The 57,671-nt window shown below is 34.9% G+C and carries 58 protein-coding genes and 1 tRNA gene (1 of these 59 only partly in view); 38 read left to right on the top strand and 21 right to left on the bottom strand.

Annotation, left to right across the window (positions count from 1 at the left end; genetic code table 11):
• Positions 1–1,969 carry the 3' portion of a hypothetical protein gene (locus tag AACL18_RS07910; RefSeq protein WP_339050449.1) on the top strand. It extends 149 nt beyond the left edge of the window, so 1,969 of the gene's 2,118 nt are visible here — the last part of the coding sequence; its start codon lies beyond the left edge, outside the window; it ends in the stop codon at positions 1,967–1,969.
• A 78-nt stretch (positions 1,970–2,047) separates the two neighbouring features.
• Positions 2,048–3,991, top strand: a complete 1,944-nt coding sequence (locus tag AACL18_RS07905; protein WP_339050448.1) for a hypothetical protein — start codon at positions 2,048–2,050, stop codon at positions 3,989–3,991.
• Between the two features lie 15 nt (positions 3,992–4,006).
• On the opposite strand, the gene AACL18_RS07900 is transcribed toward AACL18_RS07905, so the two are convergent.
• Positions 4,007–4,561, bottom strand: a complete 555-nt coding sequence (locus tag AACL18_RS07900; RefSeq protein WP_339050447.1) for a thioredoxin family protein — start codon at positions 4,559–4,561, stop codon at positions 4,007–4,009.
• Positions 4,562–4,627: 66 nt separating this feature from the next.
• On the opposite strand from AACL18_RS07900, the gene AACL18_RS07895 reads away from it, so the two are divergent.
• The 6 genes from AACL18_RS07895 to ahcY all read left to right on the top strand — a co-directional run bounded on the left by AACL18_RS07895 (position 4,628) and on the right by ahcY (position 12,575).
• Complete coding sequence (locus AACL18_RS07895) at positions 4,628–5,206, top strand: thymidine kinase (RefSeq protein ID WP_339050445.1); 579 nt, start codon at positions 4,628–4,630, stop codon at positions 5,204–5,206.
• Between the two features lie 153 nt (positions 5,207–5,359).
• Positions 5,360–7,057 carry a hypothetical protein gene (locus AACL18_RS07890; protein ID WP_339050444.1) on the top strand — a complete coding sequence of 566 codons (1,698 nt, stop codon included), beginning with the start codon at positions 5,360–5,362 and terminating at the stop codon, positions 7,055–7,057.
• A 114-nt stretch (positions 7,058–7,171) separates the two neighbouring features.
• Positions 7,172–8,491 carry an MFS transporter gene (locus AACL18_RS07885; protein ID WP_339050442.1) on the top strand — a complete coding sequence of 440 codons (1,320 nt, stop codon included), beginning with the start codon at positions 7,172–7,174 and terminating at the stop codon, positions 8,489–8,491.
• A complete protein-coding gene (locus AACL18_RS07880; RefSeq protein ID WP_339050441.1) occupies positions 8,485–9,768 on the top strand; it encodes an MFS transporter in 1,284 nt (427 codons plus the stop codon). The genes AACL18_RS07885 and AACL18_RS07880 overlap by 7 nt, the downstream gene beginning before the upstream one ends.
• A 138-nt stretch (positions 9,769–9,906) precedes the next feature.
• Positions 9,907–11,094: a methionine adenosyltransferase gene (gene metK / locus AACL18_RS07875; RefSeq protein WP_339050440.1), complete on the top strand. Its 1,188-nt coding sequence runs from the start codon at positions 9,907–9,909 to the stop codon at positions 11,092–11,094.
• 164 nt (positions 11,095–11,258) lie between these two features.
• Entirely contained in the window at positions 11,259–12,575 is a 1,317-nt protein-coding gene (ahcY, locus tag AACL18_RS07870) for an adenosylhomocysteinase (protein WP_339050438.1), read from the top strand.
• A gap of 4 nt (positions 12,576–12,579) precedes the next feature.
• On the opposite strand, the gene rpiA is transcribed toward ahcY, so the two are convergent.
• Positions 12,580–13,263 carry a ribose-5-phosphate isomerase RpiA gene (gene rpiA / locus AACL18_RS07865; RefSeq protein WP_339050437.1) on the bottom strand — a complete coding sequence of 228 codons (684 nt, stop codon included), beginning with the start codon at positions 13,261–13,263 and terminating at the stop codon, positions 12,580–12,582.
• A gap of 91 nt (positions 13,264–13,354) precedes the next feature.
• Positions 13,355–13,576, bottom strand: a complete 222-nt coding sequence (locus tag AACL18_RS07860) for a hypothetical protein (protein ID WP_339050436.1) — start codon at positions 13,574–13,576, stop codon at positions 13,355–13,357.
• 580 nt (positions 13,577–14,156) lie between these two features.
• Between AACL18_RS07860 and AACL18_RS07855 the strand changes: the two genes are divergently transcribed.
• From AACL18_RS07855 to murA, 7 genes are all read left to right on the top strand, one after another.
• Entirely contained in the window at positions 14,157–14,834 is a 678-nt protein-coding gene (locus tag AACL18_RS07855; RefSeq protein WP_339050434.1) for a thiol:disulfide interchange protein DsbA/DsbL, read from the top strand.
• 1 nt (position 14,835) lies between these two features.
• Positions 14,836–15,627 carry an ATP-binding cassette domain-containing protein gene (locus AACL18_RS07850; RefSeq protein WP_339050432.1) on the top strand — a complete coding sequence of 264 codons (792 nt, stop codon included), beginning with the start codon at positions 14,836–14,838 and terminating at the stop codon, positions 15,625–15,627.
• Positions 15,628–15,630: 3 nt separating this feature from the next.
• Positions 15,631–16,419, top strand: a complete 789-nt coding sequence (gene mlaE / locus AACL18_RS07845; protein ID WP_339050430.1) for a lipid asymmetry maintenance ABC transporter permease subunit MlaE — start codon at positions 15,631–15,633, stop codon at positions 16,417–16,419.
• A complete protein-coding gene (mlaD, locus tag AACL18_RS07840) occupies positions 16,420–16,890 on the top strand; it encodes an outer membrane lipid asymmetry maintenance protein MlaD (RefSeq protein ID WP_339050429.1) in 471 nt (156 codons plus the stop codon).
• Positions 16,887–17,486, top strand: coding sequence for an ABC transporter substrate-binding protein (locus AACL18_RS07835; RefSeq protein WP_339050428.1), 600 nt, complete (start codon positions 16,887–16,889; stop codon positions 17,484–17,486). The genes mlaD and AACL18_RS07835 overlap by 4 nt, the downstream gene beginning before the upstream one ends.
• 5 nt (positions 17,487–17,491) lie before the next feature.
• Complete coding sequence (locus tag AACL18_RS07830; protein ID WP_339050427.1) at positions 17,492–17,803, top strand: STAS domain-containing protein; 312 nt, start codon at positions 17,492–17,494, stop codon at positions 17,801–17,803.
• 152 nt (positions 17,804–17,955) lie between these two features.
• Positions 17,956–19,230 (top strand): UDP-N-acetylglucosamine 1-carboxyvinyltransferase, encoded by a 1,275-nt coding sequence (gene murA / locus AACL18_RS07825; protein WP_339051649.1) that lies wholly within the window; start codon positions 17,956–17,958, stop codon positions 19,228–19,230.
• A gap of 66 nt (positions 19,231–19,296) precedes the next feature.
• Here murA and AACL18_RS07820 read toward each other — a convergent pair whose 3' ends face one another.
• Positions 19,297–20,028: a CADD family putative folate metabolism protein gene (locus tag AACL18_RS07820; RefSeq protein WP_339050425.1), complete on the bottom strand. Its 732-nt coding sequence runs from the start codon at positions 20,026–20,028 to the stop codon at positions 19,297–19,299.
• A 290-nt stretch (positions 20,029–20,318) separates the two neighbouring features.
• Here AACL18_RS07820 and AACL18_RS07815 point away from each other — a divergent pair, with 290 nt between their 5' ends.
• Positions 20,319–20,783: a hypothetical protein gene (locus tag AACL18_RS07815; protein WP_339050424.1), complete on the top strand. Its 465-nt coding sequence runs from the start codon at positions 20,319–20,321 to the stop codon at positions 20,781–20,783.
• A gap of 62 nt (positions 20,784–20,845) precedes the next feature.
• Here the strand turns inward: AACL18_RS07815 and AACL18_RS07810 are convergent, their stop codons facing one another.
• Together AACL18_RS07810 and eda are read right to left on the bottom strand one after the other, a co-directional pair.
• The gene (locus tag AACL18_RS07810) at positions 20,846–21,028 is read right to left on the bottom strand and encodes a hypothetical protein (protein ID WP_339050423.1); all 183 of its coding nucleotides are present in this window, start codon (positions 21,026–21,028) and stop codon (positions 20,846–20,848) included.
• A gap of 85 nt (positions 21,029–21,113) precedes the next feature.
• Entirely contained in the window at positions 21,114–21,749 is a 636-nt protein-coding gene (gene eda, locus AACL18_RS07805; protein WP_339050422.1) for a bifunctional 4-hydroxy-2-oxoglutarate aldolase/2-dehydro-3-deoxy-phosphogluconate aldolase, read from the bottom strand.
• Positions 21,750–21,851: 102 nt separating this feature from the next.
• Here eda and AACL18_RS07800 point away from each other — a divergent pair, with 102 nt between their 5' ends.
• The 6 genes from AACL18_RS07800 to manD all read left to right on the top strand — a co-directional run bounded on the left by AACL18_RS07800 (position 21,852) and on the right by manD (position 28,384).
• Positions 21,852–22,787: a sugar kinase gene (locus AACL18_RS07800; RefSeq protein ID WP_339050421.1), complete on the top strand. Its 936-nt coding sequence runs from the start codon at positions 21,852–21,854 to the stop codon at positions 22,785–22,787.
• A gap of 15 nt (positions 22,788–22,802) precedes the next feature.
• The gene (locus AACL18_RS07795; RefSeq protein WP_339050420.1) at positions 22,803–23,855 is read left to right on the top strand and encodes an aldose epimerase family protein; all 1,053 of its coding nucleotides are present in this window, start codon (positions 22,803–22,805) and stop codon (positions 23,853–23,855) included.
• 6 nt (positions 23,856–23,861) lie between these two features.
• Positions 23,862–24,725, top strand: a complete 864-nt coding sequence (locus AACL18_RS07790; RefSeq protein WP_339050419.1) for an SMP-30/gluconolactonase/LRE family protein — start codon at positions 23,862–23,864, stop codon at positions 24,723–24,725.
• Between the two features lie 145 nt (positions 24,726–24,870).
• Positions 24,871–26,301, top strand: coding sequence for a sugar porter family MFS transporter (locus AACL18_RS07785; protein ID WP_339050418.1), 1,431 nt, complete (start codon positions 24,871–24,873; stop codon positions 26,299–26,301).
• A gap of 22 nt (positions 26,302–26,323) precedes the next feature.
• On the top strand, positions 26,324–27,109 hold the full coding sequence (locus AACL18_RS07780; RefSeq protein WP_339050416.1) for an SDR family NAD(P)-dependent oxidoreductase: 786 nt from the start codon (positions 26,324–26,326) through the stop codon (positions 27,107–27,109).
• A gap of 69 nt (positions 27,110–27,178) precedes the next feature.
• The gene (manD, locus tag AACL18_RS07775) at positions 27,179–28,384 is read left to right on the top strand and encodes a D-mannonate dehydratase ManD (RefSeq protein WP_339050414.1); all 1,206 of its coding nucleotides are present in this window, start codon (positions 27,179–27,181) and stop codon (positions 28,382–28,384) included.
• Positions 28,385–28,390: 6 nt separating this feature from the next.
• Here the strand turns inward: manD and AACL18_RS08135 are convergent, their stop codons facing one another.
• The 6 genes from AACL18_RS08135 to AACL18_RS07750 form a co-directional block, all read right to left on the bottom strand.
• Positions 28,391–28,636, bottom strand: a complete 246-nt coding sequence (locus AACL18_RS08135; RefSeq protein ID WP_422395886.1) for a CBU_0592 family membrane protein — start codon at positions 28,634–28,636, stop codon at positions 28,391–28,393.
• A gap of 145 nt (positions 28,637–28,781) precedes the next feature.
• Positions 28,782–30,728: a molecular chaperone HtpG gene (gene htpG, locus AACL18_RS07770; RefSeq protein ID WP_339050413.1), complete on the bottom strand. Its 1,947-nt coding sequence runs from the start codon at positions 30,726–30,728 to the stop codon at positions 28,782–28,784.
• A gap of 146 nt (positions 30,729–30,874) precedes the next feature.
• Entirely contained in the window at positions 30,875–31,411 is a 537-nt protein-coding gene (locus tag AACL18_RS07765; RefSeq protein WP_339050412.1) for a hypothetical protein, read from the bottom strand.
• A gap of 15 nt (positions 31,412–31,426) precedes the next feature.
• Positions 31,427–32,158: a cupin domain-containing protein gene (locus tag AACL18_RS07760; protein WP_339050411.1), complete on the bottom strand. Its 732-nt coding sequence runs from the start codon at positions 32,156–32,158 to the stop codon at positions 31,427–31,429.
• A 27-nt stretch (positions 32,159–32,185) separates the two neighbouring features.
• Positions 32,186–32,815, bottom strand: a complete 630-nt coding sequence (locus AACL18_RS07755; protein ID WP_339050410.1) for a queuosine precursor transporter — start codon at positions 32,813–32,815, stop codon at positions 32,186–32,188.
• A 22-nt stretch (positions 32,816–32,837) separates the two neighbouring features.
• Positions 32,838–33,515 (bottom strand): helix-turn-helix transcriptional regulator, encoded by a 678-nt coding sequence (locus AACL18_RS07750; RefSeq protein ID WP_339050409.1) that lies wholly within the window; start codon positions 33,513–33,515, stop codon positions 32,838–32,840.
• Positions 33,516–33,779: 264 nt separating this feature from the next.
• On the opposite strand from AACL18_RS07750, the gene AACL18_RS07745 reads away from it, so the two are divergent.
• On the top strand, positions 33,780–34,187 hold the full coding sequence (locus AACL18_RS07745; RefSeq protein WP_339050408.1) for a response regulator: 408 nt from the start codon (positions 33,780–33,782) through the stop codon (positions 34,185–34,187).
• 114 nt (positions 34,188–34,301) lie between these two features.
• Here the strand turns inward: AACL18_RS07745 and AACL18_RS07740 are convergent, their stop codons facing one another.
• Positions 34,302–34,472, bottom strand: coding sequence for a hypothetical protein (locus AACL18_RS07740; protein WP_339050407.1), 171 nt, complete (start codon positions 34,470–34,472; stop codon positions 34,302–34,304).
• 278 nt (positions 34,473–34,750) lie between these two features.
• Positions 34,751–35,962 carry an amino acid permease gene (locus AACL18_RS07735; RefSeq protein WP_339050405.1) on the bottom strand — a complete coding sequence of 404 codons (1,212 nt, stop codon included), beginning with the start codon at positions 35,960–35,962 and terminating at the stop codon, positions 34,751–34,753.
• Positions 35,963–36,331: 369 nt separating this feature from the next.
• On the opposite strand from AACL18_RS07735, the gene AACL18_RS07730 reads away from it, so the two are divergent.
• The 3 genes from AACL18_RS07730 (at position 36,332) to AACL18_RS07720 (ending at position 37,964) form a co-directional block, all read left to right on the top strand.
• On the top strand, positions 36,332–36,757 hold the full coding sequence (locus AACL18_RS07730) for an iron-sulfur cluster assembly accessory protein (protein ID WP_339050403.1): 426 nt from the start codon (positions 36,332–36,334) through the stop codon (positions 36,755–36,757).
• Positions 36,758–36,834: 77 nt separating this feature from the next.
• Entirely contained in the window at positions 36,835–37,047 is a 213-nt protein-coding gene (locus AACL18_RS07725) for an HPr family phosphocarrier protein (RefSeq protein WP_245756787.1), read from the top strand.
• Positions 37,044–37,964, top strand: a complete 921-nt coding sequence (locus AACL18_RS07720; protein ID WP_339050398.1) for an N-acetylmuramoyl-L-alanine amidase-like domain-containing protein — start codon at positions 37,044–37,046, stop codon at positions 37,962–37,964. Before AACL18_RS07725 ends, AACL18_RS07720 begins: the two co-directional genes overlap by 4 nt.
• A 131-nt stretch (positions 37,965–38,095) precedes the next feature.
• Here the strand turns inward: AACL18_RS07720 and pmbA are convergent, their stop codons facing one another.
• Positions 38,096–39,478, bottom strand: a complete 1,383-nt coding sequence (pmbA, locus tag AACL18_RS07715) for a metalloprotease PmbA (protein WP_339050396.1) — start codon at positions 39,476–39,478, stop codon at positions 38,096–38,098.
• A 107-nt stretch (positions 39,479–39,585) separates the two neighbouring features.
• On the opposite strand from pmbA, the gene AACL18_RS07710 reads away from it, so the two are divergent.
• The 5 genes from AACL18_RS07710 (at position 39,586) to AACL18_RS07690 (ending at position 43,759) form a co-directional block, all read left to right on the top strand.
• Positions 39,586–40,011 (top strand): rhodanese-like domain-containing protein, encoded by a 426-nt coding sequence (locus tag AACL18_RS07710; RefSeq protein WP_339050395.1) that lies wholly within the window; start codon positions 39,586–39,588, stop codon positions 40,009–40,011.
• A 28-nt stretch (positions 40,012–40,039) separates the two neighbouring features.
• Positions 40,040–40,297 (top strand): glutaredoxin 3, encoded by a 258-nt coding sequence (gene grxC / locus AACL18_RS07705; RefSeq protein WP_339050394.1) that lies wholly within the window; start codon positions 40,040–40,042, stop codon positions 40,295–40,297.
• Between the two features lie 3 nt (positions 40,298–40,300).
• Positions 40,301–40,798: a protein-export chaperone SecB gene (gene secB, locus AACL18_RS07700; RefSeq protein ID WP_339050393.1), complete on the top strand. Its 498-nt coding sequence runs from the start codon at positions 40,301–40,303 to the stop codon at positions 40,796–40,798.
• A gap of 9 nt (positions 40,799–40,807) precedes the next feature.
• On the top strand, positions 40,808–41,494 hold the full coding sequence (gene coaE / locus AACL18_RS07695; RefSeq protein ID WP_339050391.1) for a dephospho-CoA kinase: 687 nt from the start codon (positions 40,808–40,810) through the stop codon (positions 41,492–41,494).
• A gap of 144 nt (positions 41,495–41,638) precedes the next feature.
• Positions 41,639–43,759 (top strand): hypothetical protein, encoded by a 2,121-nt coding sequence (locus AACL18_RS07690; protein ID WP_339050389.1) that lies wholly within the window; start codon positions 41,639–41,641, stop codon positions 43,757–43,759.
• Here AACL18_RS07690 and AACL18_RS07685 read toward each other — a convergent pair.
• On the bottom strand, positions 43,756–45,045 hold the full coding sequence (locus AACL18_RS07685) for a TolC family outer membrane protein (protein ID WP_339050387.1): 1,290 nt from the start codon (positions 45,043–45,045) through the stop codon (positions 43,756–43,758). The genes AACL18_RS07690 and AACL18_RS07685 overlap by 4 nt on opposite strands.
• 168 nt (positions 45,046–45,213) lie before the next feature.
• Here AACL18_RS07685 and AACL18_RS07680 point away from each other — a divergent pair, with 168 nt between their 5' ends.
• Positions 45,214–45,837, top strand: coding sequence for an NUDIX domain-containing protein (locus AACL18_RS07680; protein ID WP_339050385.1), 624 nt, complete (start codon positions 45,214–45,216; stop codon positions 45,835–45,837).
• 10 nt (positions 45,838–45,847) lie between these two features.
• Positions 45,848–47,752: a DNA topoisomerase IV subunit B gene (parE, locus tag AACL18_RS07675; protein WP_339050383.1), complete on the top strand. Its 1,905-nt coding sequence runs from the start codon at positions 45,848–45,850 to the stop codon at positions 47,750–47,752.
• Positions 47,753–47,772: 20 nt separating this feature from the next.
• Here parE and AACL18_RS07670 read toward each other — a convergent pair whose 3' ends face one another.
• Positions 47,773–48,435 carry a class I SAM-dependent methyltransferase gene (locus tag AACL18_RS07670; protein WP_339050381.1) on the bottom strand — a complete coding sequence of 221 codons (663 nt, stop codon included), beginning with the start codon at positions 48,433–48,435 and terminating at the stop codon, positions 47,773–47,775.
• A gap of 136 nt (positions 48,436–48,571) precedes the next feature.
• On the opposite strand from AACL18_RS07670, the gene AACL18_RS07665 reads away from it, so the two are divergent.
• Both AACL18_RS07665 and AACL18_RS07660 read left to right on the top strand, forming a co-directional pair.
• Positions 48,572–48,647 (top strand) — tRNA-Glu (locus AACL18_RS07665).
• A 364-nt stretch (positions 48,648–49,011) separates the two neighbouring features.
• Positions 49,012–49,620: a carbonic anhydrase gene (locus AACL18_RS07660; RefSeq protein ID WP_422395885.1), complete on the top strand. Its 609-nt coding sequence runs from the start codon at positions 49,012–49,014 to the stop codon at positions 49,618–49,620.
• 7 nt (positions 49,621–49,627) lie between these two features.
• Here AACL18_RS07660 and AACL18_RS07655 read toward each other — a convergent pair whose 3' ends face one another.
• Both AACL18_RS07655 and metG read right to left on the bottom strand, forming a co-directional pair.
• Complete coding sequence (locus AACL18_RS07655) at positions 49,628–50,272, bottom strand: RnfABCDGE type electron transport complex subunit B (protein ID WP_339050377.1); 645 nt, start codon at positions 50,270–50,272, stop codon at positions 49,628–49,630.
• A gap of 27 nt (positions 50,273–50,299) precedes the next feature.
• Positions 50,300–51,961 (bottom strand): methionine--tRNA ligase, encoded by a 1,662-nt coding sequence (gene metG, locus AACL18_RS07650; RefSeq protein WP_339050375.1) that lies wholly within the window; start codon positions 51,959–51,961, stop codon positions 50,300–50,302.
• 81 nt (positions 51,962–52,042) lie between these two features.
• Between metG and apbC the strand changes: the two genes are divergently transcribed.
• Positions 52,043–52,861 carry an iron-sulfur cluster carrier protein ApbC gene (gene apbC, locus AACL18_RS07645; RefSeq protein ID WP_339050373.1) on the top strand — a complete coding sequence of 273 codons (819 nt, stop codon included), beginning with the start codon at positions 52,043–52,045 and terminating at the stop codon, positions 52,859–52,861.
• A 130-nt stretch (positions 52,862–52,991) separates the two neighbouring features.
• Positions 52,992–53,558, top strand: a complete 567-nt coding sequence (gene dcd, locus AACL18_RS07640) for a dCTP deaminase (RefSeq protein ID WP_339050372.1) — start codon at positions 52,992–52,994, stop codon at positions 53,556–53,558.
• 9 nt (positions 53,559–53,567) lie between these two features.
• On the opposite strand, the gene trpS is transcribed toward dcd, so the two are convergent.
• The gene (trpS, locus tag AACL18_RS07635) at positions 53,568–54,662 is read right to left on the bottom strand and encodes a tryptophan--tRNA ligase (RefSeq protein ID WP_339050371.1); all 1,095 of its coding nucleotides are present in this window, start codon (positions 54,660–54,662) and stop codon (positions 53,568–53,570) included.
• 416 nt (positions 54,663–55,078) lie between these two features.
• On the opposite strand from trpS, the gene AACL18_RS07630 reads away from it, so the two are divergent.
• Positions 55,079–56,653 carry a phosphoenolpyruvate carboxykinase gene (locus tag AACL18_RS07630; protein ID WP_339050369.1) on the top strand — a complete coding sequence of 525 codons (1,575 nt, stop codon included), beginning with the start codon at positions 55,079–55,081 and terminating at the stop codon, positions 56,651–56,653.
• Between the two features lie 51 nt (positions 56,654–56,704).
• Here the strand turns inward: AACL18_RS07630 and AACL18_RS07625 are convergent, their stop codons facing one another.
• Positions 56,705–57,481, bottom strand: a complete 777-nt coding sequence (locus AACL18_RS07625) for a protein kinase domain-containing protein (RefSeq protein WP_339051648.1) — start codon at positions 57,479–57,481, stop codon at positions 56,705–56,707.
• Between the last annotated feature and the right edge of the window lie 190 nt (positions 57,482–57,671).

Raw genomic sequence — 57,671 nt, 5'->3', positions numbered from 1 at the left:
AAATAAAATAAAAACCTGCGAGCAGATAGTAAATGATTTACCTGATTGGCTAATTCCAGGTAGTGGTCCTCTCCGGAAATATCTTGATACTCTAAGGCCTATGCTAGCTAGGGTATATATAAATACCTCAGGAAAAATAATAGAACATAACTATAAGGAAATGAAATTTTTTATTAGTAAGGTTTTAAATCTCAACAGCTACCAACTTAAATTGAATTATTTCTATTTATCCATAAAATTGTTAGAGAAGATTGAAACGGGCAAAGAAGAGTCACATTGTAATAAAGAATTTATTGGTGCCTTAGACTTGCTACAAAAGTTTGTAACTGAGGAGAACTATATCCCTAATGAAGCGAATTTAAACTATATAAACGATTTAGAGCATGGGAGTAATGAAAGTGATATCAGAAAAATTTTTTATGGAATTATTCATGAATTAGATAATAAGCTACTTTTTCAAGATCTGTTAAAACAACTTTTAGAAATTATAAAAAATAAAAACGATTCATCATTAATTCTGTTTAGCAGTATTTTTATTGAAATGTGTCTTGCGGATGCTCAAATGGAGGCTGAGGATTTGCATCAGGCCTTACACATAATGCATTCTGCTTTTAAAGATTACAATGAACAAGTAAAGAAAAAATCTAATAGTTTTAATTTAAACAGACTAATTAGGAACGACCTAATCGATTTAAACCAATTTGAAAAAGATATACAAGAAAAAATTTCACGCTCAATAACTGATAATTTAGCAAATAAAAGCTTACAACAGGAATCTGTTCAAGTTGCCCTTATTTTGAAAGAGTTTGATTTTGGCACTTTCTTCACTACCGATGTTAATAGTAAAAAATTAAAGCGTAAACTTGATGATGCTAAAGTTAATTATAATGATACATTTAAAAGAAAGGCTAGCGCTGATAATTTTTCGTCAAAATTCTTTAAAGAAGGTTGGAAAAAAATAAGTAGTACAGCAAACCAAATTATAGAAAAAGGAAAAGCCATAACAGCAGACACAGTAGAAAATTTAGAAGAATTTGCAGAAAATAACGCAAACCGAGTAACCACTTTAATCAAAAAAATTCCTGCACCTTCATTTTCTAAAAAGGACGAAGACACCTATCAAATAGATTTGAATAATTCATTAACAAAAGATAAAGAAAAACTATCGTCGATTGAAAAAAAATTAAATGATTGGAATTTAATACTTAACTGTGTTAAACCGCTTTTCAATCAACATAATCAAAATGATACGGGTCAAATTAAAATAACTGAAAATATAGCGGATTTTGAAGAATCTATTGATACGTTACTGAAATTGCAAATTTCAAAAATACTTGACGAGTTTAAAAGAATTAATAATGAAATAGAAAAAAAGGATTATTGGTTAGCAAAATCTGAGATTAATAAAATTAGTTTGTCTTACAAAATATTTCATCGAGGCTACTTCAATATTGATTTTTCCATAAAAAAATTAAAAGCCGATTTAGGTGATACTCCATCTTTCGACAATATTAATAATTTTATATCAAAACAAAGTTTTTGGCCCTTATTGTTTACTTACGGAATTGTACGTTGGCCATGGCTGAATAAAACAACTTTTGCTCATACCTGGGCGGAACAATTATGTTTACCTGGTGTTATTAGTCAAACAGAGGAATTGAAAACCAAGTTATTTAATAATAACAATGAAAATTTAGTTGAAAAAATAATTACATTATTAAAAGCTTTTTCACCTTATAAAAACGATGTTGTAGTTAATATTCTAAATGAATTTAATCAATATATAGTTGCTCAATTGAATCAATTAAAAAAGTTTAAATTGCATAATAGTAATCGCTCAAAAGAAAAAATAAACAAAACCATAGCATCTCATAACATTGGCCAAGTAAGTTTTTATCCTTCTGCTTCAACTTCCTCTGCAACTGATTCATCTCGTCACTCTTTTCCATTTCTAATACTAGTAAATTAATTTTTAATATTTATGGAGTAAATATAAGATAAAAATTCAGTTAATTAATTATAATAAAAAATAATATTGAGAAATCAAATGACAACTGAAACCGAAAGCTTAGCTCTTATTCAGAAAGCAGAAAAACAAAAGCACACAATCATTGATGAAATATCAAATAGACCTTCTGAAAACTTACTTGTAATACGGGATTGGATTAAGAAAATAGATCTCAAGTCACCCTCCATTAATATTTCTCTAATAACAACTTTCATAGACAGAACCTTTTTTTATATTACAAATAAATTTAATACGGAAAAGGCGGGTTTTATAGAGAAGGTTTTGCTTAATTTAATAAAAAATTGGCATAATTTACAGGAGCAAAAAATATTTGACAATCTTTCTTCTCTGAAAGCATATGCTAAAAATAACGATGCGAATTCCGATACGGAATTAAAGAAATCTCTTGCCCCTGTTTTTAAAGACATTTTTCCTAGACAGAAGAAAAAACTTAAACCGCGAATTATTGAGTTTGATGAAGAAGGGAAAGGTTATGAGTTTTTTAATTGGTACCGATGTTTTTTAGATAATATTAATTTAGAAATTGTATATCCCAAAAAAATTAAAAGAAAATTATTGCAGGAAAAATTGTTTAAACAAGAGTTAGAATGTTTAGGAAAAATAGAAATCGATGAAGAGTCTTATTTAAATAATTTAAAAAGAAAAATTAAAATATATGAATATGATCTTTTTGTTGATAAAGAAGATGAGGATGCTAGACAACGTAATATTGAACAAAAGATAGAAAATACTAAAAAGGATCGGAATCGTCAAAAAATAAGTAAGTTGTTTCTCCCCGATAAATTACGAATTCTAAAAACAATTGAAATTTATAAGAAAACATTTGTTTCTCAATCAGTAAATATAAAACTTCCTTTCTTTGAAGCGAGTAAAGATAGCCTTTTAACTGCATTTCTCAAAACAGTTGATTATGAAAAGTTTCAACAATTAATTAGATTTTCTAAACATATTCTAATTTCTATCAATAAAATAAGAGAGACATTAGAAAAAATAGATAAATTTTCTGAAGATTTAGGTGTCTTTTCAGATTACGTAAGATTTTTAGATGATTGTTACAGAAAGATTAAGGAAAATTTTAGCAGGGAAAATATTGGCAAATTTTTAGAAAGTGCATTAATTCTGTTTGAGCAAAAAACTTTAGCTTTTGATAATAAATATTGTTTACTAAACATACAAGCTAAAAAGCAAAAAGAAATTGTATTTTCAAAACTTGTTTTTTTGGATGATTTTATTTCTAATAATAATGCTCAACAAGTTTTTAAATTACTTTCAGATGATATAAGTACATTTTTCCAGGTCAATCTCGATTCTGCATTAATTAGAAATAGTTATTTGGAAAAAAATACTAATATGCTTAAAAAATTATTAAATTATTTCACAGGCAATTATTATTTTTGTAATCAAAGCCATAAAGATAAATTTGTTAAAATCTTTCTTTTAAATTTTCAAGAAGAATTTACCTTCGAGTTTATTAGGAATAAAATTACTAAATTAAAATGGTGGAATTTTATTTTTTCGGGTATAAGCCCAGCTCGTGTATTCGAGAAAGGATTCAATGAGCGTTTATCAGAAAAATTGTATTTAAAATTATTGGAAGAAAAATTTAAGAAAATTACTGAAAAGCCAGTGCCTAACGTAGAAAATATAGATAAGTTGTATGGTATTAAAAAAGATATTAATTTTTTTAAAAATAAAATACAAGATCATTCAATTAATTTGAATTCGTTAAACGTCCTCGATTCTCGCCAATCTATAGTCGATAGGTTAAAAAAACATGAGGAAATTAAAAAGTTATTAGATAATATTTTGATTCTATCTAATCAAGCTGAAAGTTGCATCAACGAATTTAATTATCTCAAAATTGCTTGTAGCACAGAGAGTGGAAAAGTTTCAGAAAATGGTGAAATAGTTGACTTAAATAATGTAAGTAAATTGCATTTTTCTCTGAAATGGTGGAGATAAATTAAAATTAAATTTCTATTTCCATTTTATATTACAACCCATACTCGGTTGTTGTTGTGGACTAACAGGTTTTCCTTGAAGAATATTATCTAAGGCTGAGCGAATATCCTTACCCGTTACTGGAATTTTATTTCCAGGTCGGGATCCATCTAACTGACCTCGATAGACACATAAGAGGTTTTTATTGAAAATAAAAAAATCAGGTGTGCAAGCTGCTTGATAGGCTTTAGCTATAGACTGCGTTTCATCATAGAGATAGGGGAAACTAAACCCTAATTGTTTAGCTAATTGAGTCATTTTTTTAGGAGCATCTTCTGGATAAGCTATGACATCATTAGCATTAATAGCTATAAAGGCTATACCTTTAGATTGGTAATCTTTTGCGAGTTTGACAAGCTCAAGTATGACGTGCTTTACATACGGACAGTGATTGCAAATAAACATAATGACCGTTGCTTTGGAATTTTTGGTTTCTTTTAAGTCGTAGGGTTTGCCAGTAACTGTATCCAACAATTTAAAATCTGGAGCCTTGGTCTCTAAATCAATCATGTTGGAGGGGGTTAGTGCCATAAAGATTCTCCCATTTTCAATATTAATGTATTATAACCTAAACTTTTATTCATTATATTTTCAATTATGGCTAAGCTCTATTTTTACTATTCTGCTATGAATGCTGGTAAAAGCACTGCTTTACTGCAAGCAAGCTATAATTATCAAGAACGTGGCATGCAAACTTTATTGTTTGCTCCAACTATCGATGATCGACATAAAGTGGGGTGCATAAGTTCAAGGATTGGTCTAAACGCAGAGGCGAATTTATTCACGTTAAAAGATGATTTACTTGAACATGTGCAGACTTATTTAAGGCAAAAACAAGAATTAAAATGTGTCTTAATTGATGAAGCGCAATTTTTGACGAAAAAACAAGTATTACAATTGACGATGGTGGTTGATCGGTTAAATATCCCAGTTTTATGTTATGGATTGCGGAGTGATTTTCAAGCTGAGCCTTTTGAAGGGAGTCTTTATTTATTGATATGGGCTGATGAGATCAACGAGATAAAAACTGTCTGTTATTGTGGCCGCAAAGCGATTATGAATATCAGATTTGATGCTGAGAACCATAAAGTAACCAAGGGAAAACAAATTGAAATTGGCGGGAATGAACGTTATATTGCAGTTTGCAGAAAACACTTTAAATTAGCAGCTATTTAGCTTTAGCTAATTTTTTAAGATCTACCCTTCGTGCACAGAACCTATAAACTAGAATATTTTTAGCCCTTTTAATATTTTCTTAATTTTATATGCTTAATATAAATCTATGATACAGGGTTTTTTAGTAACAGCTTTTGTTAGGAAGTGTATTTTATGCCAAATAAAGCTCCAGATACCTATTCTAATGGGTATGTTAAAAATTTTTATTCATCAGGATTAGCTGCCCAGTTAACTTTTGGCAAAAATATTCAAAGTGAAAGAACTAATAAGAAATTACAGCGTGTTAAAAATAATAATTCTGATGTAAACAAGTTTAACTCTGAAGTGGAGTTAAAAAATTTATTTGAATGTTTATGTTTTATTTTAGCCTGGTCTGATTTCGTAGAAAATTGGGATGAAATTGATGAGGTCGAAAGAAAAAAAATACGTCAATTAATGAAGTTTAAAAATAAGATATCTAAGCCTACTAGAAAGTATATACACCGTGGTTTATATACTATGGTTGTGCAAAACTTACAGAGATTTTGGCAGGTTGCTGAAGATAATAATGAAAAAAAATTGATCGAACATTCACTGAATTGCTTAGAAAAAATCTATCAGGATGATGATATTGATTCAGCTATTAAAAAGAAATCTTTAATAAAAGTTATTGATAAATTTTTAAAATATAAAAAATTTAACTACTCATCTAAAATTGACAATGTATTTTTAGAGGCCGTTAAATTAATTTCTACTTTTTCTTTCTGGTCTGACAAACTTCTTTATGGATGTGGTTTTAGTATCGGATTGATTGCATCATTAGCGTGTGGATTAAGTACAGGCGGAGCTATTTTCATCTTACTAGTAGGATTTAGTTTGCCTTTGGGATTTGTGATTCCTCTAAGCTTGCTAATTTTCCTAGCGGGAACCCGAGCCAATTTCCAGCTTTTCTCACAGCATATTCCACAATTTTTTCAAGATCTTTGCAAAAAAGATAATCATCTACAATTATCTAGAAGTAAGAAGTTTCTACTTTTACCTGCTGGGTTTCTTTCTTTATCCGTGGGAATTGCAGCAGCTGCAATTACCTACCTTGAAGGTACAAACATGATAGCGCTTATTTGTCCGGCATTGGCCGCAACATGTCCACATTTGACTGTCGCTCTCTTGGGGGTATTAGCCGCTGCGTTATTAATTGGCTTAACCATCGTTATGCTAAGGACCTTTTATGGCGTTTTAAAGTCGCAGTTTTCATGGGAAGATTTCAAAGGGAATATTCAAGAAAAATGGCAAAATATAACCGTTACTCAGTTTTTTGTTTATATTTTTAAGGTATTGGTTATGGCTGTTGCCTTTTTTGGTTTGATTTATCTTGATTTCACTGGGACAAAAACTTTGGCTGGGCTATTAGGTTGGGTTGCTGCGGATGCCATAACAATAGCCGCAATTTTAGGGGATTTACCCTTTACCTTGAAAACGGCACTTGCTTGGTGTAATAGTTTATTTAATGAAAGGAACTCTAATTCTAACTTAACAAAAGATACAAAATATTATTTAGGGCAGATAGTGGAATTTTTGGCACTAATTATCAATGCCTTGGGTAACGCGGCTTTGGTATTTACTGATTCATGTGTCTCTCGTATTGCTAGTATTGCTGCTTTCATGAATTCTTATGCCAGTAATCGTATCCAAGAGGATGATAGTCTATTAATGCAAGCAAGAGTTATGGCAACTGAGAAATCTTTATCTTCATTAAAAGCAACTTTTTTTGAACCTTCTTTTAAAGCTTCTCAAATACAAGTTGAAGTCCATAATGATGATGAGCTCTCAAATGATAGTTCAGGCAGTGCATTCGGCATTACAGCAGTATAGGAGGTTTGATTTAACTTGGACAAAACACTGACCTTGTTATACACTACGCTTCCCAAATAGTCCCTAAAAATAAAAGACAGAAGTTTATAAGTCTATTCTCTATTTGAGGCATTAATGGCCATAACTACCTTAAAGCGAATTTGTGACTATCTCAGTTTTTCTAAGATTCAACCCTGGCTGGTTTGTCTTTCGGCCGCACTCTTCTTCTTTTACGAATTTATCCAGATGGGTATGTTCAACTCCATTAGCCAAGAGTTAATGTATGATTTTTCAATAAATGCGAGTCAATTAGGTTTTTTATCTGCTACTTACTTTTATGCAGATGTTATTTTTTTATTATTTGCTGGAATCTTAGTCGATCGCTTTTCAATTCGTACTATTATACTCAGTGCGATGGTTATGGTTGTTCTTTCTACTATTTTGTTTTCTTTAAGCCGATCTTTTGAAATAGCGGCTTTTAGTCATTTTATAGCCGGGATAGGTAACGCCTTTTGCTTTTTAAGCTGTATTAAGTTAGCGACGCGATGGTTTTCTTCTCAGCGATTAGCGTTGGTGATTGGTATTATCATTACTATTGCCATGGCCGGTGGAATAGTGGCGCAAACCCCTTTCGCTCTGGTTGTACATGCATTAGGATGGCGCACTGCTGTAATGATGAATGCCGGACTAGGGATATTAATTACCCTATTGGTTTACTTCTTCGTTTATGACTATCCGAAGCATCAGCTATCACAGAAAATGGCGGAAAATAAAGCCACTAAGCCTATTTCTGTAATCAAAAGTATTAGTTTATCCTTACAGAATAAACAGAATACTTTAGCAGGAATTTATACTTGTCTTTTAAATTTACCAATTATTTTGTTGGGTGCATTATGGGGGACTTTGTATTTAACTCAAGTGCATCACCTTGAGAAAACCCGAGCTTCATTAGTTGCAACCATGATCTTTTTAGGGACTATCATTGGCTCACCTTTGGTAGGTTGGTTCTCTGACTTTATTGGTAGGCGAAGGTTGTTGATGATTATTGGTGCTATGTTTTCTTTACTGGTTTTGCTAATTATTATGTTTACACCCGTATTACATTATTATACCTTGCTTATTTTATTTTTATTATTAGGCTTTTTTACTAGTACACAAATTATTAGCTATCCGTTAATTGCAGAAAGCAATCCTAGACATTTGACAGGCACTTCTACGAGTTTAGCTTCAATTCTAATTATGGGTGGCGGTGCCGTATTCCAACCCTTATTTGGGTGGTTAATCGATCTACATTGGGATCAAACCTTCTTACAAGGCGCACCTTTCTATTCACCCAGTAATTATCGTTATGGTATGGCTATTATGCCGATAGCCTTTTTAGTGAGTTTACTTGCTGCGTGTTGCTTACGTGAGACCTTTTGCCAACCTTTTATTCGAGAGAATAATCTATGCTGACTTCAGCTGTTCATGAGAATGTTTCAATAATGGATAAAAAACTGCCATGGATAGTTTGTTTTTCAGCGGCACTGTTTTTTTTCTATGAATTTATTCAAATGAATATGTTCAATGCTATCAGTGCCGATTTGATGCATGCCTTTTCTCTTAATGCAACTGGACTGGGTAAGTTATCGGCTTATTACTTTTACGCCAATTTATTATTTTTACCGATTGCGGGGGCTTTGTTAGACCGATTTTCTACACATAAAATTATTCTTTCTTCTTTGTTTATTTGCATTATTGGTATTGTTGCTTTTGCAATGACAAGTTCATTTGTATGGGCATCTATATTTCGGTTCATGAGCGGTATCGGTAGCGCTTTTTGTTTTCTAAGCAGTATCCGACTCGCATCGCGTTGGTTTCCCGCAAAAAATATGGCTTTAGTTAGTGGCTTAATCGTTACGATGGCCATGATGGGGGGGATGGTAGCGCAAACGCCTTTGACTTTATTGGTGGAATTAGTAGGTTGGCGCCATGCTTTATTTTTTGATGCAAGTTTAGGCGTTATTATTTTCTTAGTAATTTTAAGTTTCGTTCAAGATTACCCAGCCAATTTACATCAAGAACAAAAAAATTCGCATCAAGAGCTTTCTAAATTGGGACTTTTTAAAAGTTGGCGACTCGCCTATTTAAATCCACAAAATAGTTTATGTGGGTTGTATGTTTCCTTGCTCAATTTACCCGTTGCGCTTTTAGGTGCTATTTGGGGGAGTTTATTTTTGCAGCAAGTGGATCATTTTTCTGCAACAGAAGCATCATTTGCACCAAGCTTGCTTTTTATAGGGACGATCATTGGTGGTCCTGTTGTAGGATGGGCATCTGATAAAATTCAAAAGCGTATACCCCTTATGATGTTAGGGGTCATAATTTCCCAGTTAATAGTTATTACAATTATCTGTGTACCAGGGTTTTCTATTTTAACTATCGCTTCGCTATTTTTTGCTTTAGGTTTTTTTACTAGTAGTCAGGTGTTGAGTTATCCTTTAGTTGCTGCCAGTAATCCGAAAAGTCTTACTGCCACCTCAGTTAGTGTCGTATCTTTTATGGCAATTGCAGGCTACGCGGTTTTTCAACCTTTATTTGGTTGGCTGATGGATGCAAATTTTCGAGGAACGGTATTAAATCAATTTAGAATCTATTCCTCCAGTGATTATCATCGCGCTTTACTCATTATACCCATCGGGTTTTGTATTGCTTTTATCACTACATTTTTAATGCGAGAACCACGTGCTTAATTAGAAGTTGTTCTAAATTGATTCAGTCAATATCTTAATTGGCTATTTTAAAAAAGATTCGCTAGTATATACTTCTTTTTTAGCTTTAAAGCTCGGTTTTAATCACACTTCTCTTTTTTATAAGTTTGAGAATAAAAAATGGATAGTTACACAACTTTTACTTCGGAATCAGTATCAGAAGGGCATCCGGATAAGATTGCCGATCAAATTTCTGACGCAGTTTTAGACGCAATTTTACTTCAAGATAAAAATGCACGAGTTGCCTGCGAAGCGCTAGTTAAGACGGGTATGGTGCTAGTAGCTGGCGAGGTAACAACAACAGCTTGGGTTGATGTGGAGCAAATTGTCAGAGAAACCGTAAAGGAGATTGGCTACAATAGCTCATCAATGGGATTCGACTGGGAATCCTGCGCTGTTATGACTGCTATTGGTAAACAATCGCCTGATATTGCTCAGGGAGTGGATAAGTTCAATAAATTGGAGCAAGGTGCAGGCGATCAGGGTTTAATGTTCGGTTATGCAAGTAATGAAACCGATGTACTTATGCCTGCGGCTATTACTTATGCGCATCGTTTGATGGAACGCCAGGCAAAGTTACGTAAAAATAACAGTCTGAATTGGTTGCGGCCTGATGCTAAAAGCCAGGTAAGTTTACGTTATCAAAAGGGTAAACCTATTGGCGTGGAAGCTATCGTGCTTTCTACTCAACATGCCCCCGATATTGCTTATGACGAGCTGAAAGAAGCCGTAATGGAAGAAATTATAAAACCTATTTTTCCAACAGCTTGGTTAACAAAAACCACAAAATATTATATAAATCCTACGGGCCGTTTTGTTATTGGCGGACCTTTGGGTGATACAGGATTGACAGGACGTAAAATAATCGTAGATACGTATGGTGGTATGGCTCGCCATGGTGGGGGTTGTTTTTCCGGTAAGGATCCGAGTAAAGTCGACCGTTCGGCAGCTTATGCGGCACGTTATGTTGCCAAAAATATTGTTGCTGCAGGGTTGGCTGATCGCTGTGAAATACAGGTTTCTTATGCTATCGGTATTGCGGAACCCACATCCATAAATATTAATACATTTGGTACGGCTAAATTACCGGATAAACGAATCGTTGAGTTAATTCAACAGCATTTTGATTTAAGACCAAGAGGTTTAATTAAAATGCTTAATTTATTAAGACCTATTTATAAGCCTACCGCGGCCTATGGTCATTTTGGCCGTGAAAACGAAGATTTTCCCTGGGAGAAAATTGATAAGAAGGAATTATTACGCGCAGACTTATTAACCCATGAAATCAAACAAGTAACAGAATTATAAATTATTCTTTGTAATTGGAATTTTTGTCTGCGTTGCTGCTTAATTTGCAATCCTCATGTATTTTATTACATCTAGTTTGCTTCACTATGCGGCTTTGCCAAAGTATCCACTCTGGAATATAAGAACGGTATTTAATATTTATTTAAGTTATTGAGAAAGTATTTATGATCGCCGAAAAATTAAAAGCTCGCATTACTGACTATAAAGTTGCTGATTTAAATTTAGCAGAATGGGGACGTCGAGAAATCACTATCGCTGAGACAGAAATGCCAGGTTTAATGGCTTTACGCAAAAAGTACGGGCACGAAAAACCTTTAAAAGGCGCTCGTATCGCGGGTTGTTTACACATGACCATACAAACAGCCGTTTTAATTGAAACACTGCTTGATTTGGGCGCAGAAGTGCGTTGGTCTTCTTGCAATATTTTTTCTACACAGGATCATGCCGCAGCAGCAATAGCTGCTCGAAATATTCCAGTTTTTGCTTGGAAAGGAGAAACTGAAGAAGAATTTTGGTGGTGTATTGAGCAAACTTTAATTGGACCCAATGCTTGGATGCCAAATTTATTATTGGATGATGGGGGCGATCTTACTTTATTACTCCACGAAAAACATCCTAAACTTTTACATGATATAAAAGGAGTATCCGAAGAAACTACAACAGGTGTACATAGACTTTACCAAATGCAAAAAGAAAAAACATTATTGGTTCCAGCGATAAATGTGAATGACTCTGTAACAAAATCTAAATTTGATAACCTCTATGGCTGTAGAGAGTCGTTAATCGACGCTTTAAAACGCGCGACTGACGTTATGATCGCCGGTAAAATTGCCGTAGTTTGTGGTTACGGTGATGTAGGAAAAGGATGTGCTCAGAGTTTGCGTTCCTTTGGCGCGACAGTATGGATCACGGAAATTGATCCTATTTGTGCATTACAAGCTGCCATGGAAGGTTATCGTGTCGTAACCATGGATGATGTAGCAGAACTGGGAGATATATTTGTAACGGCCACTGGAAATAAAGATGTTATTACTTTATCCCATATGCAGCAGATGAAAGATTTAGCCATCGTTTGTAATATAGGGCATTTTGATTCTGAAATAGATGTAGCCGGGTTACGTCAATTTAATTGGTTAAATATTAAGCCACAAGTTGATCAGATAAATTTTCCAAATAAAAAACGTTTATTACTATTAGCTGAAGGTCGTTTAGTTAATCTAGGCTGCGCTACAGGACATCCAAGTTTTGTTATGTCTAATTCATTTACCAATCAAGTTTTAGCGCAGATTGAATTATGGCAATATAATAATCGTTATGAAAAAGGCAAAGTTTATATGCTCCCTAAAGCGTTGGACGAACAAGTGGCTCGTTTACATTTAGAGAAAGTTGGAGCTAAATTAACAGAACTGACTTCTGAGCAAGCCCATTACATTGGCGTAAAACCTCAAGGACCCTATAAATCCGATTATTATCGTTATTAAAAATTTATTTTTCAAAAATTTTAATGCCCTCTTTGCTAGCCATAAGTAAAATATTTGCAGGACGCTGGGCGAATAAACCATTACTCACTACACCTGGAATATTATTTAATAAACGCTCAAGTTTAATGGGATCTGTAAAATCCCAATGTTGAGTATCTAATATTATGTTGCCATTGTCGGTAACAAACTTTTCTCTATAAATAGGAAAGCCTCCCAATTTTACTAATTCTCTCGCAACATAGCTGCGTGCCATAGGAATAACCTCTAGTGGCAGACTTTTTTGCCCTAGCATTCCGACATATTTACTTTCATCAATGATGCAAATAAAATTTCTGCTTGCAGCGGCGATAATTTTTTCACGTGTTAGTGCTCCACCACCCCCTTTTATAAGTTGCAGTTGCGGATTGACTTCATCAGCTCCGTCTATATAAAAGGCTAACTCACCGGTGCAATTTAGATCTAATATAGGGATATTAAATTGTTTTAAACGTTTTTCAGTTTCTACAGAAGCTGCGACTACTCCTTCAATTTTATGTTTAATATGGGCTAACGCCATAATAAGAAAATTGACAGTGCTACCACTTCCTATGCCTAGAATAGAGCCTGCTTTAATATATTCTAATGCAGTTTCGGCTACTTTGCTTTTTAAAAGTTCCTGATTTTCTGCTCCCACTAAAATCTCCCCCATTCAGATTTTCGTAAGTTACTTTGACATAAGCTTAAACAGCATGCAATTTCTATAGCTGATTTTTCTAAAAAGTTATCATTTTAGAAAAAAATCATATTTCATCCAAATTTAGATTTATGACACTCGAACCTACTATGTAACCTATTAACGCAGCGTCTTCTGATGAGAAGCCACTAATAAGAGTTGGTACAGTAAAAATTTGATGGGCTGTGCGCATAAAATATAGGCCCTGACCAAGAATATTGACCAAAATGGTATTATCTCGATATTGCGCAATTATTTGGTAGCGTATTTGTTCTGATATATTCCACATAGTGTATCTCCATAAAAAAATAGTTTAATAAGAACTATTCATGTTGTTTAAATCCTTATCGCATTCTATGAAGAAAATATTTGTCTTTGATTATTAGCGTTTTAGATTCAACTTTATTGGCCATTGCAGTGCAAGATGATCACGATTGCTCAGTATAAGTTTTATAGATGGGTATGCTTGTGCACACGGTATATCTAAAAAATGACAAAATACTATCTCTTTAAAACTATACTATGTGTCTAGCTGTCAATTCAATGTGCAAAAAAGTTTAAAACAGGCTAGAAAAATGGTTTTTTTACCTACTTGGTAAATTGATTTATATTTTAAACCTTAAAATGAGCTTTATTTCTAAGTATGCTTTTCCCCGCTTAACGTTTTTTGATAAGCTGTGTTATGCTTGGCCAATTTTATGAGGCCTGCTACAAAATCTATGGGGTTTGTTTAGTGACTGTCTCCAGTGATCCTTAAGAAAAAGGGATTTGCATGCTATACCTTAAGGAGCATTTAACTGGGGAAAAGACTCATGATAGTTTTGGAAGAAGTTTAGTGGCTTTTAGTTTTTTATTATTAAGAGGGCTGTATGCTTAGATTGGGATTACGTAGCCTATTGTTTTTAACATTATCTATTATTTTATCATCATGTGGGAAAATAGATAATAATTCTAAAGCTCATCCGACGAGCTTTAAAGCCGGAAAAGATTATGAAGTTATTTCTACGTCGGAAATTATTCCGAAATCGGCACCAAAAACCCAAGTACAAGTGATAGAGTTTTTTAGTTATGCTTGTCCTGCCTGCTATCATTTTGAGCCAACATTAGACAAATGGCTTGCAACCCAGCCAAATTATGTAAAATTTGAGCGCGTACCGATAGTATTTCAACCAAGTTGGCGCAGTTTAGCTAGAGCTTTTTATATTGCCAAAATGTTGGGAGTCGAAAAAGAATTGACGCCTGCTATATTTAAAGCTATCCATGTTGAAGGACAAGATTTATCAAATCCTAAGCTTCAAGAAGAATTTTTTATAAAGCATGGGGTTAAACAACATGAGTTTGAAAGTATAGCTAGTTTTTCCCCAGGTATTGATGCACAATTATTGAGAAGTGATACTTTAATGCAACAAGATAAAATTCTTGCTGCACCTACATTAGTTATTGATAATCGATATAAAGTTGATCCCAGCATGATAGGTGGAGATCCCGCACGCTTTTTGCAGGTAACTGATTATTTGATAGAAAAAGTGAGAAAAGGAGACGAATAACTTGAGTGATTTCGTCAACATCCGAGACTTATATTTTAGTCGTAACGGACGCACTATTTTTTCCGATATCGAATTAAATATTCCGCGGGGTAAAATAACGGCCATTATGGGTCCAAGTGGATGTGGTAAGACTACGTTACTGCGTTTAATAGGTGGCCAACTAAAACCCGAACACGGCAATATCCATGTCGATGGTAAGTTAATAAATAAACTGCCTCGAGCGCAACTTTATGAATTACGTCGTAAAATGGGTATCTTATTTCAAAGCGGAGCATTATTTACCAATCTAAATGTTTTTGAAAATGTTGCTTTTCCTTTAAGAGAACATACCGAACTACCCGATTTTATGATTCGTGATATTGTATTGATGAAATTACAATCTGTAGGCTTACGTGGTGCTAAAAATCTTATGCCTAATCAACTTTCAGGTGGTATGGCACGGCGTGTCGCTTTAGCGCGAGCGATTGTTCTAGATCCAGAGCTTATTATGTATGACGAACCTTTCACAGGTTTGGACCCCATTGCACTTGGCGTGATTGTAAAACTTATTTCAGATTTAAACAAAGCCTTGGGTATTACAACGATCTTAGTTTCTCATGATGTAAAAGAAGCGCTAAGTATAGCAGACTATATTTATGTGATTGCTAGCGGAAAAATTATTGGTCATGGTACGCCAGAGAAAGTACACATAGATAAGGATCCAGAGGTTCAACAATTTTTACAAGGGTTACCTGATGGCGTAGTCCCTTTTCATTATCCCGCTATTGAGTACAGCCAAGAGTTACTGCATTAATATATGTTGATATTAGAAAAATTTCGATTATTGGGTCAGTTTGGTCTACAGCTATTAATGAGCATTGGTCGTTCCGGGATTTTTTTAGCGCATTTATTAATACGTAAACCACGGTTTAAAAAAAGTTTTCCTTTGTTAATCGAACAACTATTTTTTATTGGAGTACTATCTTTAATCATTATTGTCTTATCAGGGTTATTTATTGGCATGGTAGTGGGATTGCAAGGCTATAATACTTTAAATAAATTTGGTGCAAGTCAACAATTAGGGCAATTGGTTGCTTTAAGCGTGGTAAGAGAATTAGGACCAGTGGTTACGGCATTATTGTTTGCAGGTCGTGCGGGTTCAGCATTGACAGCAGAAATTGGTTTGATGAAATCTACGGAACAACTTGCATGTATGGAAATGATGGGTGTGGATCCATTATGGCGTGTGATTTCACCGCGGTTTTGGGGTGGTTTTATCAGTATGCCCCTATTAATGATTATTTTTAGTGCAGTTGCAGTGTGGGGCGGATATTTAGTGGGTGTCGTTTGGTTGGGCGTGGATAGTGGAACATTTTGGAGTGCTATGCAATCTGCCGTTAATTTTCATGATGATATAGTGAATGGAATTATAAAAAGCATAGTATTTGGTGGTGTTGTTACATGGATAGCTGTGTTTCAAGGATATGATACAGTTCCAACTGCTCAAGGAATTGGTCGAGCAACAACGCGTACCGTTGTGTATTCTTCCCTGGCTGTATTAGGCTTGGATTTTGTATTAACCGCAGTGATGATGGGGGGTTGGTAAGTGCGCGAGAGAATAATAGAAATTTGGGTTGGTTTTTTTATGTTATTTGGGATACTTGCTTTATTAGTTTTGGCTTTTAAGGTAAGTGGATTAAGTAGCTCCATAGGTGAAAATGGATATAACATTACAGCTGCTTTTGATAATGTGGGTGGATTAAAAGTACGCTCGCCCGTGTCTCTAGCAGGGGTTCATATTGGGGAAGTAAGCGCAATAAAACTTGATAACGTTCAATTTAAAGCTATCGTGACGATGAAAATTGATTCAAAGTATAAACAATTGCCTGTAGATACTTCTGCAAGTATTTTAACTCAAGGCTTATTAGGAGCAAATTATATTAGCTTGACACCAGGATTTGCTCAAACTTTTTTAAATAATAATGCTATTGTACAAGATACGCATCCCGCATTAATTTTAGAAGATCTTATTGGCCAATTAATATTTAGCTTAAAGAATTCAGGGGGAAAAAAGTGAAAAAAGTTATAGTCGCATTGCTTGGGTTATTCATGTGTACAATGGCTTGGGCGATTTCATCGCCTATAGAAGTGCTACAAAATACTTCGAATCAGTTAATTTCAGAGCTGCAACGAAATCAAGCCACACTTAAAACAAAGCCACAGATTGTTTATGGTATCGTTGACCAAATTTTATTGCCGCATGTTGATGTAGAGAGTATGTCGAGTAAAGCCTTGGGTCGTGCTTGGTCCAATGCCACGCGCGTTCAACAACAAGCTTTTGAGGATCAATTTGTTACGTTACTTGTTCGTACTTATTCAAGTGCCTTGGCCCAGTACACTAATGAACGCGTAATTTTTTTACCATTACGCGAAGATTTTAATAATCAATCTTATGTAGAAGTTAAAAGTCGCGTCATTCGAGAATCAGGTCCTCAGATTAATCTTAATTATCGAATGCTACGAGTGCAAGGTCAATGGAAGCTTTATGATTTTAGTGTGGATGGAGTGAGTATCATAGAAAGTTTTCGCTCTCAATTTGTTGAAGAGTTGCGGCAGAGTGGTATCGACGGTCTTATAGGTAAACTCGCGCAACATAATAATCAAAGTGATTAATTTAGATGAACAAGCCATCCTTAAAGTTTAAAAAAGACCATTATGTCTTATCAGGGGCTTTAAATATCTATACCGTACCGGGTATGTGGCAGCTCAGCCAAAATATCTTAAAAAATGATAAAACTTCGTTGGTTCTTTTTAATCTAGAAGATGTTACTCAAAGTGATAGTAGTGGAGTGGCCTTATTGATTGCTTGGACACGAATGCTAAAACAACGTGATCAAAAAATTCGTTTTGTAGCTCTACCTCCACAAATGTTTGCCATCATTCGAGTATCAGATTTAGAAAAAATATTGCCTATAAATCGCTCCTCGTGATGGATAGATCTAAAGCAAAAAAAGCTCAAATGCTCATCCAAGATAAGTATCTAACCTGTCTTGGGAATTTCTACTCAAAAGATACATATTTAAAGAAATGCTGCGCATGGATAAATGTACTAGGTATAAAAATAGAGATAGAGAGATAAATGGTGGATAAACTAATTATTAGAGGTGGCATCCCATTACAAGGTGAAGTCAGAATTTCTGGTGCGAAAAATGCAACCTTACCTATTTTAGCAGCGTGCTTATTATCAGAGGAACCTATTACTTTATTTAATGTTCCCCACCTACAGGATGTTACCACCATGGTAGAACTTTTAAGTGGTATGGGAGCACAATTTACCATAGGTGAGCGCATGAGTTTAGAAGTGCGTTCTCGCGAACTGATTGATTCCTATGCACCCTATGCATTAGTAAGAAAAATGCGTGCATCCATTTTAGCTCTAGGTGCATTACTCGCCCGTTGTGGTGAAGCTATCGTCTCACTTCCTGGTGGTTGTGCGATTGGTACACGTCCCGTCAATTTACATATTCAAGGACTTGAAGCCATGGGTGCAAAAATTGAAATAGAAAATGGATATATTAAAGCTAAAACTAAAGGACGCTTGCAAGGTGCATTCATCGAACTTGATACGATTACGGTCACTGGAACTGAAAATTTAATGATGGCAGCGACCTTAGCGAAAGGTAAAACTGTCATCAAAAATGCGGCGCGTGAGCCAGAAGTTGTTGATTTAGCCAATTTTTTGAATAGCATTGGGGCAAATATTAGTGATGCAGGAACAGATACAATTACTATCGAAGGTGTAGAGCAATTAACTGGAGGTTATTATCGAATTTTGCCGGATCGAATAGAAGCGGCTACTTATTTAATTGCAGTTGCTTGCACACGAGGTTTTATTCGTCTAAAAGATATTCAGGCAAACACTTTAGATGCGGTTATTTATACGTTGCGTCAAGCAGGGGCAGAAATTGCTATTGGGGATCACTGGATCGAACTTGATATGCGGAATAAACGCGCCAAAGCCGTTAATGTGAGTACTGCACCCTATCCTGCTTTTCCGACTGATGCACAAGCGCAAATTATGGCGCTTAATATTACAGCGGAAGGAACCGGAATTATTACTGAAACAGTGTTTGAAAACCGTTTTATGCATGTGCAAGAAATGCGCCGAATGGGTGCTGACATTATCTTAAAAGGTAATGTTGCAATCTGTAAAGGTGTCAATAAATTAACAGGCGCAGAAGTTATGGCTACAGATTTACGGGCTTCAGCGAGTTTGGTATTGGCAGGTTTAACAGCTGAAGGTGAAACGACCGTAAATAGAATTTATCATATAGACCGCGGTTATGAGTGCATCGAAGAAAAATTATCGCAGTTGGGCGGAAAGATTCGCCGTGTGTCAGTATTAGATGGCAGTTGATATTAAAAAAACTAGAAATTTATAAATTGCTATGCAACTTATAAACTTCTAATTATATTTTTATGATTAAACTACTGTAGCTTCACAAACATTAGTCATCGTTCTTGTTTGTATTCCGCTTAACATATCCCAAATCGATTTAGCTATTTTTTTAGCTGCTTTTTCTGCTGCTAATTTTTCTTCCATAGGTAAATTTTTTATAAGTGTTTTAGTGGCCTCGGCATGTTCTACATCCGCTTCAAGATGGACTAAGAAAAATTTTAGGGTGGGTTCATCGACAATATCATAAAATTGTTTCAATCCAGTGATTTTACTGGCAGCTGTTTGCGGGATCTGACGTTCGTAAGCGTATAAAGCACCTAAGCCTTCTGCATAAGAAGAACGTGAAAGAGCCATAAATTCATCAATAAATTGTTTCGTTTCGGGAAAAAGTGCACTGCTAGTGACGGCAGCTTCTGATAAACCGAGTCCTTTGCTAAATTGCAACCATAAAACCGGATGACTATCGAGACCATTCATCCCTTCTTCGTCGTTTAAATTGTCTAATAATACTTTTCGTGCCTCAGAATTTTGACAATTGCTATGCGTGGCACTGATATAACGAGGAAAAGCATCCACATGGTGATAATACTGGCAAGCATAATCACGAAGATTGTCTAATGACAATTTTCCAGCAGACCAAGCTTGATAAAAAGGATGTTTTAATAAATGGTTTTCATTCAGCTGTCTATCAAGTTGCTGCATGTAATTAATTTGCAAAATATCATTAAGCGTAGTATCCACCGTTTGCATAGTCATAGTGCCTTTCTCCTTATTTGGGTTAGAGCGAAACATTATACCGAATTTAATCTCAAATCTAAAACCAAGAATATGTCTCAAATATTACCAACTTTTAAGCGCATATTGTTTTAAAGGTTTACTTAATAGAGTGTATTTTTCAAAAACGCAAATTTTATTTAAAAACAAATCTTTTTTGATTATTTTGCCCATTAAATTTACATAATTAGTCTAATTTGACACTATTTGGTTTAACTTCTACGATAAAGTGCATTATTTTATTCTTTAATAGCCATTAAAGGGAGTTTTCTATGAAGAAATCAGAAACAACTGCTTACTTAATTGCAGGGGTTTTAGCTACTTCTGTTTTATTAACGGGTTGTGGCGGCGGTAGTGGCGGCGGTATGGGTGGGCTCGGGGCTACTGGAGCTACGGGTACGACAGGTGGTACAGGTGGGACAGGACCTGGCGGTTTAAATCTAGTTGATTTACTCGGAAGCAGTGGCGGTATCACCTTGGCTGGAAATGTATTAGGGCAAGAAGGTATAGTTGCCCGTGCTCTTAGCCAGCAAGATGTAGCCGATTTAGCAGCCGCTGGAATATTAGGAACACAAGGCGTACAAGTCTTAGAAAGAAATGGTCAGATCCTTGGATTAGAGTCCCCAACAGGTTCTGTATTTGGTGTTCCTGTTAATGGGTCACTGCCTGTAGTAGGAGGTGTAACTTTACCTGCATTACCAACAGGTATACCACGAGTAGGAATTCTTGGACTCTAGGAATAAAAAAAATTCTTTGTCACGAGTTTTGTGTGTAGAAAAATAATTTAAGATGCTCAACATTAAGCTCGTGGCGGCTGAATATTGACTGTATTTCGTAATTGTCGTTCGACTTGACCAGGAGAAAATACACTAATTACCTCAGCAATAGTGCAAGTTGGAAAAAAAGACAGAAAAAAATAAGCCAAATAGCAAATAAGTTTTGAGTGATAGGTTTTTACTACTCTAAATTGTCGAATATCCATGTTAACTAGCAATCTATAAGAAAATCTAAGAAAAGTTTAGTAGACCTTAATGATTAATCAATAGTTATTAATTTTTTATTTTTAATTAAATAGAAATTGTTTTTAAAGCTGATTGAGTTTGATGAGCTAACTTAGCTATTTCATCGAATGATCCTTTTGCAATAAGCTTTCGGGGAGCTATCCAAGTTCCACCTACACAAGAAACATAAGCCAAGTTCAGATAGTTAAGAAGATTATCAGCATGTATGCCGCCGGTTGGGCAGAAACGTAAAGGTAGAATTTCTGCAATGGCTCTCAGTGTTTTGATGCCACCTAGGCTTTCAGCAGGGAAAAATTTAAGAAATTTTAGCCTGAGCTGATGAGCTAATAGTGCTTCACTAACGGTAGCAATACCTGGCATATAGGGAATATTATGCTTTTCAGCTTCTAGCACTAAAGTTTTATTTAAACCAGGACTAATCGCAAATTTTGCACCTACAGATTTTATCTGTGAGAATTGCTTAGCATCGACAATAGTGCCTGCCCCGACTAAAGCTTCTGGAAAGGTAGTATTTATTTTCTCGATAGCGGCTAAAGCGCAAGCCGTGCGTAAGGTAATTTCTAAAACCTTAAATCCAGATTTTAGCAGTATTTCAGCTAAAGGAATTGCATGTTCTACTTTATCGATTACAATAATCGGTATGATACGATTTTGGCTTAGAATATCAATTAAAGTAAGCATCGATGTCCTATAAAATTATAATTCATAATACTCTACTCTTTTTTGCCAGACAAATGTTAGCAAAGGTAAGTCCTCTAAGACACAATCTAACTAAAGTTGTTTATGACTAAAATTAAGCAAATTGGTGTGATTGGTGAAGCAATGCTGGAATTATCACAGCAAACCCCCACTTCATTATCACTTGCATATGCGGGAGATACCTTAAATTTTGCGATTTATTTGCGCCGATTGTTGCAAAACCAAATTTTGGATATTCATTATGTCACCGCCTTAGGACAGGATGTCTATAGTGATCAGATGTTATTGGATTGGCAAACTGAGGGTGTTAAAACTGATTTAATTCGTCGCATAGAGAATAAACTACCTGGACTGTATTTAATTCGTACCGATAATAAAGGCGAAAGAACCTTCTATTTTTATCGATCGGATTCGGCAGCGCGAGAATTATTTAAAGGCGATAACCGAGCAAATTTATACCAGCAATTAGCAGGTATGGATTACCTCTATTTTTCAGGAATTACTTTAGCGATACTCGATGCAGCGAGTCGAGAATATTTAGCAGATATTTTACAAAAAGCTAAAAAAGCAGGTGCACAAATTATTTTTGATACGAATTATCGACTCTCACTATGGCCTAGTTCCGAGTCTGCAAAAAAAGTGATTCAAGCTTTTTTAAAATATGTAAATATTGCTTTACCGACTTTTATTGATGATCAATTAGTATTTGGTGATGCTACTCCAGAGGCTTGTGTGCAGCGATTGCTCAAAAATGGAGTGTCCGAAATAGTCGTTAAATGTGGAGCCGAGCCTGCTTTAGTTGCTACCGCTAATCATCAACAGAGAGTTTCAAGCTGTTTAGTGGATAAAATAATTGATACCACGGCGGCTGGGGATTCGTTTAATAGTGCTTATTTAGCAGCGCGCCTATTAGGCTTTGATCCGGTCAAATCATGCCTATATGGTCATGAGCTTGCTGCAAAAGTTATAACTCAACCAGGCGCTATTATTCCCCGAACAATAATGCCTAAATTATTTTGAGGATAAGAAATTAATATGCCAGAAATTGTTTGTGAATTGACTATTTTTGGTAAGTTACCTGATGGCCAACTGATAACGCAATATACATTATCTAATTCAAATGGAATGTGTATCAGTGTTATAAATTATGGAGCTACTTTAACTTCAGTAAAAGTTCCGAACTCAAAAGGTAAGAGGCAGGAATTAACTTTAGGATTTGATCATCTCGATGATTATTTAAACCATGAATTTTATTTTGGAGCGACAATAGGTCGTGTCGCCAATCGTATTGCTAATGCACATTTTAATTATCTAAAAAAAGATTATTTTTTAAGTAAAAATAAAAATTTTGCGCATCATTTGCATGGAGGAGAAGAGGGCTTGGATAAAAAGGTGTGGCGAGCCAAGGTTGTAAATTTAGAAGACAAAACAAGTGTCAGTTTTTTTTATTTAAGTCCTGATGGTGATCAAGGATATCCTGGAAATCTCGACATTAAAGTGACTTATACTCTAACGCTAAACAACGAATTAAAAATTAGTTTTCAAGCCGAAACCGATCAAGCCACACCGGTTGATTTGACTAACCATGCCTACTGGAATTTAGCGGGTGCAGGAAATGGGAGCGTATTGGGTCATAGATTGCAAATTTTTTCTGATTTTTATGTCGTTACGGATAACGATTTACTTCCTACTGGTAAAATAGCAGAAGTTAAAGGTACTCCATTCGATTTTCGTGAGCCTCATCAAATCGGTGAGCGAATTAAAGAAATTGCTATTGGCGGTTACGATCTTTGTTATATATTATCTTCTGTAATGGAGCATCAATCCCAATATGTTGCAAAAATTAAAGAACCAATGAGTGGGCGTATACTTGAAGTGTTTACCACACAACCAGGTTTGCAATTTTATACCAGCAATAGCTTGAAAGATTATCCTATTAGCTCAAGTTTGCACACTCAACGCTATGGAGCTTTTTGCATGGAAACACAAAATCTTCCTGGTGCTGTCAAATACGCAAAGTTTCCCTCGCCTTTTTTATTGCCAGGCGAGAAATATCAACATGAAACCATCTATCGATTAACTTGGTAAGAATTTATGAAGGTTAATGTAGCATGTCAACAGATTATGGTATTAGGTGAAGGGCCACTTTGGCATCCCATAGAAAAATGTTTGTATTGGGTCGATATCATAGCCGCGACCTTATACCGTTTAAATCAAGATAAAAGTATAAATAAATTTGTTATGCCTACTGAAATTGGCTCAATCGCATGGCGCTCTAAAGGAGGTTTAATAGCCGCTTTAAGCGACCGTTTTGTGACTATTGATACAATGACTGGTACGACACAGAACATCGCTTTCCCATTACAAGGAATAAAAAATGTCATGTTTAACGATGGCAAATGTGATAGACAAGGAAGATTTTGGGCTGGCACTAAAGATATCGTTGAACAACAACCGATTGCTGCTTTGTATTGTTTGAATCATGGAGATGTAACTCAGATGCTAAATGGGTTTACAGTGAGTAATGGGATTGCTTGGAATTTAGATAATAATCTAATGTATATCTGTGATTCGCCTGCCCGACAAATTTATCAATATGAATTTGATCCCAAGGATGGAAGTTTGGGTGAAATGCGTGTATTTGCGCAAGTTCCCAAAGAAGAAGGATTTCCCGATGGACTTACTGTCGATAGCCAAGGTTATCTTTGGAGTTGTCATTGGGATGGTTGGCAAATTACCCGTTATACTCCTACCGGCGAGATCGATAGTGTTATCCCTATGCCAATACCTAGACCAACAAGTTGTTGTTTTGGTGGGCCAGATTTAACAACTTTATATATTACGTCTGCTTCTATAGGCTTAACCGCAGCCCAGCTAACTGACGCTCCGCAATCAGGGATGCTTTTCGCTGTAGAAACAAATATTAAAGGATTGCCTGAGCCTAGTTATTTAGGCTAAAGCATGAGTTCAAACTTCGAAATCATCTGTAATAAAAGTACTGACAATTGACCAATTAAACTACATTTTTTAAGCGTTTGACTTGCTTTTAGTTGTGACAGGGGTAAAGTATTGATGAATAAATGCCATAAAGAGATTATTTTTTATGATAAAAGTATCAAACCCAAATTGGTTAATTTATACCATTTCGGGATTTGCGGCTTTAGCAGGGTTGTTATTTGGTTATGATACGGGAATTATTTCCGGCGCTATTTTATTCATTAAAAAAGACTTTTTATTAACTAATTTTCAAATTGAAGTGGTTGTCAGCGCTGTTTTATTCGGTGCTTTACTCGGTTCAGGTGTAAGCGGTCGAATGAGTGATTTATTTGGCCGACGTAAAGTACTGGTTTTTACCGCCCTCACGTTTATTGTAGGTTCTTTAGTTACTGCATTTTCACTCAATTTAGTTACCTTAGTGATAGGTCGAATTATATTGGGCATGGCTGTAGGTATAGGTTCATTTACCGCACCCCTTTATCTTGCAGAGATTGCTCCAAAACGAATACGGGGTATGTTGGTTTCCTTGAATCAATTAGCGATTACCATAGGAATCGTTTTCTCTTATTTAATTAATTATTACTTTTCTGTCACTGGACAATGGCCCTGGATGTTAGGCTTAGGTGTTGTTCCAGCTATTATTTTATTATTAGGAACTATTTATTTGCCAGAAAGTCCTCGATGGATGATTTTGAAAGGGTGGGATCAAAAAGCCCGTGCAATTTTACAGCGTTTACGTCATGGGGAAAATATCAATAATGAGTTTGATGAAATTCGGCAAACTGTAGAAGTTGAAAAGGGAACACATCGTCTTTTATTAGCGAAATGGTTACGCCCTATTCTTTTTATTAGTTTAGGTTTAAGTTTTTTTCAGCAAGTCACGGGAATCAATGCCATTATTTATTATGCACCAACCATTTTACAAATGGCCGGTTTTAAATATGCCAGCAATGCTATTTTAGCAACCTTAGGTATCGGAATAATAAATGTATTATTTACTATTATTGCCTTACCTCTCATTGATCGTTGGGGCCGCCGTCCTTTATTACTGTATGGCCTTTTGGGTATGTTTATTAGTTTACTTATTTTGGGAACAGCTTTTTACTTTCCTGAATTGGCATCATTACGTTGGGTGGCCGTAGTGAGTATGGTGATTTATATTGCCAGTTTTGCAATGAGCTTAGGTCCAATAATGTGGCTCATTATTTCAGAAATTTTTCCATTAAATATTCGAGGGGTAGGTGCCAGTTTAGCTATTTCGGCAAGTTGGGGTTTTAATATGCTGGTGTCAATGACATTTTTGACCTTAATTCAGTTTATAGGTACAAGTTATACATTTTGGTTATATGCATTTCTATGCGTGTTAGGTTGGATTTTTATTTACTTTATTGTTCCAGAAACCAAAAATTGCTCTCTAGAACAAATTGAAAATAATTTACGTTTAGGTCGGCCAAGTCGTGAATTAGGTGTTGCATTAAGCATCTCTTCACTATTTACTACCTTAAAAAGACCTTTTGCTTTTTTTCTTACAAAATAAAGTGTCGTTAGAGAATATAAATATGTTAAAAAATAAGGTTATTTTGATTACTGGATCCACTAATGGCATTGGGGCTACAAGCGCTCGGCGTTGTATTGCTGAGGGGGCTAAAGTCATGATCCATGGTCGTAAAGAAGAGTGCGCTAAAAAATTAGTTCAGGAACTGGGTGACTCAAGTAGTTATCTATTGGCTGATTTAATGGACGAAAATTCCTATACTTATTTAATAACAGAAACAGTAAAAAAATTTGGCCGATTAGACGGTTTAGTAAATAATGCGGGTATTTATCCACGAAATAATATTGACTCTGCTAATCTCGAGCTTTGTGAAAAGATTATGCGAGTTAATTTCTATGCCCCCTTACTCTTGTGTAAAGCCGCCGTAGAAGTTTTCCGCAAACAGAAAACCGGTGGAACAATTGTAAACATAGGCTCTATGAATGCTTATACTGGACAGCCTGATCTTTTGATTTATTCTGCTTCAAAAGGTGCACTCATGACGATGACGCGCAACTTAGCTGATAGTTTAGGTCCAGAACTTATTCGAGTTAATCAACTGAATGTGGGATGGACACCGACTGACAATGAAATTTGTTTAAAAATGGCTGAGGGTTTACCAGAAAATTGGCAGGAAAGGATCCCCAAAAAGTATGCCCCCAGTGGACGTTTATTATCACCTGATAATGTAGCATCACACGTCGTATTTTGGATTGCGGATCAGTCAGCGCCGGTTAGCGGTGCTGTGTATGAAGTTGAACAATATCCAATCATTGGACGTAACCGCTTGAATGATTTGGTTATTCAATAGTTTCAAAATTTGAATTACTGAGACTTACATATGAAGATTATATAAAGCTAGATTTCGTCGAGGTTATTTATGAAGATTCAAGATGCTAAAGTGTTTGTTACCTGCCCGGATCGTAATTTTGTGACACTAAAAATAATTACCGATGAGGGTGTATATGGCCTCGGTGATGCAACTTTAAATGGGCGAGAATTAGCGGTTAAAGCTTATTTAGAAGATCTTATTCCTTGTTTAATTGACCGCGATCCCGCTCAAATTGAAGATATTTGGCAATTCTTTTACCGCGGTGCTTATTGGCGTCGCGGACCTGTCACAATGGCCGCGATTGCAGCAATTGATATGGCTTTATGGGATATTAAAGGAAAAGTATTAAATACACCAGTTTATAATTTATTAGGTGGAAAGAGCCGTCAAGGAGTGATGGTATATGGCCATGCCAATGGAATTGATATTGCGGATACCATCAAACAAGTTGAAAAATATATCGATATGGGTTATTTAGCCGTACGTGCTCAGACTGGTGTTCCTGGCTTACCGAATAGTTATGGTGTTTCTAAAGATAAAATGTATTACGAACCTGCTACTAAAGGCTTACCACAAGAATGTGTGTGGTCTACTGAAAAATATCTTAATTACATTCCTAAATTATTTAAAGAATTACGTAAAACTTATGGGGACGATCCTCATTTTCTTCATGATGCTCATCATCGTTTAACGCCCATAGAAGCGGCTCGTTTAGGCAAAGAATTAGAGCCTTACCATTTGTTTTGGTTAGAAGATACAGTGCCAGCAGAATTACAAGAAAGTTTTCGAATTATACGTCAACATACAACAACTCCCCTGGCAGTAGGCGAGGTTTTTAACACGATATGGGATACGCATATTTTATTAACTGAGCAGCTGATTGATTATATTCGTATGTCTGTAGTGCATGGTGGTGGAATTTCACATTTGAAAAAAATTGCAGCAATGGCTGAAATTTTTCATGTAAAAACAGGATGTCATGGTCCTACAGATGTATCTCCTATCACTATGGCGGCTGCTTTACATTTCGATATTTCCATCAATAATTTTGGTATACAGGAATACATGCATCATACCGAGAAAACTAACGACGTATTTCCACATCACTATAGTTTTGATAAAGGTTATTTATATCCTAGCGATCAGCCCGGTTTAGGCATAGATTTTAATGAGAAGTTGGCAGAAAAATATCCTTACGAACGCGCTTATCTTCCCATTAATAGAAAACTAGATGGTACTTTATTTAACTGGTAAAAATTTTTATCGAAAGCTTTTATACACTCTTATCAAGCTTATGAAAGCCCATAGAGTTGTAAAAATGAAAAAATCTATCTGCATAGGTTGAAAAGTAACATAAACAAGCAATCCAGCTCCGATCAGATTAATAAAATTATAAAGAAAGCCTTTTATTTTCATCCAATTAGCTTGTTGAAAAATGTAGGCAGCGAGAATAAGTGATAGTCCAGTAATAAAGAAAAAATTCTTAGACAAGACGATAGAAGTCATAAAAAACCTAAATGTTGTTATTTTTATTTGCGAACAGACACCTATATTCTACGATAGTTTAGAATACAGTGTCTACGGTTTGGGTTACTTCAATACATTGTTATGAAAAGTCTCTCATAAAAGAGAGACTTTAAGCATTTCCAAATTAATTTTTATTAATTAATAATAAATTAGTTAATCTTTTCACAAATCCAGCAGGGTCTTCAAGTTGTCCGCCTTCAGCCAGTAGCGATTGTTCTAAAAATAAATGTGACCATTCAGCCAACAGAGAGTCATCTTGTATGTATTTTAAATCTTGAATTAATTTATGCTGAGTATTTAATTCTAATATTGGTTTACTAGTAGGAACAGTTTGGCCCGTGGCTTGTAAAATACGCTGCATTTGACTGCTCAATGCGTTTTGTTCAGTGACAACACAGGCAGGGGAACTGGTTAAGCGCACCGAAATACGAACTTCTTTTACTTTATCTTTAAGTATCTCTTGAATTTGCTTTAATAAAGGTCTAAATTCATTTTCATTTTGTTGTAACAATTCTTTGTTTTTTTCTTCAGCTATCCCTGAGATATCAGAATCTTTAGCAACAGATTGTAAATTTTTTCCATCAAACTCAGTTAAGTGCGCAACCAACCATTCATCGATACGATCATGCAATAGTAATACTTCTATGCCTTTATCGCGAAAAATTTCTAAATTAGGACTATTGTTTGCTGCGGCAAAATTTTCTGCGGTGATATAGTAAATCTTATCTTGCTGAGGCTTCATACGTGATACATAATCTTCTAAACTAACCGTTTGTGCGTTATTATTTAAATAAGTCGAACTAAATCTTAAAAGTTTAGATAATGAATCCCGATTTACAAAATCTTCTGCTAAACCTTCTTTTAAAATATTGCCAAATTCTTTCCAAAATTGTAAATATTTTTCAGTTTTTTCTTTAGAAAGATAGATTAAGGTTTCAAGAATTCGTTTGGTAATAGCCGAGCGTATATTATCAATCTGCTTATTATTTTGTAAAACTTCTCGAGAAATATTTAATGGAAGATCATTGCTGTCTATAATCCCTTTTACGAATCGTAGATAACGAGGCAGGAATTGTTCAGCGTCATCCATAATAAAGACGCGTTTAACATAGAGTTTTAAGCCGCGAGGCTTTTCATGATTCCAAAAATCAAATGGACCAGCCTGTAAAGGTATATAGAGTAATGTAGTATATTCCTGTTTCCCCTCTATTTTGTTATGGATCCAAGTAAAAGGGTCATTTTGGTCATGCGTGAGGTGATTATAAAATTTTTTATATTCTTCAACATTAATTTGGTCTTTAGAAAGCGTCCATATCGCAGTAGCATTATTAACCGTTTCCCAAGTAGTTTCAGTTTCTTTTTCAATTCTCTTGTTTTCTTCAATATCGGAAGAAGTTTCGTTTGAGATTACGTTCTTCTTCATACTAATAGGCAAAGTAATATGATCAGAATATTTAGTAATAATACTTCTTAAGCGCCAATCTTCTAAAAATTCAGTTTCATCTTTCTTTAAATGTAATATGATCTCAGTGCCTCGTTCAGGTTTGGATATATTTTCAATGGTGTATTCGCCCTTAGATTCGGAGCCTCGGTTATATTCCCAGCAAACACCCCTTTCTGAAGGTTCCCCTGCTGCGCGAGTCTTAACCGTTACTTTATCGGCGACCATAAATGCAGCATAAAACCCAACTCCAAATTGCCCAATAAGCTGAGTGTCTTTGTTAGCATCGCCTGTTAAAGAATCTAAGAATTCTTTGGTCCCTGATTTTGCGATGGTGCCAAGATTTGTAATAACCTCATCGGAAGTCATGCCTATTCCATTGTCAGTTAATGTAACGGTCTTCTTGTCCTTATCAATGGATAAAGCAATTTTAGGTTCAGCGTCTTCTTCATAAATTTGTGGATTGGATAAGGCTTTAAAACGTAATTTTTCGATGGCATCGTGAGCATTAGAAATTAGTTCGCGTAAAAAAATTTCTTTATTTTTATAAATTTTATCAATCATTAGGTCTAAGAGCTGGGCACTTTCCGTTTTAAAACCTAATGTCTGTTTTTCAGCTAGGGTCGTCATAAATCCAATACCTCTTATGATAGTAAATAGGTCAATACGGACAACATGAGGGCGAAATTTTTAATTTCAAGTAATTTTACTTGAAAAAACCAGCATTTTTTGAGTAAGATATAATTTTATACATAACTATATCTTTCAAAGCTTTTTTAAAGGCTAGCCAAATAAAGTATTTCTCTAAGTATAGTTTCAGAACCCACCGTATAGCCCAAATCATAAATTTCTTGTGGTGTAAGTTTTTCTAAAATTAAAGGATTGTTTACAATTTCTAGTGCCGTTAAACTTTTTTGTGTACACTTGTTAACACGCGTAATTTCTAAGGTAAAAATGGTTTGATTAAGGTTATGACTATAGTTTTTAGCTATAAGCTTGTAATAAGCTTGGCATGGAAAAAGAATTATATTTTCTTTTTTGTGTAAAGATTTTTTATTCGAAATGTTTAAAATTTTTATTAAATCAATGGGCGATAGAGATTTTAATATTTCTTTATCATTAGAGATATCCTTAGCATATAATTTAGAAACAAGATTCTTTCCCACTAACTGCAAAGTAAATATTGTTTCCCCATTGGCGCTAATTTCCTCATCAACAATACGTAATGCAAAAGGATGAGCATTAGCTTTCTGCAGCAACTTATATTTTTCCTTAATGATAGAAAAATAATTTTCTACATATTTAAAATCCAAATTATACTCCTCAAATCAAATTGTATTTGTATTATTTTGTGTTGTATCAATTAAAGATGATTGTTCTTCGATGTCTTCAATTTTTCTTACACCTATACAGCAAGTAAAAAATTGAATTAACGATTGGATAGGGTTTTTGTTATTTTTTGATTCAGGAGCAAGCGCTCTAATAACTTCTTCATGATTAGGATAAGTTATACAAAGATTGTTAATTTCTTCTGGAGATGGATTTTTATAATGTTCTGGGAGAAAACCAGGTTTGCATAAACAGGTAACCAACCCAAAGTCATTATCATGTTTTTGGTTATTAATTTTAGCCCCAAATAATATGCCTCTCTCTATACTGTAGGTTGAATTATTTTCATTTAAAATAATTTCTTTTAATCCTTGACTTGTAGAAATAAATAAAGAAATTTCTTCACCGCCAAGCCAAGTCCAAGTTTCAGTAGTTTCCAAAGCATGTAAACAAGATACCTGTTTTCCTTTTAGAAGGTAAAATATTTCTGTTTCAGTAACAGTTCCCTCTTCATCAGTAATTTTAACAAATTCTTTAAAATAACCGTCCTCATTAGTTACGGTATTCAGTTTTTTTAAATCCCATTTTTCTTCTAATATGTCCGCAGTTATTTCTTCATCTTCACTTAATAGATTTATATATTTTGCAATTCTTTCAAGCCGCTTTTTTTCTTCTTCAGTTTTCGGGTTAATTATTTTTTCCACTGTATTTGAAAATTCTGTTCTTAACATTTTTTATTTCCTATTACTAATTTGATATTATCTAAATGGATTAAAGTCAGTTTCAGTATCATACACATCGAGTTGCTCTTCCATTTTCAGGAAACCGGTAATTAGCGAAGCAGGCCATACACCTAACAATGAGTATAATATTTCAATAGAGTAGACCGATAAAATCATATATCCCAACTGTGAAAATTGTATATGGCCACTAAATCCAAATAATATAGTGATTAAAACCAAAATAAATCCACCTATAGCCGATGATCCTAGGCTGCGCAGCCAAAAATGTCTACCTTTCATTAATATTTTCCATTTTGAAATTATATAGATATTAATAAAACTGCTACTTATGACAGCTAAGATTCCAGCTAATACAAATCTTAATATAGGATCGACTACTTGATTATAAGACGGTTGATCATGCCAAAAATTTGGAGAAGGTAAATGAATAATCAATTTAATTGCAATCGAAAAAAATAATTCACATGCTAATGTAATCCATATTATTTGTTTAGCAGCATTATAACCATAAACTTCTGCCACTATATCTCCAATAATATACGTTAAAGGAAAAATAAGTGGTGCGCCAGGCACTAATGCAGGACCAAGAAATACTAATTTATATGCTACGACATCAGCAGCTAAACTAATTGTAATGTTTATCATCCCTAAAATAAGGATATATTGATTAATATTTTTTGGTGCTGTGGCTTTTTTTATCCTCGAAATTAACATAAGATCTACTTTTTTTATAATTCATTCTTATTTGTATAACTACGCCTATAATTTTGTAAAGATCTGAAAATTTAATAATTTCGGATTCAATATTCAAATTTTTAAGATAACTTTTATTTTCATAAATAATTTTTTGCATCAGCTGCGGTTTAGTTTCTCCTTTTTTATATACTATTATAAAATCTCGATTGCGCCCTTTTAAACTAGGATCAATGACTAACAAGGATCCAGCTAAGAAATTATTTGTATTATTATTGCTAATTACTAAAGCAAAACTATTTTCATTTAATGGCATATCTCTTATTAATAATGACGAAAAAGCTAGATGGTTTCGAGTTTTAGGAATATTAAGAATATCTCTCCAGTGTATCAGAGGAATAGTCAAGCTATCGATTTGTTTATTATTTTTTTTAGGTAGAGCTTCTCTTCCAGTTAATTGGTCAAGTGATATAGAAAAATAGTTTGCGATGGGAGCCAAGGATGCTAGCGTAGGATTATTTTCTTTATTTAACCTTAAGCGTTTTAATGTTGAGAGAGGAATACCAGTGTGTTTGTGGAGTTGATTGATATTTATCCCCCACTTTTTTATTAGATATTCTAAAGTATTATTGAGTGTGTGTTTAAAAGACAATTGTAATAGACCTCTGCAAAGTCACTTTTACAATTTATTATGCTCGAACATTATCGTTATTAAAAACAATGCGGAGAAAATAAATTAAACAAGATCCTTGCTAAATTATTTTTTTAAAACCAGAAAATTATGCCAGCATTATAATTTTAAATCAAATTTTTTTATTTGCTCAACACGTTTTATATTGTTGCAAAATAGTCCATAAATGGACTATCATAAATTATAAAAAATTGTGTTTAGAATTTTAAAAAAGGAGAGAAATATATGTGGATAAAAAAAAGAATTTTATTAGTTGAAGATCAGCTTATTATACAACGCGTACATAGTATTTTTTTAAGAAAAATGGGCTATCAAGTTGATATTGCCATAAATGGACAGCAAACCTTAGATAAGTGTCTGAATTGCACTTATAACCTTATAATTCTTGATGCCGGTCTGCCTGATATGCAAGGAGTTGAAGTTGGAAAGAGAATTCGTATACTGGAAAAAAATAATAAAGCGAACCGAATGCCGATAATATTATTAAGTGCATATCCTGCTAATAATTTAAAAAAATGGTGCCAAGAAGCCGAAATAGATAATTTTTCAACGAAACCTATCCCATACAAAGATTTATATATTATGCTAGAAAATATTTTAAATCAGAAACCGGTCAATAATGAAATGATTTAACTTAAATGAAAAACCCCTGAAAACTTTTAAAACATTTCCAGAGGTTTTTTGATTCTTTATAGATTTTTTTGCTTAAAATCTTGAATACATAAGCAGAGCGATAAACTTAAAATTTTATTTTAAATTAGCTAGATTAGCGAAATTTGCTGAAAAAGTTAAAGGAGGTTCTTTTTCCTCCTTTTTTTCAGATGATGGCTCATGATTAATTACACAGGCCAATATCCAAGCTACACCTAATTCTAGTCCTGCTAATACAACTCCGACTAAAACACCATCTATTATCATATTTGTCCCCCGTTCAATTGTTAAAATTTCTTAATTAACTTTAGGAAAAATTAAGTTATTTTGTTGCTATAACGAATTTAAAAACTTTTAAAAAATCGTTATATTTTTTTGTAAACAAAATATAATTTCAAAATTCCTATTAATTGATTCCCTATTAATATTGGACTTTTACTTGGAAAAGGGGTAGCGGGCCGAGATGAAAGGGTTGTAAGTGGTTGGATAAGAAAGATGCAATTCAATACCTATAGCAAATATCCTATATATTTGTAATCTAAGTCTTAGGTAAAAGCTATTTGGACTCCATTACTTATAAATAAAACGCCTGCAATACCAAGGCCTAGTAATAATGGTCTTCCTCCTTTAACTCTAAATCCTTTTGCTAAAGAATTTTTTCTATAGCGTCCACGCCAGGCCATTAGAGATGGAAGCAAAACAAAAAGTATTGCACAATAAATTCCAGCATAACTTAATGCCCCTATAAAAGCACCCGGATAAAGTAATACTACTGTCATAGGTGGTAAAAAAGTAGCTAAATAAACAATAACTCCACCTCTTCCTCGCTTGGTAGTGCGTAGACCATCAGCTAAAAAATCAGATAAACTCAATCCGCTGGCTAGAAAAGAGGTAGCTAAGCAAATAGAAGTAAAAATTCTGGTCATAAATGTGATTAATGGACTATTTAATGTGTTACTTAATTGCATAACAAACTCACTGGTTGAGTGTTTGGAATGTAACATGTTAATTAGCCCATAATTTCCTTCACGAGGGAGTACTCCCATGATACATAGATCCCAAAATAAATAACAAAATAAAGGAATTAAGCTACCTATTAAAATAGCTTTTCGCAATTTAGGAATATCATCTTTAAAATAAGTGCGTAAGCTTGGTATGATGTTCGCAAAAGTAAATGAGGTTATCATTACTGTTGCTCCGCTTGTTAAGTAAAACAAGTTTCCATCTTTTAACTTAGTGCTAGAAATAGAGGGAATAATAAATAAAATAAGTAAAATATAAATGCTAAATTTACTAAACATCAAACCACGATTCACATAATCGACATAATGTATGCCTTGATAAACCACGTAACTTAAAATAGCAGTGAATAGGAATATGGATAACCAGTTGGGTATTTTAAAACCTAAATTAAGCAATAACCCACTTAGAAAATCTCCACCACCCGCCATATAGGCTGCAATTACGGAATAAAATAATAATAGATAACTTATCCAGGCAATAGATTCACCCCAACGACCTAATAAAATTCTCGACATGGAAATAATATTAGTATTGGGAGGAAGCCATAAATTAACTTCAAGGACCAAAAAAGCGCTGGCGGTCATAATGAACCAGCATAGCAACAGAAGAATCAAAGAATTTGTAAATCCAGCTTCGGCCGTCGCAATAGGTAATGCTAGCATTCCGCCCCCTATTGCTGTTCCAACTATGAGTAAAATACCCCCAAGAAGTTTAGTATCAAATTTGTTAAACATATGAGAGAGTTATAAAAAAATGCAAAATGAATATATTTTAATATCTAAGTTAACCGTACAACAAACACTTTTATGACACAAGTAAAAAGTTAGGATTATGCTGATGCAAGCATTAATTTTTAATAACTAATTATAAGTTATGGTTGGGAGTTGCATCGAACGGATTTACAGTTTGGAAAGCTAGTATTGAAAGCCTCTTTTTGTACTTACCAATATAAGTCTATATATTTCATTTATTGAAGATTTATGAAAGCCAAGTTTTTGAGAATTATGGGGTAAAAAAAATCCATTTTCGCTTGTTTTTGTAAGTAAAATAACTACAAAATTTAGATATATTACCCTAGTGGAATAAGTACTAAGAGTACTACTTTGTTACCTAACTTATTAAGTGGTAATATGGGACTTATGACACAAGTTAATGTTCCTATCTACGACCCTGCTCAAAATAAAAGTAAGGAGGGTCAGCTTTATTTAACTCCTTCCGCGATTAAACATATTAAAAAGATCCTGGCCAAACATGTACGGGGGAAATGTTTTCGCTTGAGCATTAAGCGTTCTGGCTGCTCAGGTTTTGCGTATGTAGTGGATTATGTAGATAGCTTCCATTCTGAAGATTTAAAATTTTCTATTGATAATGATTTAGCTGTTTTTGTTGATCGATTGAGTTTCCCTATCTTAAAGGGAGTTTGCATCGATTATGTACAAAATGGACTTAATGGCACGCTGAAATTCATTAACCCAAATCAAACGGCTGCCTGCGGATGTGGCGAAAGTTTTAGTATAGAGGAAAATTAGAGGATTAGTTTCCTCATTATATGATATGTAAAATTATTACGATAAATAACAAATTGGGATTACATGCACGTGCTTCTATGAAGTGGGTCAAAATCGCAAGATGTTTTATTAGCCAAATTACGCTCAAATGTAATGGTAAACAAGTAGATGGAAAGAGTATTTTAGAAGTGATGGGGCTTACAGCACGACAAGGTAGTCCAGTTGAAGTCATCGTTCAGGGAGAAGATGAAGCTGCAGCCTTGACGGTGCTTGAAAAATTAGTTACTGATAGGTTCGGTGAAGAGGGGTGATAAGGTGCTGCCGACTTCTTGGTAATCTTATTGTACTTTATTTTTTGTTTATTCCTTTAAGTTTTGCCGATACGCAGGCTAATGATAAAATCGTCAATCAATTAATTTCATTAAATCAAAATTATCCAATTCAGCGACGAATTGAAATTCAAAGCGCCGCATTATTAAATACCCCTTATTTAGAAGGAGCGCTGGGTGAAGGGAATAATGGCAAATACGATCAAAATCCCTTATATCGATTTGATTATTTTGATTGTGAAACCTATGTTGATACGGTCATGGCTCTAGCACTAAGCAGGAATCTTCCAGACTTTAAAAACAAAATCAATCAAATTCGTTATAAACAAGGTAATGTGAGTTTTACTCAACGTAATCATTTTCCCAGTGCTGATTGGATTCCCAACAATAAAAGTAATGGATATATTCGCGAGTTGAGTTATTTAATTGCCGGTCGAAAAACTAATGTTAGCAGAACTCAAATAAATTTGCGAAATTGGTATCACCATTTAACTACCGATAGAATTCAGATTCCTTATCTAAGTCTCCAACAAAAAGAAACGCGATTATCGCAATTAAAAAAAGAAGGTGCGGACTTATATGGGAGTAAAAATGTAAGCATTTCTTATATTCCGGTCTTTGATTTATTAAAAAATTCGGAATTGAGGCAAAGAATTCCTAGTGGCAGTTTAATCTTTTTTGTCGGTCATGATTCTTATTTAAGTTCCCGAATGGGAACTTCTATGAATGTATTGCATATGAGCTTTGCTATTTGGAATAATGGTCAGCTTTATTGCCGTATGGCTTCATCAAAAGCAGGAAAAGTGTTAGATGTTTTTTTTCAAGATTATTTAAAAACCTATTTATCACTCGGTACTTTGGATGGTATAAGCGTATGGCGTATCACAGAATCAACTTAGATAGGGTTTGCATTTGAATTTTTTGCTGTGTTGCGCTCAATTCGCAATCCTCCATGTATGTTGAATATATTCCGGTTACTTCATTCTCGCGGCGCCCTTGCTAAAAATTCAATTGCTGATAGATAAATAATTTATTTCTCTATTTGATAGTTTTGCGTGCCTGCGATCATCATATTTTCTAATAAGATTGAGCCAGTTTGAATAGCGCTCTTATGATTAATATCATTGCCTATGGCCACAATATTTTGATACATATCTTTTAAGTTACCAGCAATAGTAATTTCTTCCACGGGAAATAGAATCTCTCCATTTTCAACCCAAAAACCAGCTGCACCACGAGAGTAATCGCCAGTTACTAAATTAATACCTTGTCCCATAACTTCCGTGATTAATAAACCTTTCTCCATTTGTTTCACTAGATCATTAAGCTTAAATAGACTCGTTTTTAGCAAAATATTATGAAACCCACCCGCATTTCCTGTTGTTTGCAGGCCTAGCTTTCTGGCTGAATAACTATTTAATAAATATCCGCATAAAATACCTTCATCAATTAAAACACGATCGCTAGTACGGACTCCTTCATCATCAAAAGGAGCACTTCCTAAAGCACTCAGCAAATGAGGTTTTTCATAAATAGAGATTCTTTTAGCAAAAACGGATTTTCCAATATGGTCGACTAAGAAAGAGGCGTTGCGATAAAGTGTTCCACCCGAAATTGCCTCAAGAAAAGTTCTAATCAAGCCGGGGGCGATTTCTGAATGATAAATCACAGGGACTTGGCAGGTTGAAATACGTCTTGCACTTAGGCGTTTAACGGTATTATCAGCAGCTTCTTTGGCTAATTTTTCAATTGATTGGAGTTGATCTGGATTGCGATTTATTGTGAAGCTACCATCCCGTTGCATACCCATTTTATCTTTTGCTATTAGATTACAAGAAATGTTATGCAACGAGCTAGGATATCCCGCTAGAAACCCATTACTGTTTGCATAAACATAAATAGCTTCCTGTGTAGCTAAGCTGACTCCTTCTGAAAATGTTAATCTATTGTCTATAGCGAGCGCATTTGCTTCACATTCTTTACCTAATGCAATAGCATTTTGTGGATCGATTGACCAAGGATGACAAAGGTCTAAATCAGAGGGTGTTTTTTCTAAAAATTGAGATTCAGCTAGGCCATTAAAAGGATCTTCAGTAGTAAAATGTGCTATATGACAAGCCGCTTCAAAAGTGCTTTTTATGGCTTGAGAGCTAAAATCTGAGGTACTTGCAGAACCTTTTTTGCGACCAAAATAAACATTTATTCCTAAACTTTTATTCCGATTATGTTCAATTGTTTCAACTTCTTGGTTGCGAACAGTGACTGAAAAGCCGGTATCATGGCTAATGCTAGCTTCAGTTTGAGTAACTCCTTGTTTTTTTGCCATGTTCATCAATTCAGTTAACAAATTTTTATAATCTACTTGCTTATTTATTAACCCTAATGGATGCTGATTTTCTATTTGGGTAGTCATAAAACCAATTTCTCGATATTAAAATGTAAGAGAGTATAGCGATGGGTATTAAATTTCGCTAGACTAGCGTATCTAAGATAAGATAAATATCATAAAGGTTAAAGAAAATGCAGCAGTTCATTGAATTTAGTTTACAACATTGGGAGCTATGGCTAGTTTTTTTTGTAATTTTAATTTTATTACTGACTTTTGAATTACATGCTAAGCTTACGGGTACGTTGCCTCTTAGTGTCCAAGAAGCTATTTTTAAGGTTAACCGAGAAGACGCGATTTTTTTAGATGTTCGTGATACGCTCAGTTTTAAAAAAGGACATATTGCTGAGTCTATTAATATACCTTTTTCTGAGCTCAAAGCTAGACTAAGTGAACTTGACTCATATCGAGAAAGGCCTATTATCATTAACTATAGTCAGGGGCAATCACACCATAAAATTGGTAGACTATTAAAAAACGCAGGGTTTGCAAAATGTTTCCACCTTAAAGGTGGAATTATGAGCTGGCAAAACGCCGCTTTGCCTATTATTAAAAGCTAAATCTTCGAGTTATTATAAAGAGGTGTTTATGCAAAAAGTAGTGATATATACCACTCCAGGTTGTCCCTATTGTGCAGATGCTAAAGAATTACTGAACAAAAAAGGAGTTAAGTACGAAGAAATTCAAGTTGATAAAGATGCTGCTAAACTAGCTGAAATGATGAAATTAAGTAATCGACGTTCAGTGCCACAAATATTTATTAATAATAAATCTATCGGAGGGTTTGATGATTTATCAAAATTAGCTACCTCTGGCGAATTAGACACCTTACTAAAAGACGAGTAATTTATGAATCAACCAAACAAGCCTGCGCAACAGCCTGAATTTATTATTCAGCGTGTTTATGTTAAAGATTTGTCATTAGAAACTCCTCATTCCCCTCAAGCTTTTCAAGAAGAGTGGCAACCGGAATTAAATTTGCAGTTTACAATGAATACAAGCGATAACGGTGCCGATAATCATGAGGTCGTCTTACAAATCACTGTGACGGCGAAGTCAAAAGATAAAACCTTATTTTTGGTTGAGGTAAAACAAGCAGGTCTTTTTACGCTAAAAGGATTCACTGAAGAGCAAAACCATCAAGTAATGAGTATAACTTGTCCCACTATTTTATTCCCTTATGCCAGAGAAGCTGTATCAGATTTGGTTGGCCGTGCGGGTTTCCCACCGCTCTACTTAGCCCCTGTTAATTTTGAAGCGTTGTATGCCCAGCAAATGCAAGCACAGGAAGATGAGAGCGGTAGTGGGAAAAAAGAAAATTCTTCGGATTCTATTATTACGCATTAATTTTCCAGCGTGTTCACTATAGCGTTAACGGGTGGAATTGCAAGTGGCAAGTCTACGGTTGCTCGTTACTTTGCTGAATTGGGAGTAAGTATTATCGATGCTGACCAAATTGGTCGGGAGCTTATTGATAATTCTTCTGAAATCCGTGATCAATTAATTGCCCGTTTTGGCGCTAGCATATTAAAAAAAAATGCGACTATCGATCGAGATAAACTACGAGCAATTATTTTTGCTCATCTTAAAGATCGAGAATGGTTAGAATGCTTATTACATCCATTAATATATCGAGCAATACAAATAGCCTTAAAAAAAGCTACAGGCATATATAGTTTACTAGTAATACCATTATTGTTAGAAGAAAGGACTTCTATATTACGCAAGCAAAAACCCTCTACCAAAGATTATATTAAATTAAATCGTATTTTATTGGTCACCGCCTCCCGAGAGTTGCAAGTTCAACGCGCACACGAACGTGATCTCTTAAAAAAAAACCAAATTAATGCCATTTTAGCTGCACAAATATCAACTACAGAAAGTATTAAACGAACAGACGATATTATTCATAATGATTCCAGCTTACAAAATTTATATAGCTCAACCATCGCATTGCATGAGAAATATTTGTCATTATTGCCCGATACAAAAAATTCTCTTGATGATTCAACCTTTCTTGGTTATTATCTCGCCTTCAAATAGGAATGATTCTTAATATCATTTAAGTTTTATTTAATTTAGTGAGATTAAAATAGCTAATGGATTTCCTAGATAGTCTCAATTTTGCTTATATTTGCAAATAGTGAGATCTTTTAAATATTCATTATTGTGAGACGAGAGGTTGATATGCGTTTAAAAAAAACCAAAGTATTACGTTACGTAGTTGCAACATCTTTGACAATGGGCACGATATTGTCGGTTGGATTTTTAAGTTTTTCCGGCTTATGGATTATTTATCCCTATATTATCCCGGCTACATTAGCTTTTTTTCTTTCAGGAGTGATTGAAGGAAAAGTTTTTGGAACTAGCATTTTTAAAGGCTTAGCAAGGTTAAAACTGCTTAGTCCTAATGGAGAGAAACATCTGCTTTTTTCAGAGTTAAATAAACTTTTGAGCATGAAAGATGAGAGTTGGGTAAATAGTCAATGTAGATTTTTACAAGATTATTGTAACCAAAGAAAAAAATATAAAGCATTAAAAAATAATCCCTCTGCCAACGAAGAAGATGTAAAAGAAGCTAAACAAAGATTAGAAGAACTAAAAGATTATTTGTATCAACAAATGAATAAACCAAATGATTCTGATATTGAAGATTCCTATGTCAGCCAAGCAATGAAAGAGGCTAGTTTAATAGAACTGAATTCGGCAAAACGCAGTGTATGGTTTCTACGTTTTTTCTGGCTAATTAGTATTTTAGTAGGAATTGTATCCGGATTTGTGACCGCTTTTGCTGTACAAGAAGCAATAACCGTTGGTTTAGCGTTATCATTATCTGTAACAGCCCTATCAGCCATAGTATGGCCAGTTGCCATATTTGCTGCTATAGGAGCAACGTTTTTACTTTATTATGCGATTACCGATATTGTAAAAAATGATGCTATTGTTAAAGCTTGTAGTAAAACACTCAAACTATTTAAGCGAAGTACGGAAGAATCGATAGGTGCTTATTTATTGCGCTTATTGGCTTTATCGATAGTGGTAATGGGTATTACTAGCTTAACAGTATTTGCAACGGCGGCTTCTGGCGGCACTTGTTGGATAGTTATGCAGAAGGGGATAAAATTATTGGCGCCTAAGTTGCCAATTTTTGTTGCTTACTGTGCGAGTACTATTTTAATACCTATCAATTTTGCGACCGATTTAATCTATGGATTTAGTACCACTGTACAAACCATTGATAATTGTAAAGGTATATTTCAAGCGATATTTGACATAATAAAACATCCTATTAAGGCAATTAAAAATTTTTGTACCAACATTGAAACTAAATTAAATAACTTGAAGGAAAAAGAAAGCTGGGGACAATTCTTTAATCCTTTTCGTATCCTAGCTAAGCTTATTATTTCACCTTTACAATCATTGGTTTTTATAGGCCATTTGATTAGTATCGGCTTAACTACGGATCGTTTTATGAATGTGCCTCCTCCTTTAGTAGCAGGGGTTTGTGCTGTAGCAGAAGGTCTACAGGATCTGAGTTTTTTAACCACAGAAGAGGGTCATAATCATGCACAACATGATCATGAAGAAGATGACGGTCACGATCATGGAAATCTATTACAACTCCCTTTGCAAATTCTTCTTTCACCTGTACTTACAACAGTTGGGTTTTTATATTGGTTTGTTAAAAAATGTGGTAATGAAGTTGGTTTTTTAGATGCTATAGCGCAAACGTTTGAACTGCCTTTGTTGAATATAGTATTTTTCCCTTTACTATTGCCGAGTGCTATTTGGCATTGGACTTTTAAAAAATCCGAAAATCATTTGACTTTTTTTGAATCAATTAAGGAAAACTTCGATATACATTCTCACGATCATGACACACCAGAACAAACAGATGCACCAAAGGAATTATCCGCAGAATGGCGAGAAAATGTGCGTGTGCAATGGAAATTAAATTCTTATTACACTCGCTTAAATTCTAAAAAGATTGATACTCCAACAGTTGAAAAACAAAATTGTATAATAGAGTTGTCTTCAGAAGAAGGATTAAAACATGTTGTTAATGAATTAAAAAATGGAAAAGACATAGATAAAGTTTTATCTCAATATCCAGCAGGAAAAGCAAAAAAATCAGAAGAATCTAAACCTTTAATTAATGGACATAATGTTAATGGTTCAGAAGCAAAAAAGCAGGATTCTTTTAGTAATATTTTGAACAAGCACAGGAGTAGCTTTTTTAATTCTGAAGAAACAAGGACGCTCCAAGGTGTTAAAGATGCATTTTGTTTAGTGAGAACCGCTGGTTAAAGCAACTGATTAATTTGCATCAAATCATCGGGCTTTAGGCTACCTGCGGCTTGTTTTAGTGAAAGTGTATCTAACAGATAATTATACTGATCATTAGCCGCAGTACGTTTTGCATCATAGAGATTTTGTTGTGCAATCAAGATATCAACGACAGTTCGTGATCCTGCTTTATAGCTCTCTTCGGTACTATCTAACGAAAGTTGAGCTGATTTGATGGCTTGCTGCTCAGCTTTGATTTTGCTGATATCGGCAAGAACATCATTATATTTTTGTCGGGTATTAACCATCAGTAGTCGATAAGTATTATCTAAATTAGCACTAACCGTTTGAAAATCATATTGAGCTTGACGGGTTTTAGAAGAGACTGCACCGCCGGCAAAGAGTGGAACATCTAATTCTAAGCCTAAAGTTCCGCCATTAGTATTAAGTGAATTAGGAACATTATTAAAAGTATCGGTTTTTCCATAATTACCTATTAAGCTTAAGCTAGGGAGATGTCCAGCAGCTTGTATCTTTATTTTCTGTCGAGCGACTTCTACACCATAGCGCGCAGCCATTAGCTTCAAATTATTCTGGGTGGCTGCATCAATCCATTGTTCGATATTGTTGGGTTGCGGGCTTTGCAAAACTATGTTTTTTGTAAAGGCTTTTATGGAGGAATAAGTCTGTCCGGTTAATTGGCGCAATGCCTCTTGATTATTGCGTAAAGTATTTTCTGCACTTATTTCTGTAGCGAGTGATTTATCGTACGCTGCTTTTGCTTCGTAAACACTGGTCAAGGCATCTAAACCTACTTGGACGCGTTTCTGAGCTTGATTCAATTGTGTACGATCAGCGTTTTTTTCTGCTTTAGCGAATCGAAGCGTGTCTTGAGCGGATAAAACATTAAAATAAGCAGTCGCTACGCGAATAATCAAATCTTGTGCAGCTGCTGCTAATGTTAGATCAGCTTGTTTCCCGGTATTATTAGCTTGCTTAACTGCTAACCAATCATTGATATTAATTAGAGGTTGTCTAAAGGAAATATTATATCCCTGAGACTGGAAGTTGCTTAATCCATTCGGTTGCCCGCTAGAAGGAAGCTGACTAATGTTTTGATAATTATTTGAAACATTCGCTTGGGCAGAGATATTAGGTAAAAGTACAGCTACACTCTGAGGTATCGCTTCGCGTTGGGATAATCGGGTGGATACCGCAGCCTGATAGATGGGATCACTATTTAAAGCTGCTTTATAAATATCGAGTAAATCAGCAGCAAAAATAGGCGTGAAGGATGCAAAAAGCATATAAATACCTAGTACTAACTTAGAGCATAAGGATAGCTGTCTAGTCGATTTATGGATAAAAAGGTCGAGTAGTGTCATTATTTTTTTTATACTAAAAGAACAAAAACTTAGTTTTTTCTAGGTAAATGCTTTTTATTATGCCAGATTTCATAATTGAGATATAGTCCTATGAATTCCCATTTCGACCGTTCAGATGTCAAAATTTTGCAACAGCAAATAGTTTATCAAGGACATTTTCAGATAAAACAATTGAAAGTCCAATTTCGTCTATATAATGGGGAGTGGAGTCAGCCACGACTACGGGAAGTCTTTGAAAGAGGTGAGGCAGTGGGGGTTCTATTGTTTGATGCGCATAATGATCAACTGGTTTTAATCGAACAATTCCGAGCAGGAATTGCTAATAAAACCAAAAGCCCTTGGTTAATCGAAATAGTAGCCGGTGTCATTGATAAAGATGAAAGTGTAGAACAAGCAGCACGACGAGAAACACAGGAAGAAAGTGGTCTAGAAATAACGAATTTATTTCCCATTTGCCAATATTGGGTGAGTCCAGGAGGAAGCTCAGAACGTATTTATCTTTTCTGTGGACAAGTTAATGCCAAATTAGCACAAGGAATTCATGGGGTGCCTGAGGAAGGTGAAGATATTAGATTGCATGTTTTAAAAGTAAAAACCGCTTATAGTTTGCTTAATCAAGGAAAAATTAATAATGGTTCAACTATTATTGCTTTACAATGGTTACAACATAATGAGCAAATTGTGAGAGATGTATTTTTGAAAAAAAGCGAGTAAGTATTATTTTATGAAATCTAAATCTTCTTCTTCAAAAAAATATACGGCTGAAGCAATCGAAGTCTTAAGCGGCCTCGACCCGGTAAAGCGACGACCTGGTATGTATACCGACACCTCTCGGCCTAATCATTTGGCACAAGAAGTAATTGATAATAGTGTTGATGAAGCGATGGCTGGTTATGCACGACATATTGATGTGGTGTTATATGCGGATAATTCTTTAGAAGTCAGTGATGACGGTCGTGGTATGCCTGTTGATATCCATCCTGAAGAAAAAGTGACAGGCGTAGAACTTATTCTGACCAGGCTTCATGCAGGTGGTAAATTTAATCATAAAAATTATCGCTATTCAGGTGGTTTACATGGGGTCGGTGTATCCGTAGTTAATGCTTTATCGCGTCATTTAGAAGTCACTATTAAGCGCGATGGATTTATATATCAAATTCAATTTGAACAGGGTAATAAAAAATCTAATCTAAAAAAATTAGGTAAAGCTGACGATGCAGTATCAGGAACCTCTCTCCGGTTTTGGCCGGATAAACACTATTTTGATAACGAAAAATTTTCAGTTAGTCGCTTAAAACATAGCTTACGAGCTAAAGCTGTCCTTTGCCCAGGCTTAAACGTTAGTTTTACTGATAAACAAACTAATAAAAAAGATGAATGGTTTTATGAGGATGGCGTGGTTAGTTATTTAAAGGATAGTTTAAGTCAATATGAGCGTTTACCTATAGAACCTTTTAATGGTCACTTTGTTGCTGAGACTGAAGAAGTTGATTGGGCATTATGTTGGCTTTTAGAAAGTGGTGAAGGATTGATGGAAAGTTATGTTAATTTAATTCCAACTATTCAAGGAGGAACACATGTCAATGGTTTACGAACCGGTTTACTAGAAGCGATGAGGGAGTTTTGCGAATTACGTGATTTATTGCCCCGGGGATTAAAATTAGCACCTGAAGATGTATGGGAAGGATGCCACTATGTATTATCTGTAAAATTATTGGAACCTCAGTTTTCCGGTCAAACGAAAGAAAGACTTACATCACGCCAATCTGCAGCATTTGTTTCTGGTGTAATAAAAGATGCTTTTAGTTTATGGCTCAATCAGCATGTTGCTGAGGCAGAAAATTTAGCAGAGCTAATGATAGCTAATGCACAAAAACGTTTACGAGTCAGTAAGCAAATCGCACGTAAGAAGATTTTAAGTGGAGCAGTATTGCCAGGGAAGTTAGCCGATTGTACGCAAACAGACTTAAGTCGCACAGAGTTATTTTTAGTTGAAGGCGATTCAGCGGGTGGTTCCGCAAAACAAGCTCGAGATAGAGAGTTTCAAGCGATTATGCCATTACGAGGAAAAATTTTAAATTCTTGGGAAGTAGCGAGTAATCAAGTATTAGGTTCACAAGAAATTCATGATATTGCTGTAGCTCTGGGTGTTGACCCTGGGTCTGGCGATTTATCAGGTTTACGTTACGGTAAAATTTGTGTGCTAGCAGATGCGGATTCTGATGGTTTACATATTGCTACGTTGCTATGCGGTTTATTTTTAAAACATTTCCGATCCTTAATTGAAGCGGGACATATTTATATTGCTATGCCACCACTCTATCGTATAGATATCGGCAAAGAAGTTTTTTATGCGTTGGATGATGAAGAAAAGCAAGGTATTTTGGATAGATTAAGTGCAGAAAATAAAAAAGGAAAAGTCAGCATACAGCGATTTAAAGGCTTAGGTGAAATGAATCCCATGCAATTGCGCGAAACAACCATGGCTCCCGATACACGAAGGCTAGTTCAACTTACCATGGATAATGAACAAAAAACGTTTTCTTTGATGGATATGTTATTAGCAAAAAAACGATCGGGCGATCGAAAAATATGGTTAGAACAAAAAGGTGATATCGCAACCCTATAAACTATTATTTAAACAAAAAACTAACGTTTTCTTAATAAAGTAAGTCCATCACCTATGGGTATTAAACTCATACTAATACGCTTATCTTGATAAATAGCTTGGTTAAATGCACGAATAGCTAGAGTTTGTTTGTCATGGACTTGTGTATCAGCGACGCGACCACTCCAAAGGACATTATCGACTAGCATTAGACCACTTGTTCGTAGTAATGTTAATGAACGTTCATAATAATTTAAGTAATTTTGTTTGTCTGCGTCAATAAAGATAAAATCGAAAGTATTCGATTGGTCTTGCTTAATCAAGCTATCGAGAGTTTCTAATGCCGGCGCTAATTTCAGATCGATTTTATGTGCTACGCCTGCTTTTTTCCAAAAATTTTGCGCTATAGCGCTTGTTTCAGTATTGATATCACACGCAATAACTTTTCCCATTTCAGGTAGAGCTAAAGCGACTACTAAAGAGCTATAACCCGTGTAGACCCCTATCTCTAAAGTTTTTTTAGCACCAATTAACTCAACCAGAAGTGCCATCAATTGTCCCTGTTCAGGTGAGATTTGCATGCCGTGGGAAGATAATTTAAGCGTTGTTTCTCTTAACGACTTTAAAATGGCAGGCTCATGCAAGGAAATGGATAACATATATTGATAGAGTATATCGCTAAGGTTTATGGTTTGGTTCGTCATGAGCTATCCCGTTAAAAATAATTAAGCTTAATATACAGCTTAAAAATAGATTTTGTAAAAAACGCTTTCATGTAGTTATTTTAGACATTGACATTCTAGCCCAGCGCAGCCAAAATAGCGGACTTTAAAACCGTAGGTCCCCATCGTCTAGAGGCCTAGGACACCGCCCTTTCACGGCGGTAACAGGGGTTCGACTCCCCTTGGGGACGCCATTTCTTTAAAGAAACTCGTCATTTGTGTTGCTGAATTTTATCTAGAACTTTCAGATGCTTATCTTAAATAAATTCATAAAAATTTAAAGTATTTCGAAAATACTCGTCGTTGATATCTAGAAATATATTTACTCCATTTTAAACAATTGTATGTTTTTATTGGCTTTTATTTGATATATTTTTGTCGTAATATCACTAAAGAGAATCATTAAAGATGGTTAAGGTTAATATCTTTTAAGGATTGAAGTATCTAGTTTAGTGTTAACGATTTTAACTATTCAAAGGTAATTTTTGGCTCTTTTTTATAATAATAAACTAGTCTCAAATAAATATTTATTTAAAGTAAGTATTGATGGAGAAAAACATGGGTCATATTTTTAGTAAAATATTGCATGGGTACGGTGTATTTAGAAAAAAATATGCTGTTGGTGATAATGCTGTAATGCGATACTTATCCGACACGGGTCAAAAACCGCAAATAATGGTTATTTCATGTTGTGATTCACGTGTCGACCCAGCATTAATACTACAATGTAACCCGGGCGATTTATTTGTGGTGCGCAATGTTGCGAATATAGTGCCGCCTTACCAAAAGGATGAAGCTTTGCATGGAACAAGCGCCGCCTTAGAATTTGGAATTTGTTTGTTGAATATTAAGCATCTTATTTTATTAGGCCATAGTCAATGCGGAGGAATAGATGCTTTACTAAATAGCCAAAATTTATCACAAAACGATTTTATTACTAAATGGGTTTCTTCAATAAAAATACCTGGGAATCAGATAAAAAATCCAGATGAATATGCAAAATTAGCTTTAAATCGTTCTTATGAAAACTGTATGACATTTCCTTGGATAAAAGAGAAAACAGAAACTCAAGCATTAACTATCCATCGTTGGTTTTTTGATATTAAAACCGGTCAAATCTTCACTTATTCAGAAAACTACAATATTTATCAAGCACTAGATGTTTAGTTGAATGTTATTCGCGAGCTTTGTGTGTCGATTGTAAGCGTTGTTTTTTTTCTTTCACTCGTCTAATTGCAGCTTGAATATAAGCATTTTGTTCGTTTTGTGGTTGAGTTTTATCTTTAATTAGACTAGGGTGATCTTGTGTGAATTCAAGACGTTGTTTTTTTGTATAATAACGTTCTCGTGCTTGTTGAGGATTATAGTTAGGCCGATTTAACAACAACATATCAATACAGTCAACCGGGCAAGGTGAAAGACAAAGTCTACAACCAGTGCATTCTTGCGTTAATACAACATGTAATTGCTTGGCAGCGCCAAGAATAGCGTCGACAGGACATGCTTGGATGCATTTCGTACACCCAATACATTCAGACTCGCGTATAGACGCTATCATGGGTGGGGTTATCTGTTTTTGCATTTCTTCAATAAATGGTTCAGAATTTTTTTCTAACAATTTTGCTAAACTTTGCAGCGTTTTTATACCTCCCGGTGGGCAACGATTTATTTCTGCTTTATCTTCTGCAATAGCTTGAGCATAAGGGAGGCAACCAGAATAACTACACTGGCCACATTGCGTCTGTGGAAGTAAAGCATCGATCTCGATAACCAGAGGTGTAAAATCTCTTGCTAAAATAGATGTTTTTTTCGATTTCATTTTTAGATAAGATAAACAATAACTAGCTTAATTGCTAGCGATAGAATCTGTTTTCTGCATATTCTGGATAATTTCTTCAGGGATACGCTGTAATAGTGGCTCAAAAGTATTAATAGTATGATCCAATAAGGTATTTTGTCTTTGACCCCAAGTCATTGCAGGAATATTTAGAAATTTTTCTGTTTTCCCCGCTGTGATAGGTAATACCGGTTTTAAATAAATCATTAAAATTCTAAAAAGATTTAAACCTAAGCTGCATACCTCATGAGCTCGTTGAATTGAATCAGAATTTTTAATCAAGAGCCAAGGTTTCTCAGCATCAATCATTTGATTAGCTTGATCCGCTAATTCCATAATGCTTTTCATTGCTCGGTTGTAATCTCGGCTTTCATAATAAGCTGCAATTTCATCACCTTTATTGATAAACTCTAGAGTTAGATTAGGCATTAATAAATTTGCTGATAGTTTATTAGCAAATTTTTTATTAATAAAACTCGCACAACGACTGGCAATATTGACTAGCTTACCGATTAAATCCGAATTAATTTTTTGGATAAAATCATGCCAATTAAAATCAATATCTTCTGTTTTGTGACTTAGTTTGGAAGCAAAATAATAACGTAAATATTCGGGATCCAAATGATTAAGATAGTGCCGTGCGGAAATGTAGGTTCCGCGGGATTTTGACATTTTTTGACCATTAACAGTCACATAACCATGGGCAAAAATTGCTGTTGGTGTACGAAAATCTGCACTTTTTAAAATAGCTGGCCAAAAGATAGCATGAAAATTAATGATATCCTTACCAATAAAATGATACAACTCGGTATTAGTGGCAGGGGACCAATATTCATCAAAATTTAAATCCTTTCGGTGCAAGCAAAGATTTTTAAAGGCTGCCATATAACCGATAGGTGCATCGATCCATACATAAAAAAATTTATTCTCCGTTCCCGGAATTTTAAAACCAAAATAAGGTGCATCACGTGAAATATCTAGATCATGCAAACCTTCTTTAAACCATTCTAAAAGCTTATTGCTTATTTCTTCGGCAAGATGATGGCCATGTGTTATCCAGTTATGCAAGAATTTGGTGTAATTAGAAAGTTGAAAAAAATAATGTTCTGAGGTTTTTGCTACTGGCGTAGCACCTGTAATTGTCGATTTAGGATCAATAAGGTCCAAAGGCGAATAGGTAGAACTGCATACTTCACAATTATCACCATATTGACCTGGAGTTTTGCAACAAGGACAGATACCTTTCACATAACGATCCGGTAAAAACATTTGTGCTTTAGGATCATAAGCTTGTTGGATGGTTTTGCTGTACACATCTCCTTTATTTTTCATTCTTTGATAAATAAGTGTTATTAACTCTTCAGTTTCTGGTGAATGAGTTGTGTAAAACTTATCAAAATCAATATAAAACTCAGAAAGATCACGTTGATGTTCTTCGGCAATTTGAGTTACTAATGTATCAGGGCTGATTCCGCGATGTTGAGCTGCTAACATCACGGGAGTCCCATGCGCATCTTCACCAGAGATGAAAATACAATCGCGCTCTAACATTTTTTGAAAACGTACCCAAATATCCCCTTGAATATGTTCTAACAAATGGCCGATATGTAGGGAGCCATTAGCATAAGGTAGTGCGATAGTAACTAATAATTTACGAGGTGTTTGCTGCATACTTAACTTTTGCGTATTATTGATTCATAGATTCTGCCTTTTTGCGAGGAGTGGCGTCAAGTTATAATTTGAAATACCCCTATGTTAAAACTTACTGATCGAGTCAAATATATAATTGCAGTTGCCTCCGGAAAAGGGGGTGTTGGCAAATCAACAACTGCTGTAAATCTAGCATTGGCACTCGCAGAGAAAAAAAGTGTTAAAGTTGGAATCTTAGATGCAGATATCTATGGCCCTAATCAACCTCAGATGTTAGGTGTCAGTGAGAAGCCAACTAGCAAAGATGGTAAAACCTTAGAGCCTGTATATGCTTATGGCTTACAATCTATGTCTATAGGTTATTTAATTGATGTTAATACGCCTATGATATGGCGCGGACCGATGGCAACAGGTGCTTTACAGCAATTGTTAAATGATACACATTGGGATAATTTGGATTATTTAATCGTCGATTTACCGCCGGGTACTGGCGATATCCAATTGACCCTCACACAAAAAATCCCTCTCGCCGGAGCAGTGATTATAACGACTCCTCAAGATATTGCTTTGTTGGATGTACGTAAAGCGATAGGAATGTTTAATAAAGTTAAAGTGCCTTTATTGGGTGTAGTTGAGAATATGTGTATGCATGTTTGTAGGCAATGTGGTCATGAGGAACCTATTTTTGGTGATGGTGGTGGGGAACGAATTGCCAAAGAGTACAATATTAATTTATTAGGTGTTTTACCGTTAGACAGCCGGATTCGTAAACAAGCCGATTCGGGCAGACCTATTTTTATTGCAGAACCACACAGTGCAATTGCTGATGTCTATCGAGAAATAGCCAATAGAATAGTTGAACAGCTAAGTCAATCAAAGGCAGCTTATCGGTTTCCGAAAATTGTCATAGAGAAAAAATAGTATACTCACAACAATTGAGTTTTGTGCAAGTGCAGCGTCCTTAAGCAATATAATATGATAGCCATCATGATTGCGAATGGAGCTACAGTAGAAATAAATTCAAATGCAAAGAGTATTTGAGGAAAAAATTATGTCCATTAAATCTGATGCATGGATTTGCCGCATGGCAAAAGATTACAATATGATAGCTCCGTTTGAATCGAAACAGGTGCGTCAAACGGCGACTGGGCGGATCATTTCTTATGGCGTTTCTAGCTATGGATATGATGTACGTTGTGCTAATGAGTTTCGTGTTTTTACGAATATCAATTCTGCTATTGTTGATCCTAAAAGTTTTTCTAAGGGAAGTTTTGTCGATATAAAAAATGATGTGTGTATTATTCCTCCGAATTCATTTGCTTTAGCGCATACGGTTGAATATTTTCGGATTCCACGAAATATTCTTACCATTTGTGTCGGTAAATCAACTTATGCACGTTGTGGAATTATTGTGAATGTCACTCCATTAGAACCCGAGTGGGAAGGTCAAGTTACCTTGGAGTTTTCCAATACGACGCCTTTACCTGCTAAAATATATGCTAATGAAGGTGTGGCACAGATGTTATTTTTGGAATCTGATGAGGTTTGCCAAGTTTCTTATCGGGATCGTCAAGGTAAGTATCAAGGTCAGAGAGGAGTGACCTTGCCCGTGACTTAAAAATCTATACTATTCTTTCTTAAATTTAAGAATACGTTTAAAGTAATCTTGTTTCATAAATGTTTTAGCTTTATCCAAAGTATCTTCAGCAATTTTATTGGCATGCTCCGTTCCTTGCTTTAAAATCTGTAAAACCTCGCCTAAGTCTTTTTCATAGATTTTTCGACGTTCACGCATCGGTTGCGTTATTCCAACCAATATATCGATTAACTGCTGTTTACATTCAACATCTTTAATTTGCCCTTTACGGTATTTATCTTTCGCTTCAATAACCCATTCTTTATCCGGATTAAATATGTCATGAAATATCCATAAAGGATTATTTTCTATAGTCCCCGGGTCTGTCGCCCTTAATCGGTGTGGATCGGTATACATGCCCATTACTTTTTTCTTGATCATGTCCGGATCATCGCTTAGGTAAATAGCATTATTTAAAGATTTACTCATTTTGGGTAATATCCCATCAGCATTGGGTGGTCCAGTTCCAATTAAACGACGCACTGGGCTAAGTTTCGGTTGGACAATAGGAAATAATCCTCCGCTGGAAACATAATCTTCATCTTTTGTTTGTGGATCAACTCCGCAATAAATTTGGTTAAAGCGACGTGCGCATTCGCGTGCTAACTCTAAGTGAGCAATTTGATCTTCCCCAACAGGTACAATTTCAGGGCGAAAACTAAGTATATCTGCCACCTGACCGACTGGGTACAATAAAAAACCAAAAGGATAATTATCGCCAAGATTTTTTTGGCGAATTTCATCTTTAATAGTTGGGTTACGCATGACTCTAGGAAAAGAAATCAGCATACTAAAAAAACAGGTAAGTTCAGCGATGGCAGGAATTTCCGATTGAACAAAAATATGACTTTGTTTAGGGTCGATGCCGGCAGCGAGATAATCTAACGCAATCTCTAAAGTATTCTGCCGAATTTCTTCAGGAAAGTCCGCACGCGTAGTAAATGCATGAATATTCGCGATAATAAAGTAACAATCATAGCTTTTTTGTAAGGTCACTCGCAAAGCTAGGGAGCCTAGCCAATGACCAAGATGGAGCTTCCCTGTAGGTGTATCGCCGGTAAGTAAACGTGGTTTTGCTGGAGTCATAATAATGTTTAATTTTAACTTAATGTTATTGTGCTAACCAAATACAATTAATTCAAGTTATTTTACCATTTAAGAGTTCTATTTACTTATGTTAGAGGATTTTGGGATAATTATTTTGATTTTAATCAAAAATATATTAAAGAATTTATGCCTTAGTTTAAAAATAAACTGAACGAGTTTATGCTAAATAGTTATCGAGACTTATAATATTAATAATTATTTAATATTTGAAGTTAATTTGCCTCCCTTCATTCCTCCTGAAAAAAATTCTTTTTTCGCTCAGACTGAGTCATCTGAATCACGAAATAGTTTTGTCTATAGGAATGAGGGCTTAATATAAAAGGTTTTTTTGGAATGTTATTGCAATTTTAACTGTGTTAACATGCCGACTGGTATTAAGTTAAGGAGAATTGGCTATGCCGGCCGTTCAATCCAAAAATTCGTCTAAGATCTTTATTGATTTATCTAGTGAAGAATTAATTAACCACGCTATAGAACGTAAAGAAGGTCTGATCGCAGCTAATGGCGCTTTTTCAGTGACTACAGGCAAACGAACGGGCCGCTCACCTAAAGATAAATTTATTGTCGCTGAGCCTAATAGTGAAAAAGACATTGATTGGGATTCAGTTAATCAAGCATTATCAGAAGATCGCTTTCAAATGTTATGGCAACGTGCTGAACAATATGCCAAAGAAGTAGATCTATTTATTTCTAATCTTCAAGTTGGAGCTGACCCAACCTATTATTTACCCGTCAAAGTAATTACTGAATATGCTTGGCATAATTTATTTGCGCGACAACTTTTTATTCGTCAAAGTTATTTTTATGGAAAAGTCGGTAAAGCAGAATGGACGATATTAAGTCTTCCAGGGTTGAAAACAGATCCGCAGCGGGATGGAGTTAATAGCGATGCAACTTTAGTTATCCATCTTACCGATCGTAAAGTTTTGTTATGTGGACATCAGTATGCGGGTGAAATCAAAAAAGCAATGTTTTCAGTAATGAATTATTTGCTGCCCGCAGTAGATGTTTTACCTATGCATTGTTCAGCTAATGTAGGGAAAGAGGGTGATGTTGCTTTGTTTTTTGGATTATCTGGGACAGGTAAAACCACCTTATCTGCCGATCCAGATCGGTTTTTGATAGGAGATGATGAACATGGCTGGAGTGAAACCGGTGTTTTTAATTTTGAAGGTGGTTGTTATGCTAAATGCATTGATCTCTCTAAAGAACGTGAACCTTTAATATGGAATGCTATACGCCATGGCGCAGTAATGGAAAATGTAGTATTAAATCCAGAAACTTTAGAACCGGATTACAAAGATGCAACGCTAACCCAAAATACTCGTGTCGCCTATCCACTAGATTTTATTGAATCTCGTTTTCGAGCAAATCGCGTTGATCGCTTGCCGGATGCAGTTATTTTCTTGTGTTGTGATTTATTTGGCGTATTACCACCGGTTGCGTGTTTAAATCATGAACAAGCGGCATATTATTTTTTAAGTGGATATACTGCATTGGTGGGTAGTACTGAGGTAGGTCAAACTGAGCCCATTAAGACCACATTTAGTACTTGTTTTGGTGCACCTTTTTTCCCGCGGCCAGCAAAGATCTATGCCGAACTATTAATTAAGCGTTTAAAAACGAGTCATGCCAAAGTGTACCTTGTTAATACGGGTTGGACGGGCGGCGCCTACGGAGATGGAGGGCAACGTTTTTCTATTCCTGTAACACGCGCCGTTGTTAAAGGTATTTTGACTGATGAAGTAAGTAAAGCTGAGTCAGAATTGTTGCCAGGCTTTAATTTTTCTATTCCTAAGCATTTATCAGGTATAGAGAGTGATTTATTAAATCCAAAAAAGACTTGGAAGAATCCAAAGGATTATGATCTTAAGGCGCACGAGTTAATCGATAAATTCATTAATAACTTTAAGCAATTCGATGTAAGCCTAGCTATTCGAAATGCGGGACCGGTTATCTATTCAGCATAGTGTTTCTGGGTAAAGAACTTTCAAAGTTAATATCTAGCGGGTTTGGTTTGTCTAATTTAAAAAAACTGACGTTTTATGTTTATTGCAGCTATTTTTTTTAGGGCTTGAGTCAGGAGATTGAAAAGTTAGACTGAATAATCGATGAAGAATCTCTCTAACAAAAAAAATTATTCTTTTATATTCAGCTCTAAGCTCTTTGCAATAAGAGTTATTAGACTCATTAAATTTTTGATTATTTTCATTTTTTGTAAGAGTATCATCTATTTGATCCGAAAATTCTGCAAAAGCTGCATTACAATCTATCCCTTCTGTATGAATAATTTCATCTGCAAGGTAAGAATATTCTGGAATTAAAAATCTGAATAGCTGAGCAATGGAATAATAATCGACTCGAAATCCAATTGCAGAATTATTATTATAATGTTTCCAAAAAAGTTCTGGTGCAGTATAAGGTTGAAAAATTCTTCTTATGTTAGATGTTGTGGTGCTTTGCCCAGGTAATTGTAAATTATTGATATAATCTGTATCTGAGCTGGAAGTATACAAATTAAAAGCATTTACACTTCTACCAAAATCAACGATGTATACTTTATTTTTTTCCTCTTTGTCAAGAATGATATTATTACATGTTAAATCTCGATGAATAAGCCCTTTTTTGTGAATATCAGTGATAGCTTTAATTAAACTCTGAATAATTTCAAATCTTAATTTCAGATTATACTCGGTTGCATAATGAAATAGCTGACCTTCAAAATAAGGAGTCGTGAAATAAAAAAACTCATTATCCTCAGCAGTTTTAAAATTAAAATCTAAATGCCCGTACGCCAGTTTCCAACCGTTGAAATCTTGTAGTCTAGTGGGGTGGTTACAAGGTTAAAATTTTAACGCAAAGAACTTCTCCATTATTGAGAGTAATTTTGTAAACGCTACCCATTCTTCCACTAGCTAAATGGCTTATTTTCTCAACTGGTTGTTCAGGGAAAAGTTGGTCACAGATTTGGGGGGATAGCTTCATGTT

The organism is Rickettsiella endosymbiont of Xylota segnis (assembly GCF_964019545.1).
Taxonomy (GTDB): Bacteria; Pseudomonadota; Gammaproteobacteria; order Diplorickettsiales; family Diplorickettsiaceae; genus Aquirickettsiella.
The sequence above is the reverse complement of the archived record's forward strand: the minus strand, read 5'-3'. Positions and strand labels throughout refer to the sequence as shown.

What these genes read in the sequence shown, in the direction of transcription:
- apbC (WP_339050373.1), top strand. Translation starts at nt 52,043, where the DNA reads ATGTTAAAACTTACTGATCGAGTCAAATATATAATTGCAGTTGCCTCC.
- manD (WP_339050414.1), top strand. Translation starts at nt 27,179, where the DNA reads ATGAAGATTCAAGATGCTAAAGTGTTTGTTACCTGCCCGGATCGTAAT.
- AACL18_RS07655 (WP_339050377.1), bottom strand. Translation starts at nt 50,272, where the DNA reads ATGAAATCGAAAAAAACATCTATTTTAGCAAGAGATTTTACACCTCTG.
- rpiA (WP_339050437.1), bottom strand. Translation starts at nt 13,263, where the DNA reads ATGGGGGAGATTTTAGTGGGAGCAGAAAATCAGGAACTTTTAAAAAGC.
- AACL18_RS07820 (WP_339050425.1), bottom strand. Translation starts at nt 20,028, where the DNA reads ATGACTATGCAAACGGTGGATACTACGCTTAATGATATTTTGCAAATT.
- AACL18_RS07900 (WP_339050447.1), bottom strand. Translation starts at nt 4,561, where the DNA reads ATGGCACTAACCCCCTCCAACATGATTGATTTAGAGACCAAGGCTCCA.
- AACL18_RS07680 (WP_339050385.1), top strand. Translation starts at nt 45,214, where the DNA reads ATGAATTCCCATTTCGACCGTTCAGATGTCAAAATTTTGCAACAGCAA.
- AACL18_RS07895 (WP_339050445.1), top strand. Translation starts at nt 4,628, where the DNA reads ATGGCTAAGCTCTATTTTTACTATTCTGCTATGAATGCTGGTAAAAGC.
- AACL18_RS07790 (WP_339050419.1), top strand. Translation starts at nt 23,862, where the DNA reads ATGAAGGTTAATGTAGCATGTCAACAGATTATGGTATTAGGTGAAGGG.
- AACL18_RS07735 (WP_339050405.1), bottom strand. Translation starts at nt 35,962, where the DNA reads ATGTTTAACAAATTTGATACTAAACTTCTTGGGGGTATTTTACTCATA.
- AACL18_RS07710 (WP_339050395.1), top strand. Translation starts at nt 39,586, where the DNA reads ATGCAGCAGTTCATTGAATTTAGTTTACAACATTGGGAGCTATGGCTA.
- AACL18_RS07890 (WP_339050444.1), top strand. Translation starts at nt 5,360, where the DNA reads ATGCCAAATAAAGCTCCAGATACCTATTCTAATGGGTATGTTAAAAAT.
- AACL18_RS07670 (WP_339050381.1), bottom strand. Translation starts at nt 48,435, where the DNA reads ATGACGAACCAAACCATAAACCTTAGCGATATACTCTATCAATATATG.
- AACL18_RS08135 (WP_422395886.1), bottom strand. Translation starts at nt 28,636, where the DNA reads ATGACTTCTATCGTCTTGTCTAAGAATTTTTTCTTTATTACTGGACTA.
- AACL18_RS07855 (WP_339050434.1), top strand. Translation starts at nt 14,157, where the DNA reads ATGCTTAGATTGGGATTACGTAGCCTATTGTTTTTAACATTATCTATT.
- metG (WP_339050375.1), bottom strand. Translation starts at nt 51,961, where the DNA reads ATGCAGCAAACACCTCGTAAATTATTAGTTACTATCGCACTACCTTAT.
- mlaE (WP_339050430.1), top strand. Translation starts at nt 15,631, where the DNA reads ATGTTGATATTAGAAAAATTTCGATTATTGGGTCAGTTTGGTCTACAG.
- pmbA (WP_339050396.1), bottom strand. Translation starts at nt 39,478, where the DNA reads ATGACTACCCAAATAGAAAATCAGCATCCATTAGGGTTAATAAATAAG.
- AACL18_RS07745 (WP_339050408.1), top strand. Translation starts at nt 33,780, where the DNA reads ATGTGGATAAAAAAAAGAATTTTATTAGTTGAAGATCAGCTTATTATA.
- AACL18_RS07785 (WP_339050418.1), top strand. Translation starts at nt 24,871, where the DNA reads ATGATAAAAGTATCAAACCCAAATTGGTTAATTTATACCATTTCGGGA.
- AACL18_RS07690 (WP_339050389.1), top strand. Translation starts at nt 41,639, where the DNA reads ATGCGTTTAAAAAAAACCAAAGTATTACGTTACGTAGTTGCAACATCT.
- AACL18_RS07660 (WP_422395885.1), top strand. Translation starts at nt 49,012, where the DNA reads ATGGGTCATATTTTTAGTAAAATATTGCATGGGTACGGTGTATTTAGA.
- AACL18_RS07815 (WP_339050424.1), top strand. Translation starts at nt 20,319, where the DNA reads ATGAAGAAATCAGAAACAACTGCTTACTTAATTGCAGGGGTTTTAGCT.
- eda (WP_339050422.1), bottom strand. Translation starts at nt 21,749, where the DNA reads ATGCTTACTTTAATTGATATTCTAAGCCAAAATCGTATCATACCGATT.
- AACL18_RS07740 (WP_339050407.1), bottom strand. Translation starts at nt 34,472, where the DNA reads ATGATAATAGATGGTGTTTTAGTCGGAGTTGTATTAGCAGGACTAGAA.
- parE (WP_339050383.1), top strand. Translation starts at nt 45,848, where the DNA reads ATGAAATCTAAATCTTCTTCTTCAAAAAAATATACGGCTGAAGCAATC.
- AACL18_RS07830 (WP_339050427.1), top strand. Translation starts at nt 17,492, where the DNA reads ATGAACAAGCCATCCTTAAAGTTTAAAAAAGACCATTATGTCTTATCA.
- grxC (WP_339050394.1), top strand. Translation starts at nt 40,040, where the DNA reads ATGCAAAAAGTAGTGATATATACCACTCCAGGTTGTCCCTATTGTGCA.
- AACL18_RS07885 (WP_339050442.1), top strand. Translation starts at nt 7,172, where the DNA reads ATGGCCATAACTACCTTAAAGCGAATTTGTGACTATCTCAGTTTTTCT.
- secB (WP_339050393.1), top strand. Translation starts at nt 40,301, where the DNA reads ATGAATCAACCAAACAAGCCTGCGCAACAGCCTGAATTTATTATTCAG.
- AACL18_RS07905 (WP_339050448.1), top strand. Translation starts at nt 2,048, where the DNA reads ATGACAACTGAAACCGAAAGCTTAGCTCTTATTCAGAAAGCAGAAAAA.
- AACL18_RS07760 (WP_339050411.1), bottom strand. Translation starts at nt 32,158, where the DNA reads ATGTTAAGAACAGAATTTTCAAATACAGTGGAAAAAATAATTAACCCG.
- AACL18_RS07810 (WP_339050423.1), bottom strand. Translation starts at nt 21,028, where the DNA reads ATGGATATTCGACAATTTAGAGTAGTAAAAACCTATCACTCAAAACTT.
- ahcY (WP_339050438.1), top strand. Translation starts at nt 11,259, where the DNA reads ATGATCGCCGAAAAATTAAAAGCTCGCATTACTGACTATAAAGTTGCT.
- AACL18_RS07725 (WP_245756787.1), top strand. Translation starts at nt 36,835, where the DNA reads ATGAAGTGGGTCAAAATCGCAAGATGTTTTATTAGCCAAATTACGCTC.
- metK (WP_339050440.1), top strand. Translation starts at nt 9,907, where the DNA reads ATGGATAGTTACACAACTTTTACTTCGGAATCAGTATCAGAAGGGCAT.
- AACL18_RS07685 (WP_339050387.1), bottom strand. Translation starts at nt 45,045, where the DNA reads ATGCTTTTTGCATCCTTCACGCCTATTTTTGCTGCTGATTTACTCGAT.
- AACL18_RS07795 (WP_339050420.1), top strand. Translation starts at nt 22,803, where the DNA reads ATGCCAGAAATTGTTTGTGAATTGACTATTTTTGGTAAGTTACCTGAT.
- htpG (WP_339050413.1), bottom strand. Translation starts at nt 30,728, where the DNA reads ATGACGACCCTAGCTGAAAAACAGACATTAGGTTTTAAAACGGAAAGT.
- AACL18_RS07880 (WP_339050441.1), top strand. Translation starts at nt 8,485, where the DNA reads ATGCTGACTTCAGCTGTTCATGAGAATGTTTCAATAATGGATAAAAAA.
- dcd (WP_339050372.1), top strand. Translation starts at nt 52,992, where the DNA reads ATGTCCATTAAATCTGATGCATGGATTTGCCGCATGGCAAAAGATTAC.
- AACL18_RS07630 (WP_339050369.1), top strand. Translation starts at nt 55,079, where the DNA reads ATGCCGGCCGTTCAATCCAAAAATTCGTCTAAGATCTTTATTGATTTA.
- AACL18_RS07780 (WP_339050416.1), top strand. Translation starts at nt 26,324, where the DNA reads ATGTTAAAAAATAAGGTTATTTTGATTACTGGATCCACTAATGGCATT.
- AACL18_RS07800 (WP_339050421.1), top strand. Translation starts at nt 21,852, where the DNA reads ATGACTAAAATTAAGCAAATTGGTGTGATTGGTGAAGCAATGCTGGAA.
- AACL18_RS07755 (WP_339050410.1), bottom strand. Translation starts at nt 32,815, where the DNA reads ATGATAAACATTACAATTAGTTTAGCTGCTGATGTCGTAGCATATAAA.
- trpS (WP_339050371.1), bottom strand. Translation starts at nt 54,662, where the DNA reads ATGACTCCAGCAAAACCACGTTTACTTACCGGCGATACACCTACAGGG.
- AACL18_RS07860 (WP_339050436.1), bottom strand. Translation starts at nt 13,576, where the DNA reads ATGTGGAATATATCAGAACAAATACGCTACCAAATAATTGCGCAATAT.